This is a genomic window from Streptomyces justiciae, assembly GCF_015163075.1.
GTDB lineage: Bacteria > Actinomycetota > Actinomycetes > Streptomycetales > Streptomycetaceae > Streptomyces > Streptomyces justiciae.
The window spans coordinates 568472-625914 of record NZ_JADDXU010000004.1; the positions used below are offsets into that span (position 1 = coordinate 568472).

At 70.7% G+C, this 57443-nt stretch carries 48 protein-coding genes and 3 pseudogenes (2 of these 51 running past the window's edge); 31 read left to right on the forward strand and 20 right to left on the reverse strand.

What is annotated here, in order from left to right; translation table 11 throughout:
• Positions 1–651 carry the final stretch of an endo-1,4-beta-xylanase gene (locus IQ210_RS15020; protein WP_194079479.1) on the forward strand. 783 nt of this gene lie to the left of the window's left edge, so 651 of the gene's 1434 nt are visible here — the last part of the coding sequence; its start codon lies off the left edge, out of view; it ends in the stop codon at positions 649–651.
• A gap of 69 nt (positions 652–720) precedes the next feature.
• On the opposite strand, the gene IQ210_RS15025 is transcribed toward IQ210_RS15020, so the two are convergent.
• The gene (locus IQ210_RS15025) at positions 721–2952 is read right to left on the reverse strand and encodes an alpha-L-fucosidase (protein WP_194079480.1); all 2232 of its coding nucleotides are present in this window, start codon (positions 2950–2952) and stop codon (positions 721–723) included.
• A gap of 305 nt (positions 2953–3257) precedes the next feature.
• Here IQ210_RS15025 and IQ210_RS15030 point away from each other — a divergent pair, with 305 nt between their 5' ends.
• Positions 3258–3980 carry a FadR/GntR family transcriptional regulator gene (locus tag IQ210_RS15030; protein WP_194079481.1) on the forward strand — a complete coding sequence of 241 codons (723 nt, stop codon included), beginning with the start codon at positions 3258–3260 and terminating at the stop codon, positions 3978–3980.
• A gap of 11 nt (positions 3981–3991) precedes the next feature.
• On the opposite strand, the gene IQ210_RS15035 is transcribed toward IQ210_RS15030, so the two are convergent.
• Positions 3992–5098, reverse strand: a complete 1107-nt coding sequence (locus IQ210_RS15035) for a ricin-type beta-trefoil lectin domain protein (protein WP_194079482.1) — start codon at positions 5096–5098, stop codon at positions 3992–3994.
• An 83-nt stretch (positions 5099–5181) separates the two neighbouring features.
• Positions 5182–6594 carry a non-reducing end alpha-L-arabinofuranosidase family hydrolase gene (locus tag IQ210_RS15040; RefSeq protein ID WP_194079483.1) on the reverse strand — a complete coding sequence of 471 codons (1413 nt, stop codon included), beginning with the start codon at positions 6592–6594 and terminating at the stop codon, positions 5182–5184.
• A 427-nt stretch (positions 6595–7021) separates the two neighbouring features.
• Between IQ210_RS15040 and IQ210_RS15045 the strand changes: the two are divergent.
• From IQ210_RS15045 to IQ210_RS15055, 3 genes and pseudogenes are all read left to right on the forward strand, one after another.
• Positions 7022–9654 (forward strand): annotated as a pseudogene (locus IQ210_RS15045) (RICIN domain-containing protein).
• Between the two features lie 87 nt (positions 9655–9741).
• Positions 9742–10863, forward strand: a complete 1122-nt coding sequence (locus IQ210_RS15050; RefSeq protein ID WP_194079484.1) for an ArsR/SmtB family transcription factor — start codon at positions 9742–9744, stop codon at positions 10861–10863.
• 56 nt (positions 10864–10919) lie between these two features.
• Positions 10920–12149: an MFS transporter gene (locus IQ210_RS15055; protein WP_194079485.1), complete on the forward strand. Its 1230-nt coding sequence runs from the start codon at positions 10920–10922 to the stop codon at positions 12147–12149.
• A 14-nt stretch (positions 12150–12163) separates the two neighbouring features.
• On the opposite strand, the gene IQ210_RS15060 is transcribed toward IQ210_RS15055, so the two are convergent.
• On the reverse strand, positions 12164–12496 hold the full coding sequence (locus IQ210_RS15060; RefSeq protein WP_228047742.1) for an SCO0607 family lipoprotein: 333 nt from the start codon (positions 12494–12496) through the stop codon (positions 12164–12166).
• Positions 12497–12823: 327 nt separating this feature from the next.
• On the opposite strand from IQ210_RS15060, the gene IQ210_RS15065 reads away from it, so the two are divergent.
• Complete coding sequence (locus IQ210_RS15065; RefSeq protein WP_194079486.1) at positions 12824–13399, forward strand: snapalysin family zinc-dependent metalloprotease; 576 nt, start codon at positions 12824–12826, stop codon at positions 13397–13399.
• Between the two features lie 72 nt (positions 13400–13471).
• On the opposite strand, the gene IQ210_RS15070 is transcribed toward IQ210_RS15065, so the two are convergent.
• Both IQ210_RS15070 and IQ210_RS15075 read right to left on the reverse strand, forming a co-directional pair.
• A complete protein-coding gene (locus tag IQ210_RS15070; RefSeq protein WP_194079487.1) occupies positions 13472–13867 on the reverse strand; it encodes a GNAT family N-acetyltransferase in 396 nt (131 codons plus the stop codon).
• 35 nt (positions 13868–13902) lie between these two features.
• Positions 13903–14355, reverse strand: a complete 453-nt coding sequence (locus IQ210_RS15075) for a YbhB/YbcL family Raf kinase inhibitor-like protein (protein WP_194079488.1) — start codon at positions 14353–14355, stop codon at positions 13903–13905.
• 201 nt (positions 14356–14556) lie between these two features.
• On the opposite strand from IQ210_RS15075, the gene IQ210_RS15080 reads away from it, so the two are divergent.
• Complete coding sequence (locus IQ210_RS15080) at positions 14557–15426, forward strand: universal stress protein (protein WP_194079489.1); 870 nt, start codon at positions 14557–14559, stop codon at positions 15424–15426.
• A gap of 21 nt (positions 15427–15447) precedes the next feature.
• Here IQ210_RS15080 and IQ210_RS15085 read toward each other — a convergent pair whose 3' ends face one another.
• Positions 15448–15648: a hypothetical protein gene (locus IQ210_RS15085; protein ID WP_194079490.1), complete on the reverse strand. Its 201-nt coding sequence runs from the start codon at positions 15646–15648 to the stop codon at positions 15448–15450.
• Positions 15649–15664: 16 nt separating this feature from the next.
• Complete coding sequence (locus tag IQ210_RS15090) at positions 15665–16018, reverse strand: hypothetical protein (protein ID WP_194079491.1); 354 nt, start codon at positions 16016–16018, stop codon at positions 15665–15667.
• Between the two features lie 278 nt (positions 16019–16296).
• Between IQ210_RS15090 and IQ210_RS15095 the strand changes: the two genes are divergently transcribed.
• The 4 genes from IQ210_RS15095 to IQ210_RS15110 all read left to right on the forward strand — a co-directional run bounded on the left by IQ210_RS15095 (position 16297) and on the right by IQ210_RS15110 (position 19962).
• Positions 16297–16767, forward strand: coding sequence for a hypothetical protein (locus IQ210_RS15095; RefSeq protein ID WP_194079492.1), 471 nt, complete (start codon positions 16297–16299; stop codon positions 16765–16767).
• Positions 16767–18743, forward strand: coding sequence for an aconitate hydratase (locus IQ210_RS15100; RefSeq protein WP_194079493.1), 1977 nt, complete (start codon positions 16767–16769; stop codon positions 18741–18743). Before IQ210_RS15095 ends, IQ210_RS15100 begins: the two co-directional genes overlap by 1 nt.
• 29 nt (positions 18744–18772) lie before the next feature.
• A complete protein-coding gene (locus IQ210_RS15105) occupies positions 18773–19234 on the forward strand; it encodes a PPC domain-containing DNA-binding protein (protein ID WP_194079494.1) in 462 nt (153 codons plus the stop codon).
• 74 nt (positions 19235–19308) lie between these two features.
• Complete coding sequence (locus IQ210_RS15110) at positions 19309–19962, forward strand: phosphoribosyltransferase (RefSeq protein WP_194079495.1); 654 nt, start codon at positions 19309–19311, stop codon at positions 19960–19962.
• Positions 19963–19974: 12 nt separating this feature from the next.
• Here the strand turns inward: IQ210_RS15110 and IQ210_RS15115 are convergent, their stop codons facing one another.
• Positions 19975–20580: a gamma carbonic anhydrase family protein gene (locus tag IQ210_RS15115; protein WP_194079496.1), complete on the reverse strand. Its 606-nt coding sequence runs from the start codon at positions 20578–20580 to the stop codon at positions 19975–19977.
• Between the two features lie 201 nt (positions 20581–20781).
• Here IQ210_RS15115 and IQ210_RS15120 point away from each other — a divergent pair, with 201 nt between their 5' ends.
• Positions 20782–21330 (forward strand): GNAT family N-acetyltransferase, encoded by a 549-nt coding sequence (locus tag IQ210_RS15120; protein ID WP_194079497.1) that lies wholly within the window; start codon positions 20782–20784, stop codon positions 21328–21330.
• Positions 21331–21373: 43 nt separating this feature from the next.
• Here IQ210_RS15120 and IQ210_RS15125 read toward each other — a convergent pair whose 3' ends face one another.
• The 3 genes from IQ210_RS15125 to IQ210_RS15135 all read right to left on the reverse strand — a co-directional run bounded on the left by IQ210_RS15125 (position 21374) and on the right by IQ210_RS15135 (position 23286).
• The gene (locus IQ210_RS15125) at positions 21374–21703 is read right to left on the reverse strand and encodes a TfoX/Sxy family protein (RefSeq protein ID WP_194079498.1); all 330 of its coding nucleotides are present in this window, start codon (positions 21701–21703) and stop codon (positions 21374–21376) included.
• 7 nt (positions 21704–21710) lie between these two features.
• The gene (locus tag IQ210_RS15130) at positions 21711–22160 is read right to left on the reverse strand and encodes an SRPBCC family protein (protein ID WP_194079499.1); all 450 of its coding nucleotides are present in this window, start codon (positions 22158–22160) and stop codon (positions 21711–21713) included.
• Positions 22161–22227: 67 nt separating this feature from the next.
• Complete coding sequence (locus IQ210_RS15135; protein WP_194079500.1) at positions 22228–23286, reverse strand: PucR family transcriptional regulator; 1059 nt, start codon at positions 23284–23286, stop codon at positions 22228–22230.
• Between the two features lie 509 nt (positions 23287–23795).
• On the opposite strand from IQ210_RS15135, the gene IQ210_RS15140 reads away from it, so the two are divergent.
• From IQ210_RS15140 to IQ210_RS15150, 3 genes are all read left to right on the forward strand, one after another.
• Positions 23796–24542 carry a phosphotransferase family protein gene (locus IQ210_RS15140; RefSeq protein WP_194079566.1) on the forward strand — a complete coding sequence of 249 codons (747 nt, stop codon included), beginning with the start codon at positions 23796–23798 and terminating at the stop codon, positions 24540–24542.
• 327 nt (positions 24543–24869) lie between these two features.
• Entirely contained in the window at positions 24870–26576 is a 1707-nt protein-coding gene (locus IQ210_RS15145) for a PHP domain-containing protein (protein WP_194079501.1), read from the forward strand.
• Complete coding sequence (locus IQ210_RS15150) at positions 26573–27085, forward strand: hypothetical protein (protein ID WP_194079502.1); 513 nt, start codon at positions 26573–26575, stop codon at positions 27083–27085. The genes IQ210_RS15145 and IQ210_RS15150 overlap by 4 nt, the downstream gene beginning before the upstream one ends.
• Positions 27086–27128: 43 nt before the next feature.
• On the opposite strand, the pseudogene IQ210_RS15155 reads toward IQ210_RS15150, so the two are convergent.
• From IQ210_RS15155 to IQ210_RS15175, 5 genes and pseudogenes are all read right to left on the reverse strand, one after another.
• Positions 27129–27800 (reverse strand): annotated as a pseudogene (locus IQ210_RS15155) (acetylxylan esterase); the annotation flags it as partial.
• Between the two features lie 11 nt (positions 27801–27811).
• On the reverse strand, positions 27812–28873 hold the full coding sequence (locus IQ210_RS15160) for a rhamnogalacturonan acetylesterase (protein ID WP_194079503.1): 1062 nt from the start codon (positions 28871–28873) through the stop codon (positions 27812–27814).
• A 48-nt stretch (positions 28874–28921) separates the two neighbouring features.
• Positions 28922–30259, reverse strand: a complete 1338-nt coding sequence (locus IQ210_RS15165; RefSeq protein ID WP_194079504.1) for a right-handed parallel beta-helix repeat-containing protein — start codon at positions 30257–30259, stop codon at positions 28922–28924.
• A gap of 17 nt (positions 30260–30276) precedes the next feature.
• Positions 30277–31395, reverse strand: coding sequence for a LacI family DNA-binding transcriptional regulator (locus IQ210_RS15170; RefSeq protein ID WP_194079505.1), 1119 nt, complete (start codon positions 31393–31395; stop codon positions 30277–30279).
• A 55-nt stretch (positions 31396–31450) separates the two neighbouring features.
• Entirely contained in the window at positions 31451–34189 is a 2739-nt protein-coding gene (locus IQ210_RS15175; protein WP_194079506.1) for an exo-rhamnogalacturonan lyase family protein, read from the reverse strand.
• A gap of 484 nt (positions 34190–34673) precedes the next feature.
• Between IQ210_RS15175 and IQ210_RS15180 the strand changes: the two genes are divergently transcribed.
• From IQ210_RS15180 to IQ210_RS15215, 8 genes are all read left to right on the forward strand, one after another.
• Positions 34674–35300, forward strand: a complete 627-nt coding sequence (locus tag IQ210_RS15180; RefSeq protein ID WP_194079507.1) for a GDSL-type esterase/lipase family protein — start codon at positions 34674–34676, stop codon at positions 35298–35300.
• Positions 35293–36303, forward strand: a complete 1011-nt coding sequence (locus tag IQ210_RS15185; RefSeq protein ID WP_194079508.1) for a hydroxyacid dehydrogenase — start codon at positions 35293–35295, stop codon at positions 36301–36303. Before IQ210_RS15180 ends, IQ210_RS15185 begins: the two co-directional genes overlap by 8 nt.
• 218 nt (positions 36304–36521) lie before the next feature.
• Entirely contained in the window at positions 36522–37376 is an 855-nt protein-coding gene (locus IQ210_RS15190; protein WP_194079509.1) for an ABC transporter permease, read from the forward strand.
• Positions 37373–38260 (forward strand): carbohydrate ABC transporter permease, encoded by an 888-nt coding sequence (locus IQ210_RS15195; RefSeq protein WP_194079510.1) that lies wholly within the window; start codon positions 37373–37375, stop codon positions 38258–38260. Before IQ210_RS15190 ends, IQ210_RS15195 begins: the two co-directional genes overlap by 4 nt.
• Positions 38261–38337: 77 nt before the next feature.
• Positions 38338–39987: a type 2 periplasmic-binding domain-containing protein gene (locus tag IQ210_RS15200; RefSeq protein ID WP_194079511.1), complete on the forward strand. Its 1650-nt coding sequence runs from the start codon at positions 38338–38340 to the stop codon at positions 39985–39987.
• 56 nt (positions 39988–40043) lie between these two features.
• Positions 40044–41105 (forward strand): LacI family DNA-binding transcriptional regulator, encoded by a 1062-nt coding sequence (locus tag IQ210_RS15205; protein ID WP_194079512.1) that lies wholly within the window; start codon positions 40044–40046, stop codon positions 41103–41105.
• Positions 41106–41160: 55 nt separating this feature from the next.
• Positions 41161–43161, forward strand: a complete 2001-nt coding sequence (locus tag IQ210_RS15210) for a DUF2264 domain-containing protein (RefSeq protein WP_194079513.1) — start codon at positions 41161–41163, stop codon at positions 43159–43161.
• A complete protein-coding gene (locus IQ210_RS15215) occupies positions 43139–43948 on the forward strand; it encodes an HAD hydrolase family protein (RefSeq protein ID WP_322656372.1) in 810 nt (269 codons plus the stop codon). Before IQ210_RS15210 ends, IQ210_RS15215 begins: the two co-directional genes overlap by 23 nt.
• Before the next feature lie 38 nt (positions 43949–43986).
• Here the strand turns inward: IQ210_RS15215 and IQ210_RS15220 are convergent, their stop codons facing one another.
• Positions 43987–44640 (reverse strand): hypothetical protein, encoded by a 654-nt coding sequence (locus tag IQ210_RS15220; protein WP_194079515.1) that lies wholly within the window; start codon positions 44638–44640, stop codon positions 43987–43989.
• A gap of 194 nt (positions 44641–44834) precedes the next feature.
• Between IQ210_RS15220 and IQ210_RS15225 the strand changes: the two genes are divergently transcribed.
• From IQ210_RS15225 to IQ210_RS15240, 4 genes are all read left to right on the forward strand, one after another.
• Positions 44835–45290 carry a hypothetical protein gene (locus IQ210_RS15225; RefSeq protein ID WP_194079516.1) on the forward strand — a complete coding sequence of 152 codons (456 nt, stop codon included), beginning with the start codon at positions 44835–44837 and terminating at the stop codon, positions 45288–45290.
• Positions 45291–45525: 235 nt separating this feature from the next.
• Positions 45526–46260 carry a D-Ala-D-Ala carboxypeptidase family metallohydrolase gene (locus IQ210_RS15230; protein WP_194079517.1) on the forward strand — a complete coding sequence of 245 codons (735 nt, stop codon included), beginning with the start codon at positions 45526–45528 and terminating at the stop codon, positions 46258–46260.
• A gap of 168 nt (positions 46261–46428) precedes the next feature.
• The gene (locus IQ210_RS15235) at positions 46429–47283 is read left to right on the forward strand and encodes a class II glutamine amidotransferase (protein ID WP_194079518.1); all 855 of its coding nucleotides are present in this window, start codon (positions 46429–46431) and stop codon (positions 47281–47283) included.
• A 134-nt stretch (positions 47284–47417) separates the two neighbouring features.
• On the forward strand, positions 47418–50096 hold the full coding sequence (locus tag IQ210_RS15240) for a LuxR C-terminal-related transcriptional regulator (RefSeq protein WP_194079568.1): 2679 nt from the start codon (positions 47418–47420) through the stop codon (positions 50094–50096).
• A 27-nt stretch (positions 50097–50123) separates the two neighbouring features.
• On the opposite strand, the gene IQ210_RS15245 is transcribed toward IQ210_RS15240, so the two are convergent.
• Positions 50124–52193 carry a SpoIIE family protein phosphatase gene (locus tag IQ210_RS15245; protein ID WP_194079519.1) on the reverse strand — a complete coding sequence of 690 codons (2070 nt, stop codon included), beginning with the start codon at positions 52191–52193 and terminating at the stop codon, positions 50124–50126.
• 218 nt (positions 52194–52411) lie between these two features.
• Between IQ210_RS15245 and IQ210_RS15250 the strand changes: the two genes are divergently transcribed.
• The 4 genes and pseudogenes from IQ210_RS15250 (at position 52412) to IQ210_RS15265 (ending at position 56739) form a co-directional block, all read left to right on the forward strand.
• Positions 52412–54232: a glycoside hydrolase family 15 protein gene (locus IQ210_RS15250; protein ID WP_194079520.1), complete on the forward strand. Its 1821-nt coding sequence runs from the start codon at positions 52412–52414 to the stop codon at positions 54230–54232.
• 13 nt (positions 54233–54245) lie between these two features.
• Positions 54246–55889: pseudogene (locus IQ210_RS15255) on the forward strand (MFS transporter); the annotation flags it as partial.
• Positions 55890–55907: 18 nt separating this feature from the next.
• Positions 55908–56414 (forward strand): hypothetical protein, encoded by a 507-nt coding sequence (locus IQ210_RS15260; protein ID WP_194079522.1) that lies wholly within the window; start codon positions 55908–55910, stop codon positions 56412–56414.
• 127 nt (positions 56415–56541) lie between these two features.
• Positions 56542–56739 (forward strand): hypothetical protein, encoded by a 198-nt coding sequence (locus IQ210_RS15265; protein WP_194079523.1) that lies wholly within the window; start codon positions 56542–56544, stop codon positions 56737–56739.
• 28 nt (positions 56740–56767) lie between these two features.
• Here IQ210_RS15265 and IQ210_RS15270 read toward each other — a convergent pair whose 3' ends face one another.
• Positions 56768–57443, reverse strand: partial view of a DUF2252 domain-containing protein gene (locus IQ210_RS15270; protein WP_194079524.1) — the final stretch only. 734 nt of this gene lie beyond the right edge of the window; only the last 676 of its 1410 coding nucleotides appear in the window; its start codon lies off the right edge, out of view; it ends in the stop codon at positions 56768–56770.

Consider the following 57443-nt stretch of genomic DNA (forward strand, 5'->3'; position numbering starts at 1 on the left):
ACGCTGCAGAGTTTCGCCGCTCTCGGCGTCGACGTGGCCGTCACCGAGCTCGACATCCAGGGCGCCTCGCCCACGACGTACGCCAACGTGGTGAACGACTGCCTGGCCGTCTCGCGCTGCCTCGGCGTCACCGTCTGGGGCGTGCGCGACAGCGACTCCTGGCGTGCGGAGCAGACGCCGCTGCTGTTCAACGGCGACGGCAGCAAGAAGGCCGCCTACACCTCCGTGCTCAACGCACTCAACGGCGGCACCACCACGCCGCCTCCGTCGGGCGGCGGACAGATCAAGGGCGTCGGTTCGGGTCGCTGCCTGGACGTTCCCAACGCCAGCACGACCGACGGCACCCAGGTCCAGCTGTGGGACTGCAACAACGCCACCAACCAGCAGTGGACGTCCACCAGCGCCGGTGAGCTCAGGGTCTACGGCAACAAATGCCTGGACGCCGCCGGCACCGGCAACGGCGCCAAGGTCCAGATCTACAGCTGCTGGGGCGGAGCCAACCAGCAGTGGCGCCTCAACTCCGACGGCTCCATCGTCGGAGTCCAGTCCGGGCTCTGCCTCGACGCCGTCGGGAACGGTACCGCGAACGGCACCCAGATCCAGCTGTACGCCTGCTCGGGCGGCAGCAACCAGCGCTGGACCCGCACCTGATGACGGCCTGACGTGAACCGGCCGGCCGGTATGCCACCGGCCGGCCTCTCGGTGGACCAAGGGGAGGATTCAAAGTGCGGTGAAGGTCCAGAGCAGGTTGGTGCTGGTGCCGTACGTCCACTGCTTGGTGAGGGAGCCCGAGGAGACGTCGCCGCCGCCGTCGAGGACCAGGCCGGTGGTGCGGTTGGCTATCGAGTAGCGGTCGCCGCCGCGGTGGGTGATTCTCCACTGCTGGTTGGTGCCACCGTTCCAGGGAGCCTGCCGGGCCGCGGAGCCGTCGGCGGTGGCGCCCCAGCCGTCGGCGACCATGCCGTTGGTGCGGTTGACCAGCTTGTACCAGCCGTCCTCGACCGCTTCCGCGACCCACTGCAGGTTGGGGCTGCCGTCCCAGGTCCACTGCTTGAGGTTGGACCCGGAGGCGACGTTTCCTCCGCTGTCCAGGGCGAGGCCGTTGGTGACGTTGGTGATCCGGAAGTGCGTCGCCGGGTTGAACTGGACCCTCAGTGAGGTGATCCGGTCGTTGTTGCCGGTGACCCTGAGGTCGGGGTTGTCGGCGGTGAACGTCCAGGAGGTGCCGGTGAAGTCGTCCCCGGAGTAGCCGATCACCCGGTATCCGGGGGCCGGCCGGAGGGAGGAGAGCATGCCCGGGCCGAGCCCGGCCGTGGTCAGATCGGCCGCGGTGTGGTCGCCGACCATGAGTACGGCGGACCTGCCGGTGTAGTCGACGTCCGCGAAGGCGACGGCGCCGGCGAGCGGCCGCAGGCCCGGGATCGCGCCGGAGAAGGCGAGCTTCAGCACATACGCGCCCGCGCTGTACGGCGCCGAGGACGGCAGGGAGACCGTGAGACCGGAGGAGTTCTGGGCCGGTGCCGGCAGGTCGATGTAGGTGTTGGCGGTGGAGCCGAGCAGCTTCACCGAGGCCAGCGAGGAGAGGTTGATCCGGCCCGAGGCGAGCGTCTTGATCGTGAGTGAACTGCCGGGCCACCCCAGGACGGTGGCGTAGAGGACGTTGCCGGCCTTGTTGCGGGTGAAGCGGATGTCCTGCGCCGTGCCGGCGTGCGGTGTGGTGAAGGAGCCGCCGCCCATCTTCGTCGGGCCCTCGCCGTACGCGGTCCACGCGCGGGTCCCGTAGATCGACTCGCCGAAGCGCTTCAAGTGGTCACCGATGCCGAGCAGGATGTCCTTCTGCGCCTGGGGGACGGTGCCGTCGGCCATGGGCGCGATGTTCAGCAGCATGTTGCCGTTCTTGCTGACCCGGTCGATGAACGAGTGCAGCATCTGCGGGATGCTGTAGTAGCCGATGCCCTGGGTGTAGCACCAACTGCTGCTGGAGATGCTGTCGTCGGTCAGCCAGTACGGCGTGGTGAGGTCGGCCGGGCCGCCGCGCTCGTAGTCGAAGACCTCGCCCTTGCCGTTCATCCCGTCCTTGTAGGTGGCGACGACCTCGCGTCCCCAGCCGATGGCCTGGTTGTAGTAGTACGCCAGGAAGTTGAGGCGCTGTTGCTCGTCGACGGCGCGCAGGTTGAAGTCCTGCCACAGGATGTCGGGCTGGGCGCGGTCGATGACCTCCTTGAGCTTGTCGAACCAGAGCTGGTTCTCCGCGGCCGAACCCAGCTGCCCGTAGAGCTTCTTCAGGCTCGGGTCCGTCTGGGCGGGCACGTGCTCGTAGAAGCCGGTGAAGTTGTACGCGTGGTGCATGGCCACCAGCAGCTTGAGGCCCTTGGCGCGGACGGCCGTGGAGAAGAGCTTCAGCAGGTCGAGGCCCGGGCCCTTGTCCATCGAGTTCCACTCGTTGACCTGGCTGTCCCACATGGAGAAGCCGTCGTGGTGCTCGGCGACCGGGCCGGCGAACCGGGCGCCGGCGTCGACGAACAGCTGCGCCCATTCGTCGGGGTCGAACTTCCCGCCGGCCGACTTCAGCTTCGGCGCGAACTTCACGGTGTTGCCCGCCAGGTCCGCGGCGCCGTTGATGAAGTTGTGGTATGGCCATGCGGACGGCTGGCCGTAGGTCGCGATGTGGTGCCGGTTCGCGTTGCTTCCGGCGTCGTACATGTTGCGCGGGTACCACTCGTTGTCGTAGGCGGGGACGCTGAAGACGCCCCAGTGGAAGTAGATCCCGAACTTCGCGTCCTGGAACCACTCCGGGGCCGGTGGGTGCTGGTCCACCGAGTTCCAGTCGGGCGTGTACGTGCTGGGCGCCGCCTCGGCGACACCGGCACTGAGCACACCTCCGGCAACGGCCGTCGCGACCACGCAGGTTGCGGAGGCCAGGAACTGGCGTCTGTTGATCGAGCTCGACATGGATACATCCCTGATGCGGAAGGGGCAGGGGGAGCGCAGTGTCACGCATGAAGGTCGGCCATGCCGCCGGGGAATGTCAACCGGTGTGCAGGGATGAATGCGGTTACTGAGCAAGGTGAGTTGACTGACTTGTACCGGTTCTTTATCTATTGAGATCTCCCAGACATGGCATGTCTGGAGGCCTCGCTGTCACCGCCATCGACTTCCCGCGCCCGCACCCCACTATCATCGGCGTCACCCTCGGCATGAGGACTCCGGAACAGGTCGGACGTGCTCGCGGGGCACGCCGAGGGGAGGGACGCGCGGTGTCGCTGACGGACAAGGCGATCGAGCAGATCCGTGAACTGATCCGGACCGGAGCACTGCCGCCGGGGTCGAAACTCCCGCCGGAGCCGGACCTCGCCGCTCAACTGGGCCTGTCCCGCAACCTCGCCCGCGAAGCGGTCAAGGCACTGGCCGTGGCACGCGTGCTGGAGGTCAGGCGCGGCGACGGCACGTACGTCACCAGCCTCCAGCCGAGTCTGCTCCTGGAGGGGCTCGGCGGTGCGGTGGAGCTGCTGCAGGGCGACGCGGTCGCCCTGCGGGACCTCATGGAGGTACGACGGCTCCTCGAACCGATGGCCACGGCCCTTGCCGCCACGCGGATCTCCGACGACCAACTGGCCGAGGTGAAGCGGCATCTGGACGCCATGCGGGAGGCCCGCGACGACGTCGAACAGCTCAACGCCCACGACGCCGCCTTCCACCGCGCCGTCGTCCTGGCCACGGGCAACGAGACCCTCCTGACCCTCCTGGAAGGCATCTCGGGCCGCACCCTGCGGGCCCGTATCTGGCGCGGTCTGGTCGACGACAAGGCCGGAGGCCGCACCCTCGCCGAGCACGAGGCCATCTTCAACGCGCTGTCCGCCCGTGATGCCGCCCTCAGCCAGGCGGCCGCGCTGCTGCACGTGAGCAACACCGAGCAGTGGCTGAGGGGACACCTGCGCTCCGGGGAACCTCACCCCTTCGGAGCGACTGTGGGGGAGTGACGCGCGGTGGGTCATCCGGCTGTCAGAGCGGTCCACTTCTGGTTGGTGCCGCCGTGGCAGTCCCACAGCTGGAGTTGCGCGCCGTCAGCTGTGGAGGAGCCCGGAACGTCGAGGCAGCGGCCGGAGGCGGGGTTGCGGTAGCCGCCGTTGTAGGGCTGCCAGACCTGGTTGGCGCCGCCGTGGCAGGACCAGAGCTGCACCTTGGTGCCGTTGGCAGTGCCGTATCCGGCGGCGTCGAGACACTTGCCCATGGAGCGCAGGGTGCCGTCGGTGTAGGCGGACCAGTACTGGTTGGCGCTGTCGCCGCAGCTCCACGTCTGGACGGCGGTCCCGTTGGCGGTGCCGGCGCCGTTGACGTCCATGCACTTGCCGGCGAGGCCGGACTGAATGCGGGACGGGGCGGGCGCGGGGTTCTTCAGCCACCCGGCGTTGTCCGCGGACTGGACGCCACGGTGGAAGGCGTCGGCCATCTTCTGGTAGCCCGCGTCGTTGGGATGCAAGGTGTCGGCCAGGTCGGCCGTGGTCAGACCGCCCATGTCGACGAACGCGACGTGTTTGCCCGCGGCCTGTGCGTCGCTCACGATTTGCCGGGTGGCCTGGTTGTACGCGGCCCTGTACTGCTCCTCCGAGCCGCTGGTGGACACGACCAGGGAGGCCACGAGGACGGTCGCGTCGGGAGCGGCGGCGGTGACCTGGTTGACCAGCGACCTCAGTCGGTCGGCGGCGGTGGAAGGCTGGTAGTTCCCGTTGAGGTCGTTGGTGCCGATGTGCAGCGTCACCACGTTGGGCCGGTAGCGGGTCAGCGAGGCGTCGGCGAGGGAGGCGATCTGGTCGATGCGGTATCCGGAGTGGCCTTCGTTGTCGGGGTCGGACATCGAACCGCCCCGCACCGTGCCGACGAAGTCCAGCGGGTGACCGTCCGCGGCGAGCCGGTTGAACAGCGGACCTCGGTAGCCGTTACCCGTGCTGCTCCCCACCCCCCAGGTGATCGAGTCGCCCAACGGCATGACCCGTAAAGGGGTGTTGGGTGCGGCGGAGGCAGGGGTCGCACCTGTCGCTGTCACCCCGAGCGTGGTGGCGACGAGGGTGAGGAGGGGCAGGATCCAGGGTTTTCTCATGCGGGCGTCCTCTTCTGCGAGTGATGGCTGGAATCAGCGGGCTCGGCGGGCACGGCACCAGCTGCTGGTGCCGTGCCCGAGGGTCAGCGCTGCAGGGTGAGCAGGCCCGGCCGGTACGGCAGTTGGATGTAGGGGGTGCCCGGCGGAGTGTTGGGGGACAGCCCCTGGTAGAGGAACTGCAGGTTGCAGGGGTCGATGGTCATGGTCTGGTCGGGGTTGTTGCGGACCAGGTCGCCGTGGCTGATGTCGTTGGTCCAGGTGGCACCGCTGTTGGCCTTGCCGGCGAAGGGGTTGGACTCGGTGGCGGCCTGCGGGGTCCACGGACCGTTCAGGCTGGAGGCCGTGAACGAGCGGAAGAAGCGCTGCTCCGTCGCCCCCCGAGCCTCGACAATCATGAGGTACTGGTTCTGGCCCTGGACCTTGTAGACCTCCGGCGCCTCGAACAGGTTCTTGACCGTGTCGCTCATGACGGTCGTGTATGACGAGCCGAAGCTGGCCGGGAAGTTCCCGATCGGCATGGTCGACTTGTAGATCTTGCCGTTGTCACCCGCGAAGAACATGTGCATGTTCTGACCGTCGGCGATCATGGTCGGGTCGATCGCGCTGCCGTCGGGGACGCTGCCGGTGAACAGCGGCTGTGCCGCGGACCAGCCGTTGGGGTTGGTGGGGTCGCTCGACGTGCGGTAGACGAAGGGCCACTGGGTGCCCCAGCCGTTCGAGGTCAGCACCCAGATGTTCTTGGGCGCGAAGTAGAACAGTTTGGGCGCCACCACGCCCTGGCTCATCGCGGTCTGGCCGGCCGAGCCCATGTCCGACCAGTTGGTGAAGGGGCTGAAGCCCATCGAGTGCCAGTTGCTGCCGTCGGAGTAGGTCGCGTAGACGAGGTGCTTGCCGTTGTACGTCACGGTCGTGAAGTCCTTCAGCGCGGCCCACCCGTTCGCCGGCTGCGCCAACGCACCTGTCGAACTCCACCGGTACGTCGACGGAAGGGCACACGTGCTGCCCCCGCCGGACAGACCGGTCCACTTCTGGTTGCTGCCGCCGCTGCAGTTCCAGAGCTGCACCGCCGTGCCGTTGGCCGTACCGGCGCCCGACACATCGAGGCACAGCCCGGACTCCACGGCGACGACCGTGCCGTCGGAGTTGACCCGCCACTGTTGGTTGGTGCCACCGTTGCAGGACCAGATCACCGGCCGGGTCCCGGCCGTGGTGGCGTGGCCCGGAACGTCGAGGCACTTGTCGCCGTACACGGTCAGCTGGTTGTTGTCGGTCAGCGTCCACTGCTGGTTGGTGCCGCCGCTGCAGTCCCAGATCTGCAACGTGGTGCCGTCCGTCCGGCCGGCGTTCGGCACATCGAGACACCGGCCGGAACCGGTGCCGCGCAAGGCGCCGCTGGTGGCCGCCTGAGCCGGGTTGGCGACGAGGGTCGCCGCCGAGGCGACCAGGGCCGCGACCACCACGGGGAGATGCTTGCGGCTGAACGTACGTCTGTGCATGGGGACCTCAATCCTTGAGTGAGCGGTTCCCTAGGCCCCGTCAGGGGGCTGCTGGACAGGCGTGCTGGGGCATTGCTCAGCGTTCGAAATGTCGGACGCTGGTCGAAGGGTCGGGCAGACGAGAGCCGTCATAGAGGAGGCTCGGGTCTCGTCGTCCCGCGCCATCGATACATGGGATGGATTAACGGGCATGAACGTTCCCGGTGTCTAGAGCTGCGACACAAAACACCGGCTGGGTCTGGAAGTCTGGCCGATCGGAGTCGGGCATCGAATCAGACATGGGATGTTGAGGCGGGGCTCGTCGGAAAAATTTTGGATCTCACGGCAACCCTGTGGGGTTCCTGTGGCCACTAGGAGGTGGGTTCGATCATCACGGTGATCGAAGCCGCGTTTCCTCTGATGAACGGCTGCAAGGAGAACACCCCCCATGAGAAACCCCACGAACGGCGGACGGCACCGTCGGCGGTGGACCGCGACCGGCCTGGTGCTCGGCGTGCCGACCATCCTGGTGCCGTATCTGCTGTTCGCGCAGGAGGACTCGCAGGCGGCGACGGTCGACGGCGACGCCTACTACCGGCTGGTGTCGGTGCGCAGTGGCTTGGTCCTGGACGTCGACGCCAACTCCACGGCCGACGGCACCCGGATCCAGCAGTGGACGGACCAGAACACCGCCAACCAGCAGTGGCGGCTCAAGCCCGCCGGGGGCGGCTACTACGAGCTGGTGAACCGCAACAGCGGCAAGGTGCTGGGCATCACCGGCAATTCGACCGCGAAGTCGGCCACCGCCGAGCAGCAGACCGACAGTTCGGCCACCTCGCAGGAGTGGCGGATCGACGAGGTGGTTGGCTCGGCAGCCGTGACCCTCACCTCCCGCAGGAGCGCCCAGGTCCTGAGTGTCGCGGGCGGCTCGACGGCCGAGGGCGCGGCGGTCGTCCAGGCTCCCGGCACTGACGGCGCCGGGCAGCGGTGGAAGCTGGTGAAGGTGGCCGAGAGGGACGGTGCCCGGACGACGGCCGCCGTGAGCACGTCGTATGTCTGGAAGAACGCCCAAGTCGTGGGCGGGGTTACGTCACCGGGCTGGTGTTCAACCAGAAGGAGAAGGGGCTGTTGTACGCGCGCACCGACATGGGTGGCGCCTACCGCTGGGACAACGGGGCGCAGCAGTGGATCCCGTTGACCGACTGGATCGGCGAGAAGGACTGGAACCTGCTGGGCATCGACTCGGTGGCCACCGACCCCGTCGACCCCAAGCGGCTCTACCTCATGGCGGGCACCTACACCAACGACTGGGCGGGCAATGGCGCGATCCTGCGCTCCACCGATCAGGGCCACACCTTCAAGCGCACCAACCTGCCGTTCAAGGTGGGCGGCAACGAGGACGGCCGTGGCGCCGGCGAACGGCTCGTGATCGACCCCGCGGACCACCGCAACCTGCTGCTGGGCAGCCGCAAGAACGGCCTGTGGCGCAGCACCGACTACGGCGTGACATGGAGTCAGGTCTCCTCGGTCCCCGTCGAGGACGGGGCGGGCAGCGGCGCGGGCATCTCCTTCGTGACGTACGGCAAGGCCGGCAGCAGGACGATCTACGTCGGTGTCGGCGACAAGTCCACCTCCCTGTACCGCTCCACCGACGGTGGCGCCAGCTGGCAGGCGGTTCCCGGGCAGCCCACGGGCGAACTGCCGCAGCACGGCGTGATCTCCGGGGACGGCTCGCTCTACGTGACGTACACCAACAACCTCGGCCCCAACGGCGTGACGGGGGGTTCGGTGTGGAAGTACACGCCGGCCAACGGGGCGTGGAAGAACGTCTCCCCGTCCAGTGGCAGCTACGGGTTCTCCGGTCTGGCCGTCGACCCCCGCAAGCCCTCCACGGTGATGGTCACCACCCTCGACCGGTGGTATCCCGAGGACGAGATCTACCGCAGCACCGACGGTGGCACGACCTGGAAGGCACTGGCCGACAAGTCGGTGCGCAGCGCTTCCGGTGCTCCGTACGTCGGCACCCACACCGGGCACTGGATGACCGCCCTGGCCATCGATCCCTTCAACTCCGGGCACGTGCTGTACGGCACCGGCAACGGCATCCTGCGCAGCAAGGACGCCGACGCCTCCGACAGCGGCGGCACCAGCCACTGGAGCACGGGCGCCCGGGGGCTGGAGGAGACCGCGCTGATGGACGCGATCGCCCCGCCGGGCGGCGCCACCGTCATCACCGCCATGGGTGACCAGGGCGGCTTCCGTCACGACGACCTGAGCAAGGTGCCCGCCGGGCGGCTGAAGAACCCGCTGATGACCAACAGCACCGACCTCGACTTCGCCCAGTCCAAGCCGTCGATGATGGTCCGCGTCGGCAAGGGCGGCGAACAGGACGGCGCCTACTCCACCGACGGCGGCCGCACCTGGCGCGGCTTCAAGGCGGAGCCGGTGGCGGGCGCCGACAGCGGCCACATCGCGCTCGCCGCGGACGGCTCCGCCATCGTCTGGACCGAGGCCGGGCAGGCCCCGTACCGCTCGACCGACAAGGGGGCGAGCTGGTCGCGGGTCGGCGGTCTGGGCGCCGACGCCGTGGTGGTCGCCGACCGTTCCTCGGCGAAGACCTTCTACTCGCTGTCCGGCGGCACCCTCTACGCCAGCACCGACGGCGGCGCGACCTTCACCGCGCGGGCCGGCGACCTGCCCTCCGGCAAGCTCACGGCTGTCCCCGGCATCGCCGGAGACCTGTGGATCGCCGGTGGCGGCAAGGGGCTGCTGCACTCCACCGACGGCGGCCGCACCTTCACCACGCTCAACTCGGTGCAGTCCGCCTCCGCCCTCGGCTTCGGCAAGGCCAAGCCGGGCACCAACTACCAGGCCCTGTACCTGATCGGCACCGTCAAGAACGTCACCGGTGTCTTCCGCTCCACCGACAAGGGCGCCACCTGGGTCCGCGTCAACGACAAGGCCCATCAGTGGGGCGCCATCGGCGGTGTCGGCGTCATCACCGGTGACCCCGACACCTACGGCCGGGTGTATGTCGGCACCAACGGCCGTGGCCTGCAGTACGGCACCCCGACCTCCTGACGCACGGGTGTGCGCACGCGCCGCCGGGCTGTCCGGCGGCGCGGCGTGGCTCCCTTCGCGGGCGCCGTGCGGCGAGGATGACGGGTCATGACGATCGTGTTCCGGGTCCCCGCCGGCGGTGCGGAGCGGGTGGGGTTCGCCTACTCGCCGACGATGGAAGCCGTACTGAGTCTCCATGTGCTGGTGGAGCCCAAGCACCACCCCGTGCAGCACGGCTGGGTGCGGGCGATGCGCAGGTTGTCCCCGGCGCTGAAGCGGGAGATCGAGGCGTTCTCCTACGCGGTGCGCTCGTACTTCCCCGAGTTCCTCTTTCCGCAGCCGACCGGTGGGCTGGCGGAATTCGCCGACGAGGTGGCCGCCTTGCGTACGGCGGATCCGGAGCTGGTGCGGCTGGAGTTCGCCGTCCCGCTGCTCTCGCCCTGGCCGGGCGGCGGCGAGGGCCGGGACCCGCGTCTGCTCGACGCACCGGACGTACGCCGCCTGGTGCGGGAGCGCCTCGCCCGGGACAGCGACGAAGCGATGGCCGCGATGCTCCTCGACGACCCCCGCGCGCTGCTCGAACGGTTCCTGAACATGCTGGACCGCTACTGGCGCGAGGCGTTCGAGGAGGAATGGGCACGGCTCGAACCCGAACTCGCCGCCGGCGTCAGCGAGGCCGGCCACCAGATCGAACAGCGCGGCCTGTACGGCATGCTCCGCGGCCTGTGGCCGGAGGTGCGCAGCGATCCGCGCACCGAACGCTTCTGGCTGGAGCGACCGCACGACCACGAGGTCGCCATCGGCCCGGACGACACACTCCTGCTCGCCCCCAGCGCCTATGTGTGGCCGCACGTACGCGTCAACTGCGACGGCCCGTGGCCCCTCGGGCTCGTCTTCCCCGTCTCCTCGATCGTCCGGGAAGCCCGCCCGAGGATTCCTCCCGCGCAACTCGTCGGCACACTCCGCGCGCTCGCCGACGACACCCGGCTGCGCGCCCTGCGCCTGCTCGCCGAACGCCCGCGCAGCACACAGGAGTTGGCCCCGCTCGTCGGTGTCAGCGAGGCCGCCCTGTCCAAGCACCTGCGGGTGCTGGCCGACGCGGGCCTGCTGGAGCGCCGCCGCGAGGGCTATTACGTCCTGTACCGGCTCGCGCCCGGACAGGTCGCGGGCCTGACTCCCAGCTTGGAAAGCTTTCTGCACGGGGACGGCGAGGTGACCGAGCACGACTGATTAGCCATCTGCCTAATAAGTGGATCAGGCCTCTGGCAGGACCCGACAGTGGCCGCATGTCACTGCTGAAGGACCGCAACTTCCTGCTTCTCTTCGCCGGCCAGGGCATCTCCCGCTTCGGCGACGGCCTGTACACCGCCGCGACCGCCTGGCTGGCGTGGTCGCTGACGAAGGACCCCACGGCCGTCGCCGTGGTGAGCGTCTCGGCGTTCGCGCCCGCGTTCGTGGCCACCTTCGTCGTCGCGTCGTACGCCGACCGCCGCGACCGCCGCAAGCTGATGATCGCCACCGACCTGGCCCGGGTCGCCGTGGTGGCCGTCGCATCGGTCCTGCTCGCCCTCGACCTGCTGAACCTGCCCCTGCTCGTGGCGACCACGGCACTGCTGGCGCTGATCGGCGCCCCGTTCGCCCCGGCCCGCAACGCCATCGTCACGCAGATCGTGCCGGACGACCGCCTCCAGCAGGCCAACGGGCTGCTGCAAGTCGCCTTCCGGGCCGCCTTCTTCGTCGGCCCGCTCGCGCTCGCGCCGCTGCTGGCCCTCGGCTCGTTGCAGGCGGCGCTGGTGGTCAACGGACTTACCTTCCTGGGCTCGGCGGCCGCCGTGGCCGCCATCCGCGTGACCCGCCCGGCACCGGCCGGCGCTCGGACGGGACTGTGGTCCGATCTCGGCGCCGGACTGAGAGCCGTGCGGGCCGCTCCCGACGTCCTCGTGGTCATCGTGACCTTCGTGCTCGCCCTCGCCCTGACCAACGGTTTCCTGACCGTCGGGCTCGTCGCCGTCGTGGGACAAGGCGGCCAGTACGGCCTGCTGCTCGGTGTCGCGGGGGTCGCCGAAGTGGTGGGCGCCCTGCTCCTGGCGGGCTTGCGCATCCGCAGACTCGCACTGGCCGCGGTGCTGGCGTGGGCCCTGCTCGGCATCTTCCGGGCACCGCTTGGAGCAGTCACCTCCACGACCGTGGCGGCACTCCTCCTCACCGCCACCGGGCTGGCCTCGGCCCTCACGGACATCCCCCTGATCGCACTGGTGCAGCAGCGCATACCGAGCCGGCATCTGGCGAAGGCGCTCGGCCTGTGGGAGGCCGGAGTGGCGGGAGCCCTGTCGATCTCCCCCTTCGTGGCCTCGACCGCCATCACCCTCGTCGGAGTCGAGAACGCCTTCCTGCTCTCGGGGGCCGCCGTTGTCGTCCTGGTCATGACCGCCACGCTCACCCTCGCACGCGCCGGCGCACGGCGGCAGCCCGGCCAGAAGCCCCTCGCCACGGCAGGCGTCGTGGCGTCCGAATAAAAGGGTCAGTGCGCCTACGGGACGTCAACTATCTTGCCGTCCTCGTCGAGCGTGTGGGTCTCCCAGTACACGTCCCACTTGTCGCCGACCTCCTGCGGCACCTTCCCCTCGGGGTATCTCGCGTATCCCGCAGAGGGTTCCTCCTCGTCCGAGACGCACGCGGAGCCGGTCGAGCCCACGGCCAGGACGGGGTACTCGCCACCGCTGCAGATGTTCTCCCGGTACTCCCAGCCCGCGCATCCACTGAGCGCCAGGACCGCGGCCGTGCTCGCCAACACGGCGGCGATGCGGGCCTTTTGAGGCCGCAGACCGGATGCGGCGCGGCTCTTGTCGCGGGGCGTGATCATCGTGTCTCTCCCGTTCGTTCGGTGTGCCTCCACTCTCGCTGCCGAAGGGGCGCCGCCTCCTGAGCGCGCGTACTCAGAGACACCCGCGCAGATGCTCAATGTGCCGATGGTGACGTGCCGCAACAGTCCAACTCCCTTTGAGGACAGGCCCTTGACGGAAAATGCTGATGGCAGGTACATGACCGATGGGTCTCCAGGGGCATACCATCGCAAGGCCTCGGAGGGGCGGTCGACGGTGTGTCCGGCCCGACCGGAGCACCTGTGCCGCTCCTTCGCGTACCCGGCTCCGCCGGGGCCGGAAATCCCCCCACGGATGAAGGAGCAGCAATGCCCCTCGGCACATGGCTCAAGGCAGGCACATCCGCCGCGGCGCTCGTCCTCGCCATGGCGAGCGCAGCGACCGCCGCCCCCGCGAGTGAACCGCCCACCGCCCAGGCGGCGGTGGTGGCCCTTCGCTACGACGACAGCCGCGCCGGCGGCTGGGAATCGGCGATCGCGGCCGGAGTCGCCTCCTGGAACGCGAACGTGAGCAACGTCAGGCTGGTGGAAGCGGCACCCGGCGCCGGCGCCGAGATCGTCATCGTCGCCACCACGAGTTGGCCGCAGGCCACCCTCGGCCCCGTTCGTCCGGGCCGGCAGGTCCGCGTCGAACTCGGCAGCCAGGCCGTGAGCCAGGGGTACGACAAGACCCGGATCGCCGCCCACGAACTGGGCCACAGCCTCGGCCTGCCGGACACCAAACCCGGCCCCTGCTCACAACTGATGTCGGGTTCGAGCGCCGGCACGGCGTGCACGAACGCCGTACCCGACGCGGCCGAGCGGTCCCGAGTGCAGTCCACGTACGCGAATGGCGTCGCCGCGCTCATCCGCACGGACGGTCGCAACCTCGTCGACGCACCCTGAGCACACTGCCCCACAGGGCGACCACGGCCCTCCGAGGCCGTGGTCGCGCGACAGCACGTCCTCATGCCCTGGTCAGAGGGCGATCAACCCGGCCGTTGTCTCCCTGAAGCCGCAGGCGTCGAAGTAGAACGACCGAAGGTGCTCCTCGAAGTCGACATGGAGCCACTCGCACTGCGCGGCGCGAGCTTCGCGAGCCGCAGTTGCGACCAGCGCTCCACCCACACCGCCCCGCTTGCGGTGGTCGGCGACGACCGCGTCCAGGAGGAAGGCGTGAACTCCGCCGTCCCAGGCCACGTTGACGAAGCCGATCAGCGAGCCGCCTTCCCACGCGCAGACCCAGCCGAGGCTGTGCCGCTGAAGCCTTTCTCGCCAGTCGGTCTGAGCGACGGGGTGGCCGAAACCGTCGGCGTGCAGGGCGTTGAGGGCGGAGTTGTCGAAGTCGCCGCGCCACTCGTACTCGATCGTCACCTCTCGATCGTAGGGACACCGAACCGCCGGGTAGGTCAACGCTGGTAGAGGGCCACCAGGGTGCCGCTCGCAAGTTGTCGTTCGTCGACGGCCCGGTGCACCTGGTCAGCGCTGGGAGCATCGGGGAGAACGCAGGGTTCGGCCAGAGCATAGAGGCGGATGAAGTAGTGGTGGGCGTCGTCGCCCGGCGGCGGGTGCGGTCCGCCCCATTCCCGTTCGCCGAAGCCGTTGACCAGCTCCGTGCCGCCAGGCGGGGGCTTCCCCGCCTCGACGCCGTCGCTGTGCGGATCGATGCCTACGACCACCCAGTGCACGAACGTGCCCGACGGCGCGTCGGGGTCTTCGCACAGCAGGACCAGTTCGGCCGCGTCGTCGGGAACGCCGGACCACGTCAGGGGCGGCGAGGCGTTCTCCCCTTCGTATGCGTACCGGCGGGCCAGAAAGGCGTGGTCGCTGAAGGCGTCGCTGGTGAGTTCGATGCCGGCCATGAGGTCCGGGTATCCCGGTCGTGTCCGGAAATAACCGCTCGGGTCCGATCGGCAATCCACATGGCGGGCGGGAGCGCGGGTACTCGGGGCGCGGGTTCCTCAGCCGGGCGCCACCTCGTCCTGGCCATGCCGAGCTGTCGGAGTGCGATCAACCATGAGTGACATTTTTCTGGACATCCTTGCCGTCATGCGGGACGCGCGATGACCGGCGCTGAGCATGGCGTCGTGGTCGTCGGCGTCGACGACGGGTCGTACTCGTGGGTCGCGGCGGACTGGGCCGCTGCGGAGGCGGCGCGGCGCGGCTGCTCGCTGAAGATCGTCCACGCCGTCGGCCGGGAGGCGGACGCCGCATACGGTGAGCCGCTGGAGCTTGGGCTCACGGAGCGGGCCAGGGAGGCGGCCGCCGGCGTGCTCGACGACGCCCGGGCGCGGGTCACCGCCGGCCATCCCGACGTGCACGTCGAGACCGAGGCCGCGCGGGAGGACCCGGCCGGGGCGCTGATGAGCGTGGCAAAGGACGCTGACCTGATCGTGGTCGGCACGCGAGGGCGTGGTGGCTTCGCCGAGCTGCTGCTGGGGTCGGTGAGCCGGAAGGTGGCCGCCCACGCCGACCGGCCCGTCGTGGTGGTCCGCGGGGACACCGTGAAGCCTGTCGGCAACGGCATCGTGGCGGGCGTACGTGACGAGCGGGACGAGGCAGCCGTGCGGTTCGCGCTCGTCGAGGCCGAGCTGCACCGGGCCGACGTGCGACTGGTGCACTCCTGGACACCGCTCGCCCACACCGGCCTCGTGACGTCACAGGTCAGCCATGTCGAGCAGGAGCGCAACGCCCACACCCAGCTGCTGAACCACGCCGCGCGATCCGTCATCGAACACCCGACGGTCCACGTGGACACCGAGCTGACCGTCGACTCGGCTGCCGGGGCTCTGGTGAAGGTGTCGGACGGGGCAGGCCTGGTGGTGCTCCCGCGCCATCCGGTCGAGGGCAGGTTCGGGCTGCCGCTGGGCACGGTGGTGCACGCCGTCCTGCATCACGCGCGCTGCCCTGTCGCCGTCGTCCCGGTGAGCTGATCATCGATCGCTTGCCCGCCGTCAGCGCAGTGGCCCGCGCTGCTCAAGCTGATCACGGACATCGGCTTCGGTCCGGGTGCCGAAGTGCTCTGGGCCGAGCAGTGCCACCGCCTGATGGTGCGTGTGCTCCGCCGCCAGATGCGCCTCCGCGACGGCATCACCGCGCTCGCGAACGAGGTTCTCGTAGATCGGCAGGAAATTCTCGGAGGGGTTGGCTGTCACAGTCATTCCTGGGTGATCAGGATCGGTTGAGTCGGGTGGCGATTCCGTGACCGATCAGCAAATACATGACCGCCGGAAGGCCATAATCGAGGATTACTCGTAGATTCTCTGTGTCGGTGGTGAAAATGTCCTGCGACCACCAGGCCAGCCAGTCGGCGGTGCCCCGCACGAATCTGACGAACGCGTTCGCCTGGTTCGCGTCGAGCAGGAAGAGCAGGATCCACAGGCCCAGCAGGCCCGCTGCGGTGTCGGCGATCGTGCAGATCGTCAGAGCCGTGCGTCGGCCCGTGTCCCGCGGGCGCGTGGGGCGTCCGGGGGCCGGGGGCTGGTCGTAGGTCCGGTATCCGGAAACCGGGTCGGTGTTGCTCATGAGGAATTCCGATCTGACTTGGTGTGGTGGCGGCGCTTTCTTTCTCCTTCTGCGTATGGATACCTCGGTCGCGTTACACTCCGCCCGCAATGCCCGAAAATATGGTCGCCTATTCGGGCACTTGGTCAAATATTCTGCCGCTGGGCCACAATTCCGCTGACTCTTCCGGGCAAGGAATGTGCCGGCTGGTGTTTGCGCGCTTCCGGTGAGGCCACTCGTTCTCTCGAACCGCTCGTAGCTCCCAGTCCCGTCCGGGGAGGCGCACGACGATGGCGCGCATGCTCGTCAAGGGTGACGACCTGGTCGTACGGCTGGCCTGGTGGGAGAAGGCGGCCGGACGCCACCGTGACGTGCGGGTGCCGCTGGCGGCGGTGCGCCGGGTGACCGTCGAACCGGACTGGTGGCGTGCCCTGCGCGGCACCCAGGAGCACGGCAGGTGCATCCCCGGTGTCCTGTGCCTCGGCTCGCGCCGCCATCAGGGCGGGACGGACTTCGTCGCGGTGCGGCCGGGCCGGCCTGTGGTGTGTCTCGAACTGTGGCCCTCCGCTCCCTTCCGGCTGCTCGCCGTCTCCGTGCGGGACGACGCGGAGGGCAGGGACTTGGCCGGCAGGCTCCAGCGGAGTGCGCCGGAGGTCGATGCGTCCACGCGTTGGCGCCAGCCGTTGCCCGTGCCCGAGGAGACGGACCGGCGTTCTGCCGGGATGTCTCTTCTGGGGTCCGCGGAGCCGCACGAGACCCGGAGGACGTGATGCGTTCCCACGGCACGCTGGCCCAACGGCTGATCGCCGACCATCTCGTCGAAGGCCGCATGGAACCCGGCCAGGAGATCGGCCTGCGCATCGACCAGACGCTCACCCAGGACGCGACCGGCACGCTGGTGATGCAGGAGCTGGAAGCGCTCCGTCTGGACCGGGTCCGTACCGAGGTCAGCGTCCAGTACGTCGACCACAACCTGCTCCAGGCGGACGAGCGCAACGCCGAGGACCACGCCTTCCTGCGCTCGGCATGCCGCCGCTTCGGGATCTGGTACTCCAAGCCCGGCAACGGCGTCTCCCATCCCACCCACATGCAGCGCTTCGGCGTTCCGGGCCGGACGCTGGCCGGGTCGGACTCGCACACCTGCGCCGCCGGGTCGCTGGGCATGCTCGCCCTGGGCACCGGTGGTCTGGAGGTCGCACTCGCCATGGCGGGGCGGCCCCTGTACGTGACCATGCCGGAGATCTGGGGCATCCGTCTGACCGGGCGGCTGCCGGAGTGGGTGAGCGCCAAGGACGTGGTGCTGGAGCTGCTGCGACGGCACGGTGTGAAGGGCGCGGTCAACCGCATCCTGGAGTACCACGGCCCCGGCCTGGACCAGCTGACGGCCATGGACCGGCACGTCATCGCCAACATGGGCGCCGAACTGGGCGCGACGGCCTCCGTGTTTCCCGCCGACGCGGCGGTGCGCGACTTCCTGCGCGCCGAGGACCGCGAGGACGCCTTCCGCGAGCTGTCCGCCGAGCCGGACGCCGACTACGACCTGACCGACGAGATCGACCTCGCCGCCCTCGAACCGCTCATCGCCCGCCCCACCTCGCCCGGCAACGTCGTACCGGTGCGCGAGGTCGCGGGCGAGCCCGTCGGACAGGCCGTCATCGGCTCCTCCGCCAATCCCGGGCTGCGTGACTTCGCCGTCGCCGCCGCGATCGTCGCCGGCCGTCAGACGGACTCCGGCGTCAGCTTCGACGTCAACCCGACCTCCCGCGAGATCCTCGCCGACCTCACCAGGATGGGCGCCACCTTCGACCTGATCGCCGCCGGGGCCCGTATCCACCAGGCCGGCTGCCTGGGCTGCATCGGCATGGGCCAGGCCCCGGCGCCCGGCCGCAACAGCCTGCGCACCTTCCCGCGCAACTTCCCCGGCCGCTCCGGCACCGAACAGGACGCCGTCTGGCTGTGCTCCCCGGAGACGGCCGCCGTCTCCGCCCTCACCGGCGAGATCACCGACCCCCGCGACTGGGCCGCCAAGGAGGCCGTGCCCCCACCGCGCCTGCGACTGCCCGAACGGGCGTCGGTCAACCGCGCGATGCTGGAGCCGCCGCTGCCGCCCGAACAGGCCGCCCGGATCACGCTGGAACGCGGCCCCAACATCTCCGGCCTGCCCGACCTCGACCCGCTGCCCGACGCGCTGGAGGGGCCGGTCCTGCTCAAGTGCGGGGACAACGTCTCCACCGACGAGATCTCACCGGCCGGGGCGAAGGCACTGCCGTACCGCTCCAACATCCCCAAGCTCGCCGAGTTCACCTTCACCCGGATCGACCCGGACTACCCCCGCCGCGCCGCTGACCTGGCCACCGACAGCGGGCCCGGCCGCCACTTCGTCGTCGGCGGGGAGAACTACGGCCAGGGCTCCTCCCGCGAACACGCCGCCATCACCCCGCGCCACCTCGGACTGCGCGCCGTCGTCGCCAAGTCCTACGCCCGCATCCACTGGCAGAACCTCACCAACTTCGGCGTCCTGCCCCTGGAGTTCGACGACCCGGCCGACTACGACCGCATCGACGCCGACGACCGGCTGCGCCTGGAGAACCTCCACACCGACCTGGCCCCAGGAGCCGCACCCCGCCTGCGCCTGCACAACACCACCAAGGACGAGACGTACGAGATCCACCACCACCTGTCCGATGGCCGCCGCCGCACCGTGCTCGCCGGAGGAACGATCGCCGCCCTCGCCGGCGCCGGTTGATCACCTCTGGCGCGGGTATCCGGGCGCGCATGAAGTGGCAGCAGGTGCAGGACTCACCGGCCGCGGTCTTCGTCGTGGTCCTCGACCCCGGCGAGGAGGCACTCGCCGAGATCACCGGCTTCGCCCGCGAGCAGTCCCTCGGAGCGTCCCAGGTGACCGCCGTGGGCGCGTTCTCGCAGGCCACGGTGGGGTGGTTCGACCGCTCGGCCAGGAACTACCGGCGGATTCCGGTCGACGAGCAGTGTGAGGTGCTGTCACTGCTGGGTGACATCGCCGTAGGCGAGGAAGGGCCGACTCCACACCTGCACGCTGTGCTGGGCCTGCCCGACGGCACCACACGCGGTGGGCATCTGCTGGAGGGGCGGGTGTGGCCGACGCTGGAGGTCATCGTCCGGGACAGCCCGGTGGCTCTGGCGAAGATCCACCGCCCCGACCTCGGCCTGGCGCTGATCAACCTGCCGGGCGGGGTATCGCGGGGGAGCGGCACATGACCGCCGGGGCCCAGGCTGTACCCGGAGCCTGGTCGTCGACTGTCCGATGAGGGGGGTGGAAGGGGGCCTCGGGCATGCAGTTCCGTGACCGCAGCCATGCGGGGCGGGAGCTCGCCGCGCGGCTGCTCAGCCGGCAGGAGAAGGGCGTACTCCCTCATCCGGTGGTCCTGGCGCTGCCCCGCGGCGGCGTGCCGGTGGCCCGTGAGGTGGCCGACGCTCTCGATGCGCCGCTGGACGTTCTGGTGGCCCGCAAGATCGGCATGCCGTTCCAGGAGGAGTACGGCGTCGGCGCGCTGGCCGGGGACGACCCGCCGCTCTTCGACGCGCAGGCCATGGATCGGACGGGCCTGAGCGAGAGCGCCTTGGCAGACGTCGTGGAGCGCGAGCGGGCGGAGGCCCACCGCAGGGAGGAACGCTACCGGCGGGGCCGTCCGGCTCCGGACCTGAGAGGACGTACCGCGATCATCGTCGACGACGGCGTGGCCACCGGATCCACCGCGCGCGCCGCGCTGCACCATGTCCGTCGCCAAGCCCCCGAGCGCGTGGTCCTGGCGGTGCCGGTGTGCTCGCCGCAGGCGGCCGAGCTGCTGAGCGGCGAGGCCGACGACGTGGTCTGCCTGTACCAGCCGGACGCGTTCAGGTCCGTGGGCCAGTGGTACGACGACTTCGAGCAACTGACGGACGAGGACGTGCTCAAGGCACTCCACGGGACGTCCGCGGAAGGCTGACGGGTCGGCGGTTCACGTCCCTTCGTGACCGAGGATCACGTCCTGGCGGTGGGAGCCGTAGAACTCGCTCTGGCGCGCCATGATCTCGCGCATCGAGGTGCCCCGCGGGACCCCGTACACCGTGCCGGGGAAGTCCAGCTCGCGCTGCACGGCCCAGATGTCCTCGTGCCGCTCGGGCGAGAAGAGCTGGGCCGGATCGCCCACGGCGATCCACCCGATGGGTACGACGGCTTCCGGCTCCAGCCGGGAATTGGCGTGCACCACGGCGTTGATCCGTACCTCGGCGGCGGCGCCCACGACCGAACCCGGGAACAGGGTCACGCCGGTGGCGAGGAACGCCTCGTTCTCGACACGGGCGCCGTTGACGTGGGCGTGGGGTCCGATCAGCACGGCGTCCCCGATCACCGCCGGATGCGTCGCACGCCCGCGGACCAGGGCGTTCTCCATCACCACGGTGTTCTCCCCGACCGTCACCTCACCGTCCTCCGCGGTGAGCACCGCCCCGTGCAGCACCCGCACTCCTTCACCGAGGACTACGGCCCCGCACACCGTGGCGGAGGCAGCGACATAGGCCGAGTCCGGTACGACGGGCCTCCGGCCTCGGTGCTCGATGAGCATGACGTCTCCTCTCGGTCCGGTACGCCTCCGCCGTCGAACGCGGCTGCTCTTGGCTCCGTCCCGTCACAGGCGGCCGGGTAGCCCCTGACCCGACGACCGAAACACTCATGGTGGACACGGCGGGTAGGCGGTGACCGGCCCGGATTCATCCGGCTCGAAAACAGTTTTCCGAGCCGCCCGAGAGGCCCATACCCTCCGGACATGGATCTCCGCGAAGAACTTCCGGGTGACAAACAGGCTGTACGGGACGTTCACCTGCAGGCGTTCGGTGACCATGGCCCTGTCGTGGCCGACCTGGTCGACACCCTGCGGGACACCCTCACCACCGGGGACGGTCTCTCTCTGGTCGCTGAGCAGGACACGCAGGTCGTCGGCCACGTCATGTTCACCCGCAGTCTTCTCGACGCCCCTCGGAGGCTGGTCGACGTGCAAGTCCTCAGTCCGTTGGGCGTGATCCCCAAGCTCCAGAAGCGCGGTATCGGTTCGGCCCTGGCTCGACACGGGCTCGGCATCCTCGCCGAACGGGATGTCCCGCTGGTCTTCCTGGAGGGCGACCCGGGCTATTACTCGCGTTTCGGCTTCGCGCCCGGTGGTGGTCTCGGCTTCCGCAAACCGTCCCTGCGTATCCCGGACGGTGCCTTCCAGGTCATCAGGTTCCCGGAGTACGAACCGTGGATGACGGGGACGCTGGTCTATCCGGAGCCGTTCTGGCGGCATGACTGCGTCGGCCTCCGTGACCCCGACGCGTAGCGGCGCGAGCGCCGAGACTGCGTCCATGCCCTCAAGCGGCCATCTACTTCGGCGGCAAGCTCGCCGCGAAGTTGCGTCCCTCGTCGAGCCAGGCGCCGAGCGCGTCGTCCTCCGCGACCGCGGCCCCGTCGACCACGATCCAGCCGCGCATCGGGCGTCCGGTCATGTCGAAGACACGTGTGCCCGGCCGGGCGAGGGCGGTGTCGGTCGCGTCCGGGCCGACCCGGACCATGAGGTCGTCGCCGGTGACACCGACGGCCATGTTGCCGTCGTACAGGAACGCCACCCCGCCGAACATACGTTTCTCGGTGACGGCCGGGTCGGTACCGAGCCGCTCCCTGATCCGCTCCGCCAGCCCCTCGTCGTACGCCATCGTCGCCTCACTCCTGTTCCAGAAGTCTCGCTTCGAGGTCCCGCAGGTCCTTGACCAGGTTGCCGCGGACCTGCCGGGCCAGCAGCGGTGCCGCCAGCCGGTAGAAACCTCCCTCGCCGCCCTGGACGCGGATGCGGGCGAGGGTGCCGTCCGGGTGGGGCTCAAAGGTGTACGTGACGTGCATCGGCATAGGGCCGGACACCGAGACCATGTCCAGCAGCGACGGCGGTTCGTACGCGGCGACCCGCAGCACGTAGTCGATCCGCCGGCCCAGGAAGTACGCCGTACGGGTCACCTCGGCGCCGGTCCCGAAGCCGCCGCCCTCCGCCTCCGCGGTGAGTGCTGCTGTACGAATCCCCTGCGTCCAGTCGGCGTCGTGACGCCAGTCCATGGCGTACGCGGCCACACGGTCGGGCGGCAGCGGGATGACGCGGTCGGCCGTCACGTCGATCGTCATGGCATCGAGCATCCGCCTCTTGGGGAGGGGCCACCACCCGGTACGCACATGCGGAGGACGTCCCGCGTCAGAGCTCCGTGCTCGGCCAGTCCAGCAACCGCGCGCCGATCACGGCGGTCTGGAGCATGTAGCGGTGGGCCGGGTCGGACGGGTCGGCGCCGGTGAGCTGGTGGATGCGTTGAAGGCGGTACGTCATGGCCCGCACGCTCAGCGAGAGGCGGCGGGCGGCCTCGGCGGCGACGCAGCCGGAGTCGAAGTAGGCGGTGAGGGTGTCGAGGAGGGGCTGGGCGCCGCCGCGGGCGGTGGTGAGCGGGCCGAGCGCGTTGACCACGAGGTCGGCCATGGCCTGCCGGTCGCGGGTGAGGACGGGGTAGACGAGGAGGTCGGTGGCGCGCAGCAGCGGCTCGTCGAGATCGAGACGCTCCGCCAGTTCCAGGGCGCTCAGGGCCTCTTCGTACGACTGCACGACCCCGCCGGGGCCCGGCTGCGGGCGGCCGATGGCGACCCGGCCGCCGTCGGTGGCGGCGTGCGCCTGCTTGGCGAAGTAGGGCAGGACCTCGTCCTCGTGGCCGGGGGCGATGCACAGGAGCCTGCCGTCCTTGGTGGTGAGCAGGACGTTGCGGTTGCCGAAGCGGCTGATCAGGGCCTGCTCCACCCGCCGGGGCACGGCACCGCCCTCGTCGTAGGCGGTCGGGCCCTGTGCGACGGCGACGGCGTGGGCGTGGGACAGGCGCAGTCCGAAGCGCTCGGCGCGTTCGGCGAGGCGGCCCAGGTCGCTGCGGCCGTAGAGGAGGTCGTCGATGAACTCCCGGCGGGCCGCCTCCTCCTGACGCACCGCCAGGCGCTGGGCGCGTTCGTAGCCTTCGGCGAAGGCGTCGATGACCTGCTGTACGGCGGCGAGTGTGCTGTCGGCCGAGCCGGGGGCGTCCGGCCAGGCGGCGCGGGCCGCGGCGAGGTGGGTGACGACCAGGGCGCGCAGACCGTGGCCGGCGTCCGCTGCCTGTTCCCCGAGTACGCGCCGGGACTCGATCTCCGCACGGGTGAGACGGCGGCCGGTGGCCGAGACGTCCGCGAGGATGCGGGCATAGCCGTCCAGATACTGCTCGGGTATCTCCCGCTGCGTCACGTCGTCCCCCGCAATCTTGATGCCCTGGTGACGGCTTCTTAGCGCTTCACCGGCATGCAGACCTTAGTGAACTCTGCCGGGAACCGGCAATGCGCGGGCGGACGTCGGGCGGGCATCATGCCGTGCGGGGAGCACTGCGGATGGTTCCGGTGCCGGGCACCGGCAGGTGTGCGGCACCGGGACCGGGCGCAGACAGTGGGACGTCCAGGGGGCGCGCGGGGTGCCGGAAGGGGCGGACGATGCGGACACTTGTCGAGGCCGCCACCGGGTTCCCCGTGATCCTCTGCACCACCGCCCTGATCGTGGTCGTGGGGTTCTGGCTGCTGGTCGGCCGGGGTGCTGCGGCTGATGGTGCCGGTCGCCGCGCTCTGCGCCGACTGGTGGCTGATGTGTGTTGTTACGACCGCTGCACCGACTCCGTCGGCTCATCGCCCGCCTCGACGAACACGAAAGTGCCGAAAACCCGGCGATATCGGCGATCATCCCCTGGATACTGGTCGCCCATGGACATGGATGAGGTCGAAGTCGTCGTCGCCCATTCCGAGCGTGCGACGCTGCGCGTCGGTGACGTGTTCCTGAAGGTGGATGCCGATCAGGCGCGCATCGACGTCGAGGTCGAGGCGATGGCTCTCGCGCCGGTCCCGACCCCGGAGGTCCTGTGGCGCAAGCCGCCCGTGCTGGCGATCGCCGCCGTGCCGGGCACGGCGCTCGGTCGTCTCGGCAAGCCGTCGACCGCGTCGCCGGCGGCGTGGGCCGCGGTCGGCGCCGCCGTTCGGAAGCTGCACGAAGCGCCGTTGCCGCCCTGGGTCGGCCAGCGCCGCCGGGGTCCCGACGAATTGCTGACGGAACTCGAGGGCGAATGCGAGTTGCTCGTGGCGAGCGGCGTCCTCCCCGCCGACCTGGTCACCCGTAACCGTCAGGTCGCCGAAGCCGCGATCCGGCAGTGGACTCCCGCGTTCACGCACGGCGACCTCCAGATCGACCACGTCTTCGTCGACGCCGACGAGGTCACGGGCATCATCGACTGGTCCGAGGCGGGCCGGGGTGACGCCCTGTCCGACCTCGCCACGTTGACGATCGGACACCCCGAGCACCTTGACGACGTCATCGCCGGATACGGCACCGACATCGACCTCGACGTGATCCGTGCATGGTGGTCGCTGCGCAGTCTGCTGGGAGTTCGCTGGCTGGTCGAGCACGGCTTCGACCCCTTCGCGCCGGGCTGTGAGGTCGACGTGCTGAAATCCCGGATGTGAGGTCCGCGAAGCCATGACGGCGCTGCGGGAGTGCTTGACCAGCCGTCGACGTGCTCAGCGCAATCGCCATGGCCGGGCCGCAGATTCTCATGGACCGTGAGAAGCGCTCGCTCGCCCTTGGTGCGTCGTTGAGGTGTTCGGTCAACGGCTCGCTGTGTATGGGGCGTTGGGGTTGTCGGGGCAGGTGTGGTGATATGCCGCGTGTGGGGTGTTCGGCGGTCACTTCCCGCTCGTTCGCCGTTCATCTGTCGCCTTGATCCTCCACACACGCGGCGCGGTCGCGCGGCGGGAGGCAGCCGTGGAAGGCAGCGGCAACCAGGAGGCGTCATGGGACACGGACATCACCACCACAGTCACGATCACGACCACAGTCACGGTCACGCGCACGAGGCGGCTTCCGCCCTGCCCGCCGCATTCGACACCTCCGTGCCCGACGAGGCCCTCACCCCCGAGCAGCAGTCCCGCCGCACCTTGCTGCGCCGGGCCGGGCTGCTCGGGGCGGGACTTGCCGCCGGTAACGTCCTTGCCGCCGCCACCCCGGCAGCCGCCGCTCCCGCCTCCGGCGGCCGACGGTCCCAGGGCTTCCTGTGGCTGGCCGGTGACCACCACATCCACACCCAGTACAGCAGCGACGGCAAGTACCGCGTCGTCGACCAGGTCCGCCAGGGCGCCCGGCACGGCTTGGACTGGATGGTCATCACCGATCACGGCAGCGCGACGCACGCCAAGATCGGCGTCGACAAGGTGAACCCGGACATCAGGCAGGCCCGTGCCGCCTACGAGGACACGCTCGTCTTCCAGGGCCTGGAGTGGAACATCCCGGCCGCCGAGCACGGCACCGTCTTCGTGCACCCCGGCAAGAACGAGGTCGCCGTCCTCAAGCAGTTCGAGACCGACTACGACGGCAGCGTGAAGAGCGCGAGCGACTCCACGCCCGCCAACGAGGCGCTGGCCGTCGCGGGCCTGAACTTCCTCGCCGAGCAGGTGCAGCGGCGCAAGGTGAAGGACGCGCTGATGCTCGCCAACCACCCGGCGCGGCGCGGTGTCGACTCCCCGCACGAGATCCGCGGCTGGCGTGACGCCACCGGCTCGGGCCGGCAGATAGCCGTCGGCTTCGAGAGCGCCCCCGGCCATCAGGCCGCCGGACTGCCCGCGCCCCTGGGCATGGCCCGCGCCCGCGGCATCTACGACAACAGCCCCAGCGCCAACTCCTTCGCCGGCTACCCCCTGGAGAGCTACCGCACCTGGGGCGGCTTCGACTGGATGACCGCCACCGTCGGCGGACTGTGGGACAGCCTCCTCGCCGAGGGCAAGCCGTGGTGGATCACCGCCAACAGCGACAGCCACCAGGTCTACGGCGACACCGCGGTGCGCGGGCCCGGCGGCGACTTCAACGCCAACGGCCGCTACGAGGACCCGGTCTACGGCGGCAAGATCGACATCACGCAGGGCGACTACTGGCCCGGCCAGTACAGCCGTACCCACGTGGGAGCCGACGGCTTCTCCTACGCCGCGGTCATGGACGGCATCCGCGCCGGCCGGGTCTGGGTCGACCACGGACAGCTCCTCGACGGCCTGGACGCCAGGGTCGCGGGCGGCGGCCGGTGGGCCACGCTGGGCGGCGCCCTGCACGTGAAGAAGGGCACGAGCGTCACGCTGACGGTCGACGTGGCGCTCGCGGGCGGCCCCAACTGGGCCGGCTACGTGCCCAAGCCGGCGCGCGTGGACGTCATCCAGGGCGATGTCACCGGGCCGGTCGCGGACAAGGACACGTTCACCGCGCCGACGGCGAAGGTGGTGCGCTCCTACGAGGTGGACAAGTCCTCCGGCGTCGTCCGGCTGACCTACCAGCTCGGCCGGGTGGACCGGCCGCTGTACGTCCGTCTGCGCGGCAGCGACGGCAACCGGACCGCCGTCGGAGCGATGGGCGCGGCCGTCGACCCGGCGGGCCCGGCCATCGACGTCGTGGGTGACGCCGACCCGTGGCTCGACCTGTGGTTCTACTCCAACCCGATCTGGGTCCTGCCGTCGTGACGCCGTACGCACTCACGCTGGACCCCGGCGTCCGGGAGCTGCGCGCGGGCGATCACCTGCTCCAGGAGCTGGCCACCGAACTCGCCCTCCCCGAGGGCGTGTTCGGCTGCACGCACCTGGTACGGGGAGACCGTCCGCGCGTCGCGCTCTCCCTCGCCGTGCCGTCCGAGCCGCTCCTGAGCACCGTCCGGGAGCGGCTCGCCGCGCGAGGCCATGACGTGCGCGACGGTCTGCCCGACCCGGTGGGCCGTGCCGTCCTCTACCCGGGGGCCGCCGCCGTCACCGGCACACTGACGATCGCGGAACTGCTCACACGCTCGGCGATCGACCGCGTGACGGTACTGGGCACCCCCGGCCCGCCCGCTCCCGGCACGTTGCTGGTGACCCGCGATCACGTTCGCCCGCAGTGGCAGGACGGCGAACTCGTCCTGGCGGCCGTGCCGGCGGCTGGGGGAGTGCTGGTCCCGTTCGAGGTGCCGGAGCCGACTCCGTGCTGCGCGGACCACTGACACCGCACACCGGAATCAGTGGCCCAACACCAGCCGGCTGCGGTCAGCACACTCGTCCCCGGCCTGCCGGCCCAGCGGTCAGCCGGCGCAAGGCTGCCGCCTCCTGATGTGGGCCACCGCCCTCGTGGGCGTTGAACCCGTAGACGTTGATCTGCTTGTCCGGGTGCGACCAGGCGTTGAAGGCGGCGAAGACCGTGGACGGCGGTGCGACCTGGTCCTCCAGGGCCGTTGAGAAGAGGGCCGGGGCCTTGGCTCGGGCGGCGAAGTGGACGCCGTCGAAATAGGAGAGGGTCTCGTGGACCTGTGTGGCCCGCGTGCGGTGGACGGCGATCGCCATAGGGGATGCCGTTGGTGCCGCCGGCCGCGAGCGCGCCGCTTCCACGGCGCGGACGGCATCGGTGAAGACACGGCGGTAGTAGTAGTCGTGCGGCGACTCGATGCCGCGCGTCATGAAGCCGGGGTACGAGGGTGCCGAGCCGACCGGGTCCGGTGTGTCCCCGCCGGCCATGCGGGCGCCTTGTCCACGGGTGTCCATCACGAAGTGGGCCCGGCCCGCGGCGGGCCAGAGCAGATGCATGTGAGGGAGCCCGCGGCCCCCTCCGTAGCCGATGAACTGGACCACCACAGGGAGCGGCGTGGTGGTCCGGGCGGGGATCGTCAGCCGGCCCTTCACCGGGTGGCCGCCGAATCCGTTGAACGTCACGTCGTACACCTCGGGCAGTCGGCTCAGCGCACCTGGCGCTCGGGGACCAGGCCCTGGCGTTCCAGTTCGCCGAGGACCAGGCCGGCGAACGTCTTTGCCCCGTAGGCCGATGTGTGGGTGTTGTCGCCGTTGATGTTGGTCAGGTACAGGTCCTTGGAGGCCTCGACGCCCAGGCCTTCCACGAGGTCCTTGCTCATCTGGGTGAGGTCCACCAGTGGGACGCCCAACTGCGCGGCGAGGGACCGTATTTCGTTCGGAAGGTCCGCCGCCATCACATGCAGCGCCACGGAGTTGAGGGTGCCGTCGGAGTTGAAGCGGCGGCGGACGATGGGCGTGACGAAGACCGGTTGCCCGCCGTGTGCCTCGACCCGTTCGGCCATGGCCGTGAGGTTGGCGCGGTACACGTCGGCGGTGGTGGTCTTGTCGTTGTGGGCGAGCTGGATGAGGACGAGGTCGCCGTCGTGGATGCTCGTCTCCAACTGGTCGAACAGGAGCGGGTTCGCCAGGAAGGAGACCGTGCTCTCGCCCGAGTCGGCGTGGTTGGCGATCGAGATGCCGCGGCGCAGCAGTTGGGGGAGTTGCTGTCCCCAGCCGGTGTACGGCTCCAGGGGCTGGTCGCAGACGGTGGAGTCGCCGGCGAGCAGGATCTGCCGGGCATGCGTCGCCGGGGTGACCTTGAGGCCCGCGATCCGCGGGGCCGAGCCCTCGAAGCGCAGGTCCAGGCCGGGGCTGCCGACCTCGCCGGTCGGCTCGCCCTCCACGGCACGGACGTCCACCGTGAAGCTGCGGTGGGCCCGGTCGCCGGCCGCGGTGACGGTCTCGCCGAGCACCGCGCGGCGCTGCTCCGCGCTCACCGAGGTACTGCCGGCCGTGTCACCGCCGAGCAGCACGGAGACGTCGTAGGTCCCCGGCGGGACGTCGAAGTGGCAGACGACGGGCGCGGTGCCCGTGCAGTGGGACGCCGGGGACGGCCACGCCGACCCGTGGGCGGAGGCGGGCTGGGCCGTGACCGCGGTGAGCGCGGTGAGGGCGGTCAGCAGCGCGAGGCCACCGGCGGTCTTGCGGGCAGGGCGGAGCGAACTCATGGTGAACGTCCTTCCGAAAAGGGGTGTTGGTGGGGTGGGGACGCTGAGTCAGCGGGCCTCGAAGGCGCCCAGGTCCGGTGCCGCGCCACGGTAGGGCAGGCCCACGTCCGCTCCCTGGTCGATGAGGGTGCTGGTGTCCGCTAGTCGGAGGTTGGGCAGGACGGGCAGGCTGCCGGTGGCGTTGCGGGGCGCGTCCCAGCCGGTCGTGGAGACGCTCTTGAACTGGGTGTCCGACAGGGTGACGTCCAGGTTCCACGTGTTGTGGGCCGAGTCCGTGCCCGTCATGTTCGACGTGAGCGTGCCCCCGTAGGCGATGTTGTTGCGCAGGACGCCCAGGCCTGTGTTGTTGCCGTCGGGGGCGACACCGAGCATGTTGAAGTCGGGGTGATTGGCGTAACTGGTGTTGTTGAAGTAGTCGTTGGCGACGGTGTGGTGGTTGGCGTAGATGCCGGAGGCCCGGTTGGCGAAGGCGACCGAGTTGCTGACGGTGTGCTTGGCGCCGCCCTCGACATAGCCGCCGCCGTAGCCGCCGGCCTTGAAGCCCACGCCGTTTCCGGCGGCGGTGGTCGTCTGCGGGAGGTAACCGTTGCGCCAGGACCAGGAGTTGTCGATCGTGACGGACGAGAACGCGCGGATCAGGTCGAAGCCGTCGTCGGAGTTCCACCAGGCCCGGCAGCCGCGGAAGACGTTGCCGGGATTGCCCGCCGGGATGTGGGCGCCGAAACCGTCGGCGTTCTCGCCCGCACCACCGGAGCTGTGGGCGTCGTAGTTGTCGTGCGAGTCCGAGTTCAGGACGAGGTTGCCGCCGCCGTCCTGGATGAAGAGACCCGGCCCCATGTTGTGGTGCAGGTCGAGGAGTTCGAAGGTGTTGTCGCTGCCGGAGATCCAGATGCCCCAGGACTCGTGGTTGAGCTCGTTGTTCTGCGGGACGCCCGTGACCTCCAGCCCTTTGAGGTGCAGGTGGTCGGCCGTGACGTCGAAGCCCTTGATACGGCAGTCGTCGCGCATGCCGGAGAAGTCGAACACCGGCCTCTCGCCCGGGTAGGCCCAGTAGCGGATGGGGGCCGCCGCCGTGCCGCTCCTGCTCAGGGTGATCGCGTCGACACGTGCCGTCTGGCTCGCGCAGGCGCTGTTGGCCCGGGTGTAGGCGTAGGTGCCCCCGCGGAAGTACACGGTGTCGCCCGGCTGGACGACGTTCTGTGCGTGGGCGATGGTCGCCCAGGGGGCCGACTTCGTCCCGGCGGCGCTGTCACTGCCGGCGGGGGAGACGTAGTAGACCTGGGCCGTCGCGCCGTGTGCCGAGGGCGGGACGACGACTCCGGCGGCAGCGCAGACGACGGCGGCCACCGCGAAGGTGCGGGGTGGGGTGAGCCTGGTGCTTCTCATACGCGTGGGTGTCACATCTACTCCTTTGTAGACGGTGGGGGAGCGGTGCGTGCGGTGGGGCGGGCGCCGCAGGAGGCCCGGACGACGAGCGACGGTTGCAGGTGCACCTGCCGGACGGGTGCCGGGGTGGTGCCGCGTGCGGCGTGGTCAAGGCGGTCCAGCAGCAGGGCGGCGGCCTGGGAGCCGACCGCGTGCTTGGGTGGGGCGACCGCGGTGAGGGGGACGTCCGCGAGTTCGGCGATCTCGTCGTCGTAGGCGATCAGGGCGAGGTCGTCCGGGGCGCGCAGACCGCGGGAGGCCATGCGGCGCAGCAGTTCGATGGCGTCGTGGTCGGAGTGCACCAGCGCGGCCCGGACGCCCGTGTCACGGCAGGCGTCGAGGAAGACGTCGTAGTGCGGCGCCGCCTCGGTCGAACCCTGGGCCGGCCGTCCGCTGTCGACGACCGGCACCCCGGGGGTGAGCCCGAGGTGCCGCACCGCGGCCGAGTGGCCCTGGCGCAACAGGGCAGCGGTGGGGCTGCCGTTGGTGAACAGGGCCACGCCTTCGTGCCCCAGCTCGGCGAAGTGCCGGATCGCCGCGTAGACGCCCTGGCGGTGGTCGGTGACGGCGAACTCGCAGGGCAGGAACGGATTGGGCGGCCTGCGTTCGATGAGGGCGAACGGCAGGCCCGTGGCCGCGAGCCGGGCGTAGGTGTCGGGGGCGAGGCCGTGTCCGTGCGGGGAGGCGATCAGCAGCCCGGAGGCGCCCGAGCGGTGGAGTTCGTCGATGCGCTGCGCGTCGTGTTCGTGGGCGTAGCCGCTCAGCCCGATGACGACCCGCGCGCCCCGTCGTGCGGCCTCCGTCTGCACGCCGTCGATGACCTGGGGGTAGTAGTAGCTGGCCGAGGGCACGATCAGGCCGATGACGTGGGTCTCCGCAGGCAGTGGGGCGGGTGAGGGTGGCGTGGTGTCGGCCGGCAGGGCGCCGCCGCGCACCCGGACGACCAGCCCGCGGCGCTCCAGGTCGATGAGGTCGCGGCGTACCGTCGCCCGCGACACACGCAGCAGCGCCGCGAGATCGACCACCTTGCGTCCGCCGGACGCCTCGAGCGCGCCGACGAGCTGCCTGCGTCGGGAGTCGACGAGTACGTCGGGCATGGCTCCTCCTTCCGTGGCCGGGACCGTGGCTCGCCAACGTGTCCGAACAGCACGCCTAGCCGATCGCGTCGCCCACGAGCGCCAGACACTGGATCGCCGCCAGGCCGTACTGGGCACTGGCATTGGTGGACAGCGGTGCCTCGTCGACGGGGTTGAGGACGGCGGGCCCCTCGTAGTGCTTGGTGGCGAAGGAGAGACTGTCGGGGTAGCCCGCCGCGCCCTTGCGCAGCTCGGTCACGGCGCGGGCGGCGAGGGCGCTGTCGTCGAGCTGCTTCGCCGCGTAGGCGGTGGTGCGTGCGTAGGCCTGCCCCAGGTTGAGGCTGCCCCAACTGGAGCCGGTGGCGGCGATCTGGTCGGCCTTGGTGCCGTTGTAGAGGCGGCAGAACTCGGTCCACTTGGCCTTGACCTCGGGCAGGTCGACCAGGCCGATCAGCTCGGTCATCACCTCGATCAGACCGAACACGCTGCTCAGCGCGCCGACGGAGACGGACTTCTCGGTGGGCCCGCTGTACGTGCCGTCGGCGAGGTTGTAGCGGATGTCCCCGCCCTGCGCCCAGCCGTTGGGCAGGGCCGCGATGGTGGTGGCGCTGTTGAGGAGCTTGGTCCTGGCGATCGGGTCGCCGTTGCGTTCCCATTCGGCGAGCCACGCCATGGCCAGGGCGCCCCAGTCGGTGGTGGTGCTGATGCCGAGCGCCTTCGGGTCGGGCTCGTAGGCCCCTTCGCGGATCTTGCGGCCGGGGTCCAGGACCAGGAAGGTGCGGTCGCAGTCGACGAGGTCGTGCAGGATGTCGCCGATGCGTTCGTCGGCGGTGAGGAAGTAGTGGAAGCGCCGGTAGGCGGCGTTGCTGATGCGGACCTGCTTGGCGCTGTCGCCCCAGTGCATCACACCGTGCCGGGTGCCGAGGCCGGCGTATTTGCCGAGGTGGTAGACGTCGACCTCGCTGGTGTGACGGCTCATCGCCTCGACGAAGCGGAACGCGTCGGCGTCGCCGGTGCGCAGGTAGTGGTACCACAGCCACATGTCGGTGGACAGCTCGGAGTTGTCCCAGGCGTAGCCGCCGACGTCGTAGCACCAGGTGTGCCGCGTGCCGTCGTAGGTGTGCATGATGTCGCCGTAGTCCCAGAAGCCGTACCAGGAGCGCTGGTCGACCTGCTCGCGGTGATACGTGTGCATCTGCTGAAGGCGGTCCTCGATCGTCTTCCTCGCGGCCGTCGAGCGGTCGACCGGGCTCCAGGAGCCGAACACGCCCGCGGAGTGGAGGTGTTCGGGGCTGCTGACGATCAGGGGCGGGGTGGCGTTGGCTGCGGCGAGCGCGGCGAACCGCTCTGCGGTGGGCGTGGCCTCCAGCGCCCAGAACGTCAGCTCAGTGGTGCGGGCGACGCCGTAGGGGCTGCCGAAGCCGGGCTCGTAGTCCTCGTAGGTGATCTCCAGGGCGTCCAGCTGCTTGTCGTAGGTGTCCTCGCCCACGCCGTCGTGGTAGAAGCGCAGGTCCATCGCGCCGGCGCGGGGCGACCACATCCAGACCGTGGCGGTGGCCGTGTCGCTCGCCGCGCCGGTGATCTCCAGCTCGGTGGGGTGCAGTTGCCAGAAGTTGCGCATGCCGAAGGCCAGCCCGCCGGTGGGGGAGCCGACGTAGGCGAGGCCCTCGGCGCGCTTGCCACCGTCGGCTCTGATCCAGGAGTGGCCCTCCTTGGTGCGCTTGTGGATCTCGAAGCCGTGCGCGTTCAGTTGGGACAGGCGGTAGTCGCCCCAGGCGGGGATCCACTGGAGCCGACTGGTGACCCGGGTGTCCCAACTCGCGGCGTCCGGCGTGGCCTTGCCCTCGTACTGGGCGGTGCGCACGGCCGCGCCCGGGTCGCGGCGCAGCCCGGTGATGCCCTGGACCGCCTCGGCGAGGACGCCCTTGCCGTCACCGGCGAAGCGGACGTGCCGGTTGTAGAGCTCCCCGCGCATCGGGACGGAGAAGCGCACGCCGAGCCCGTTGACGAAGTCCTTCTGCTCGTTGCCGTCGAAGACGAAGGTGTGCACGACGCGGATGGCGTCCGACCCGGCGTAGAGGTAGAAGCGGACGGTGTACGGCAGCCAGGAGCGCAGCCCCTTGCGGTGCTTGCCCTCGACGCGGACGACGGCGCGGACGGGGCCGTCCTGCTCCACGTGCACGGCCTTGACGGTGCTGGTGAACGTCTCGGATCTGACGGTGGCGGACTCGCCGGACGCGCTGTCCTGGCGGGAGGCGATGAGCCGGCCGGACGTGGCGATCTCGGTGCCGCCGCGTCTGATCGACTTGATCAGGTCGTTGCCGGACTTCCCGAAGGTGACCTGGACGACGCCGGTGTCGACGACGACCGTGCCGCTGTCGCTCGTGACGCGCACCGGCTTCTCGGGGGACTTGGGGCTGCCTGCCACGAGGCGGTACGTCTCTCCGCGAGGCCCCGCGTCGGCGACGGCGTGGGCGGTCCACTTCACCGAGCCGTCCGGCCACCAGCCTGTCGGCCACGTCTGTACGGGCACGGGTGTGCCGGAGTCGCTGGTCAGGGAGAACTCCTGGTCCGGAGCGAAGGCTCCGCGCGGCCAGGGGACGCCCCAGGTGGTGCCCGCGGCGAGTTCCGCGGGGGTGCCGCCCTCCAGCCACCGCAGGGTCACCGGGTCGTGGCCGGTGAGATCGGCGGCCGGGGCGGCGTCGCCGGCTGCCGCGGGCGCGGCATGCGCGGTTGCCGAGTGCGAGGCCAGCAGGACGGAGGCGCCGCTTGCTGCGGCCGAGGCGAGGACGGTGCGTCGACTGAGGTGAACCACGGTGGGCGACTCCTTGAGGACGGGGTGAGGGCCCTGATGCTTAAAACGTTTTCAGGGCGTACGTACGGCAATGACGACCACGTGACAGGCGTGAGAGTGGGATGGTTGCGCTGTGGGGGACGTCGTCGAGGGCCAGGAGTGGAACCGTTTGCGGCTCGATTCCGACTCGGCTGTGGCTGACGGTGGACATGCTTACACCAGTTGGTTCGGATGAACCAGACCTGACGCCGAGGTTCATGGCCGGTGCGCGGCGGATGACCGCGCCCTGCCGCCGCGGCGAACCGCCCCGACGTGCGGGAATTCCAGGGGCGCCGGGGCCGGATCGGGGCGAACGGCCTGGCGGGCGGGCCTGGTTGCAGCAATGTGAAGCAAGCAGAACTGATGCTGGCCCTTTCCCCAGGTCGCCTGTTCAATCTGTGCAGGGCGCGCAACAGCCGTACCGCCCGGCGCCCCTCTCCCCGCACCCACCTGTCAGGGATGACCCATGCCATTCGACGTTTCCCCGTCCGCCCGCCTGCTGTTCCAGGGCGACAGCATCACCGCGGCCGGCCGCGATCCCGCCGACGGTCTGAGCCTGGGGCACGGCTATGTCGCCGCCGTGGCACGGCACTTCGCCGCCTCGGGCGCGACGCCGAACATCCTCAACCGCGGCGTCAGCGGCCACCGCACCGCCGACCTGCGCGCCCGCTGGGAACGCGACGCCGTCGAACTCAAGCCGGACGTACTGTCGGTGATGGTGGGCATCAACGACACCTGGCGCCGCTACGACGCCCACGACCCCACGTCGACGGCCGACTTCGCGCGTGACTACCGCGAGCTGCTCCTCCCGTTCCAGGGCACCGGCACCCAACTGGTGCTGATCGAGCCCTTCCTGATCCCCGTACGACGCGAGCAGTGGGCCTGGCGTGAGGACCTCGATCCGCGCATCCACGTGGTCCGGCGGCTCGCCGCCGAGTTCGACGCCGCGCTGCTGGCGGCGGACGGGCTGCTGAACCAGGCGGCGCGCGAGGCCGGCGACCCCGCCCTGATCAGCGACGACGGGGTGCATCTCACCGCACGCGGGCACGAGGTGCTGGCCGCCGCCTGGACCGGGCTGGCCCGAATTGGCTAGCACCCGGCGCCCGGGCGCCGCCGTGGTGCTCTCGCCGACCCTCCGGGACGAGGTCTTCGGCCCGACCGCCTGGGCGGAACTGACCGGACTCGTCGAGCTGTTGGCGTGCTGCTCCCACGGTGACGACCTGGCCGCACATCCCCGGCGCGGCGAGGTCGAAGTCCTCGTCACCTCCTGGGGGGCACCCCCGCTGACCACCGAGCTTCTCGCCGAACTGCCGCGGCTGCGCACCGTGTTGCACGCCGCCGGCTCCGTGCGCCGCATCGCAGGCGACGCGGTGTGGGAGCGCGGAATCACCGTGGTCTCGGCGGCCGACGCCAACAACGAGCCGGTCGCCGAGTACGTGTACGCCCAGACGATCCTGGCGCTCAAGGACGTGCACCGCCGCTCACGGCGTATCGTCACCGACCGGGCCATGCCGCCGATGGAGGACGTCCCGGGCATCCGTGAACAGACCGTCGGACTGGTGTCGTTCGGCTCCGTCGCCCGCAAGACCGCCCAGCGGCTGCGCCGGTTGGACACGGAGATCCTCGCCTGGGACCCGTACCTGGACGACGAGGTCTTCGCGGTGGAGGGAGTCACCAGGGTGGCCGAGCTGCCCGAACTGGTCGCCCGATCCCGGGTGTTGAGCATCCACACGCCGCTCATCCGGGGCCGCACGGAGAACCTCGTCGGCGGCGACCTGCTGCGCCTGCTGCCCCGCCGGGCGACTCTCGTCAACACCGCACGCGGAGCCGTCATCGACGAGGCCGCCCTGATCCGGGTCCTCGCCGAACGGCCCGACCTGTTCGCCGTGCTCGACGTCACCGCGGTCGAACCCCCGGAGCCGCAATCGGGGTTGTACACGCTGCCGAACGTCCTGCTCACCGGACACGTCGCCGGAACGGTGGGCACCGAACGGCGGGCTCTGGGGCGTCTCGTCATCGACGAACTCCGGCGCCTGACAACGGGGTTGCCGCTGCTGCACACCGTGTCGGCGGCCTCCGCGCACCTGCGGGCCTAGCTTCACCTTGATGCATCTCGTCCGAAGCATTGACCCGCGTCTGAAAACGTTTTAACTTCCCTTCACTCCCTACCTCCCCCAAGGAGGCTCCCGTGGCAGCGTTGCTGCGTGAGCGTCCTGCCAAATCGGCGGATAAGCGTTCATTCCGTCGTCCGGCAGGCGCCAAGACCGAGCGAATACGTTTTCGCGATCGCCGGAGCCGGGCACTGTTCTGGCTGATGGTGCCCGGCCTGGCCTACTTCGTGCTCTTCCACTACGGCGCGCTGGTCGGCAACGTCATCGCGTTCAAGGAGTACATCCCGTTCGAGGGGCTGTGGGGCAGCCCGTGGACCGGGGCCGGGAACTTCCAACGCATGCTGGAGGACCAGGCGTTCTGGGACGCGGTGTTCAACACCGTCTGGATCGCCCTGCTCCAGCTCGTGTTCTACTTCCCCGTGCCGCTGGCCCTGGCGCTGCTGCTGCACAGCCTGACCTGGAGCAGCGTCCGCCGACTCGTGCAGTCGGTGGCGTATCTCCCGCACTTCATCTCGTGGGTGATCGTCGTCGCCCTGTTCCAACAGGTGCTCGGCGACACCGGGTTGCTCAACTCCGGCCTGGACGGCATGGGGCTGCACACCGTCGACATCATCGGCAACCCCGACGCCTTCAAGCCGCTCGTCGTCGCCCAGGTCGTCTGGAAGGACGCCGGCTGGGGCACGATCATCTTCCTCGCCGCGCTCTCCCAGGTCGACGAGCAGCAGTACGAGGCCGCCGCGATCGACGGCGCGGGCCCCTGGCGGCGCTTCTGGCACGTCACCCTGCCCGCCATCCGGCCGGTCGTCATCCTGCTGCTGATCATGCGGCTGGGCGACATCCTGTCCGTCGGCTTCGAGCAGATGCTGCTCCAGCGCGACGCGGTCGGCCCGCAGGCCGCCGAGATCATCGACACCTTCGTGTACTACCAGGGCATCGTCGGCGGCGACTACGGATTCGCCGCGGCGGCAGGCCTGTTCAAGGGCGTCATCGGCGCCCTCCTCGTCTACGCCGCGAACAAGGTCGCGCACCGCCTCGGTGAGCAGGGGGTCTACAAGTGAGTGCTACCGCCCGGCCCGGCTGGATGGAGAAGCCGAAGCCCGCCACCCAGGCCGCGAAAGTGCTGGCCCTGGTCACCGTCGTACTCCTGGTGTGCGTGCCGTTCCTCGTCATCGTCTCCACCTCCCTCGCCTCGCAGGAGGAGGTCGTCGCCAACGGCGGCTGGGTGCTGTGGCCGACCAGCCCCACGCTCCAGGCCTACCGGGACATCCTCGACGGCGGCATCGTCACCCACGCCCTCGGCGTCAGTGCCGGCGTGACCGTCGTCGGCACCCTGCTCAGCCTCGCCTGCACCGTCACCCTCGCCTACGCCCTCGCCCGCCCCGGCGTCCTCGGCGGCCGGCCCGCACTGCTGCTGATCCTGTTCACGTTCCTCTTCCCGCCCGGCATGATCCCCAACTTCCTGCTGGTCAAGGAGCTCGGCCTGCTGGACAGTTACGCCTCGCTGATCCTCCCGGTGCTGATCAACGTGTTCAACCTGGTGGTCCTGCGCGGCTTCTTCCAGGGCATCCCCGAGGAGCTGTACGAGGCCGCCCGCCTCGACGGCGCCGGGGACCTGCGGGTGCTGTGCACCATCGTCCTGCCGCTGTCCAAGGCCGCGCTGGCCGTCGTAGGACTCTTCTACGCGGTGGCCTACTGGAACTCCTGGTTCTACGCCTCCCTCTACCTGGAGAGCGACCACTGGCCGCTCCAGCAGGTGCTGCGCACGTACGTCATCTCCGGCGTCAGCATGACCGACACCACCCTCGGCGACGGCGCGGTCAACGCCCCCCAGACGATCCAGATGGCCGTCCTGGTGATCGCCACCGTACCGATCCTGCTGGTCTACCCCTTCCTGCAGAAGTACTTCACCAAGGGCGTGCTGACCGGCGCCATCAAGAGCTGAGCGCGGACGCCGCCCGCAGCGAGGCCGCCGGCCTCCCGATCCCCTTTCACGAGCCGCACACCGAAAGGCACTTCGCCATGTCCCACGTCTCCCGGCGCACCGTCCTGCGCTCCGCCGTGACGGCCGGAGCCGCCCTGTCCGTGCCCGGACTGCTGACCGCCTGCTCCACCGCCTCCGGCGACAACGACGTCTCCAACACCGGCAAGAAGCTCGCCCCGTGGCCGACGTACAAGCCCGCCGCCGCGGCCAAGCCGGACCTCGCCGCCACCACCGAGGGCGTGCAGCCCGGCTACACCTCCTACCCGGCGTCCCTGACCACCTCGGTCGCCCGCACCCCGGGCGACGGCTCCACCATCAAGGTCATGTCGGTCAGCTTCGGCACCCCGCCCAAGGCGGAGGCGCAGAACCAGTACTGGAAGGCGGTCGAGAAGGCCCTCGGCGTCAAGATCGAGTACACGGTCATCCCGCAGACCGACTACCAGAAGAAGATGGCCACCGTGATGGCCGGCGACCCCGACTCCCTGCCCGACATCATCAACATGTTCGCCGGCTACACCCTGCCCCGCGAAGCCCAGTTCGTGCAGAAGCTCGGCGAGGACCTCACCCCGCACCTGTCCGGCGACGCCGTCACCGACTACCCCAACCTCGCCAACCTCCCCACCCACGCCTGGCACGACATGGGCCGCATCGGCGGTCGCATCTACGGCATCCCCCTGGAACGGCCCGTCCCCGGCTCCACCCTGTACCTCAACCAGACCATGTTCACCGACGCGGGCATGAAAGACGGCTGGACCTCCGAGGACTTCGCGGCGGTGGCGAAGAAGGCCAGTGCGGGCAAGAAGTACGCGCTGGGCGCCGCGACCGGCTCGATGTTCGGCAACGCCGTGCACAACGCCGCCCACAACGCCCCCAACGGCTGGTCCGTCGACTCCCGGGGCACCTTCCACGCCGCCTGCACCGACGAGCGCTGGAAGGCGGCCGTCGCCTTCCAGGCCCAGCTGCGCAAGAACGGCTCCTACCACCCCGACGCCACCTCCCTGTCCACCCCCGACCTGCAGACCCTCTTCCTCAACGGCACGGTCGGCTCCCTGCAGAACGGCTTCGGCGCCTACACGACCCTGTTCGCCGACGCCGAGGGCCTGATCACGCCCGCGCTTGCGCTGCCGTACAGCGTCGACGGCACCCCCGGCGGCGTCGTCGGCGCCCGCCGCTCCTTCGGGTACACCATCCTCAAGAAGGCCAAGAAGGAACGCATCCAACTGCTGCTCCGCGTCCTGGACTACCTCGCCGCCCCCTTCGGCACCAAGGAGTACGAACTCCTCCACTACGGCGTCGAAGGCGTCCACTTCACCCGCGGCAAGGACGGCTCCCCGCAGGCGACCAAGCTCGGCGAGGTGGAGAACATCACCAACCTGCCCTTCCGCTACCTCGCCGAGGGCCCCCAGGTGCTGTTCGTGCCCGGCATGCCCGAGGTGGTGCGGACCCTGCACGCCTGGCAGCAGAAGGTCGTCCCCGTCGCCATCCGCAACCCCGCCTTCGGCCTGCAGTCGCCGACCAACACCGCCCAGGGCGCCACCCTCGACGCCCTGCTCAACGACACCGTCACCGCGGTCGTCGCCGGCCGCTCCCCGCTGTCCGAACTCGACTCCGTGGTCAAGAACTGGCGCTCGCGCGGAGGCGACAAGATGGCCGAGGAATACGCCGCGGAACACGCCCAGAACGCATGACCCGCGCGAGCGCACCCCACCGATCCATCGCTCTCGTGTGAAGAAAGGCGGTCCAGATGCCACGCGTCACGATCCGGGACGTGGCCGAGCGGGCCGGCGTGTCCATGGCCACGGTGTCGCGGGTGCTCACCGGCAACTACCCCGTGCCGCACACCACCCGGGCCAAGGTCCTGCGGGCGGCCCGCGCCCTCGACTACGTCGCCAACCCGCACGCCCGCGCCCTGGTCGGTGCCGGCCGCAAGACGGTCGCCGTCGTCCTGCGCCAGGTCACCAGCCCGTTCTACGCCCATGTCGCCGAAGGCGTCGAAGCGGAGGCATCGGCCCACGGCTGGCTCTGCATGGTCGGCACCACCGGCGGCGACCCCCAGCGGGAACTGGACTTCGTGCAGCTCATGCGGGAAGAGGGCACCCGCGTGGTGATCCTGGTGGGCGGCGTGGTGGAGGACGACGCCTACCGGCAGCGGATCGCCCGCTACGCCCACGCCCTCGACGCGGCCGGCGCCCGCCTCGTGCTGTGCGGGCGTCCCTCACCGGACCCCGAACTCCCGGTGCAGGTCGTCATGTTCGACAACGAGGCCGGAGCGCACGCCATGACCGGCCATCTGCTGTCCGCCGGGCACCGGCGCATCGTGTTCCTCGGCGGCCTGCCCGGCAACACCGCCCTGGACGCCCGGGTCCGCGGCTATCGCGCCGCCCTCGCCGAACACGGCCTGCCACCGGAGGCGGGACACGTCGTCGACTGCGGACTGGGCCGCGCGGCCGGCCGCCGCGCCATGGCCGAACTACTCGCCCGGCGCCGGGACTTCACCGCCGTCTTCGCCGGCGACGACATGGTCGCCGCCGGCGCGCTGCGCGCCATCGCCGAGGCCGGGCTGCGCGTGCCCGACGACATCTCCGTCGCCGGGTACAACGACATCCCCCTCGCCGAGGACTTCGACCCGCCCCTGACCACCGTCCGCACCCCCGCCGAGGAACTCGGCCGCGCCGGCATGCGCCTGGCGCTGCGCGGCCCCGAGGACACCGACGGCGCCCCCCTCGTGCTGGGCTCCCACATCGTCGTACGGGACAGCGTGGCCGCACCGCGACGACCTGCCGACGACGAAGCGAGGACGCGCTGAGACGACGAGCAGTCCGCGCCGCCGACCCACCGACCAACGGAGGAATCGCCCCCGTATGACCGCGCCTTCGGTCACCACGCCCGCCCCGCCGCCCGCGGACCACCGCCTCTCACCTCTCACCGGCTACACCCGGGCCCACTGGGAAACCGCCGCCGACCACCTCCTCGACGCGCTTCAGCCGTACGCCACCCCAGGCCTGGCCCAGTACCGGCTGCCCGGCCGCACCGGCTACTCCGGCGAACAGTCCGACGGCGTCGAGGGCTACGCCCGCTCCTTCCTGCTGGCCGCGTTCCGCATCGCCGGAGCCTCACGCGCGGGGGAGCGGGAGAAACTAGCCCCGCTCATCGAGCGCTACGCGGCCGGACTCACCGCGGGCACCGATCCACGTCACCCCGAGCACTGGCCCGCCATCAACGACCGGTCGCAGACCATGGTGGAGGCCGCGTCCGTGGCCATCGCCCTGCACGAGACCCGGCCCTGGCTCTGGGACCAACTCGACGGCCGGATCCGCGGCCGGGTCGTCGACTGGCTGACGGACTTCGTGGGCGCCACCGCCAACGACTCCAACTGGCGCCTGTTCCAAGTGGTGGTGGAGGAGTTCCTCGCCTCCGTCGACGCCCCCCACAGCCGCGCCGAGATCGACGCGGGGCTCGCCCGCCTCGACGACTGGTACCGCGGCGGCGGCTGGTACACCGACGGCGACGGCCAGAAGTTCGACTACTACAACGCCTGGGCCCTGCACCTGTATCCCGTCCTGTGGGCCCGGATCGCCGGCGAACGCGCCGACCCCGCCCTGACGGCCACCCACCGCCGGCGCCTGCGCACCTTCCTCGACACACACCAGTACTTCTTCGGCGCCGACGGCGCACCCCTGCACCAAGGCCGCTCCCTGACCTACCGGTACGCCACCACCGCCGCCCTGTGGGCCGGAGCGCTCACCGACGCCACACCCCTGCCCCCCGGCCGCACCCGCCGCCTGGCCTCCGGCGCGCTCAAGCACTTCACCGACCACGGCGTACCCGGCCCCGACGGTCTGCTCAGCCTCGGCTGGTACCACCCCTACCTGCCCGTCACCCAGCCCTACTCGGGGCCGGCCTCACCGTACTGGGCGGCCAAGGCGTTCCTCGGCCTGCTGCTGCCCGACACCCATCCCGTGTGGACGGCGATCGAGGAGCCGGGACCGGTCGAGACCCGCGACACGGTGCTGGCCCTGCCCGGCCCCGGCTGGCTGCTGCACAGCACGGCCGCGGACGGGATCGTCCGCCTGGTCAACCACGGCAGCGACCGCCAGGCACCCGCCCCCGCGACACCGTCCCCGAGCCCCCACTACTCCCGGCTCGCCTACTCCACCGCGACCGCCCCGCAGACCCCGCCCGACGACCACGCCACCACGGTCGACCACCACATCACGGTCCTCGACGCCGCCGCCGAATCACGACGGCAACGGATACACCGCCTGGCTACGGCAGACGGCGGGCTGGCCGCCTCCTGGTACACCGACGACGGCACCGCCCCCGGGGCGGCCGCGACCATCGCCACGATCAGCGCCGTCCACCGCGCCTGGGAGATCCGCGTCCACCTGGTCCACGCCGAGGCCGGCGCCACGGTCCGCGAGACCGGTTGGTCACTCGCCTACGACGACACGCCCTGCACCGTCGAGGCGGGCCCCGGCTGGGTCGTCGCCCGCCGCGCCGACGGCCTGACCTCGGCGCTGGCCGGCCGGCTCGGCTGGGACGGACCGGCGGTGCCGCGCGACGGCATCGTTGTCCAGGCGACGGGACTCAACGCCTACGGGCAGCACTCCGCCACCCCGGCACTCGTCCTCCCGCACCATCCTGGCGGCACCCTGCTCCTGGCCACGCTCGTCGTCCTCACCCGAGACCCCCAACTCACCGATGACACACACCTGCTGTGCCACGGCGCCCGAGTGCGAACCTCGCCGGACGGCGGGATGGACCTCCGCTTCCCGGACGGCCACCGGGTGCGGGTGGACCCGGAGTTGATGACAGCGGCACGTGAACGCGTGGAATCCGGTGAGCCACGATGTCGCCTCTGAGCCTCCGCTGCGGTCGCGTCATCGGACTTGGCCGACGCGAGGAACATCTTCAGTCGTCGCAGGCGCTCGCCCGCCCCGAGCTGTACCCACCCTGCTCGCGGACATCGGCCCGCACTTCGTCATCGCCGCCAACGGGGCCGCCGTGTACGCCCCCGACGGCACCACGCTGCGGACCCGGCCGATCCCGCCCGCCGACGGGGCCGAACTGGTGGCACGGGTGCGGAGAGCGGTGCCCGGCGTGTCCTTCGCCTTCGAGTACGACCACGACTTCGGGCACGAACCGGCCTACCCGAGCTGGTCGTACGCCGAGGACAGCGTCGACCTGATCGGCTCGGCCGAGGAACTCCTGTTCCGGCCGCCGAGCCGCCCGGTACTGAAGGTCCTCGCCCACCACCGGACGCTGCCCCTCGACGTCTTCCACGACCAGGCACGGCACGCAGCAGGCGACCACGCCGAGACCACGCACTCCACAGGACTGTCCCTGGTGGAGTTCAGCGCGCCCGGCGTCACCAAGGCAAGCACCCTGACCGCGTGGAGCACCGAACTCGGCATCCGCGGAGACGAGATCGCCGCCTTCGGGGACATGCCCAACGACCTGCCCATGCTCCGAGCGGTCGGCATGCCCTACGCCATGGCCAACGCGCACCCGGCCGTGCTGGCGGCCACGCGACTCCGTGCCGCGTCGAATGACGCCGACGGCGTCGCACGCCGACTCGAAGAGTTCGTCGCCGCCGCACACGGGCCGGCCACCTCGAGTGGCCGTCGTCGGCCTCCGCTGGAGGCGTGAACGCCGTACCGCAGCAAGAGAGTTCGTCCTCGGCTGTGTCAGGGGGTGAAGATCTGCTCGAGGCTGTCGATGGCACCGTCCGCACCCACGTGGTACTGGAAGACCAGTCCGCTGTCGGGGTGCGCCTCCAGCCAGTCCAGGAACTCCTGGACGCCGATGTGCTGGTTCTCGGTGCTGGTCACGATGGGGTTGGTGACGGTGATGTACGCGGCCTGGTCCAGCGGCAGATAGGTTTCCTTGCCGACCGTCTCGAACGGGGCGCCGTCGGAATCGGGGGTGCCGCAGCCCCAGTTGCCGTGCCGGAAGATCAGGCTCAGGGAGCCGCCTTCGGGTGTGTAGCGGTAGACGGCGATCTCGTCCGGTGAGATGGGCATCTTGTGGTCGCAGCCGTCGTCTTCGGCACTGGCGGCGGCGTTCGGCGAGCCGGCGATCGACGAGGTGGGGGACGCCGGGGGAGGGGTCGCCTTGGAGGCGGGCGGTGTCGAGACCTTCCCGGCGGGCACGGCGGTGGCGGGTGCGGTCGCCTCGGTGCCGTTCCCGGCCTTGGCCGGCGAGGCAGCGGCGGCCGTTGTCGTAGGGGCTGCATCCGGGGAGTCGGAGGAGCAGGCGGTGAGCGCCAGGACGCCGGCCGCGCATGCGCTGAGCGCGAGCGTCCGGAGCGCGATCTGTCTGCGGCGATGCGTGACCTTCATGATGTCCCCCGAGGGTGGTTGCCGCGGCCACCTGTGCGGCCGCGTGAGCTGGAGAGACCATATTCAGCCACGTCGTGGCGTATTCGATCACCCTGGCGCCGTCTGTTGCGAATCGGTGACCGGCACCGCGCAATCTCGTGAGACTGGCGGCAGGTCGGGGCGCGGAGCATGCGCACGGGCCGAGCGTGTTTGCCATGGGCGTGGGCGGCAACGCGCAATACATGAACCAATCGAACAGCGACACGAATCGAGATTCCAAGGCCGGGCAGACCCCTTCCGCCAAGGCCCGGCGCGCCACGGCGAAGGCGACCGCTCCCGCGTCAAAGGCGGCAGACAAGGCAGCCGAGACGGCCGGTGACGCGTCGTCAGCAGCTGTGGATGCGGCAGAACGTACGGCCGGGACGGCTACCGCTGTCGTGAACAGCACGGCTGAGCGCGTTCAGGCCGGCCGCCAGGCCGTCATCGACGCTTCGGGACAGGCCGCGACGCTGGCCAAAACCACGTGGACGTTGATCGCCCATCGCAAGGCGGTCGTCGCCGGTGTGGGTGCGGGTCTGTCGGCGCTGGGCGCCACGTCGTACCTGGCGGGTCGTCGTGCGGGTCGCCGCACACACGGCCCGATCACCCGCCTGACCGGCGGCCGGATTTGAGGCGAGAGGCGCGCGGTGGGGTGAACCGCGGAGTTGATCCCACCGCAAGCCTTGCCCCACGGCCAGGTCGTCCGGCGGCCCCAGGGGCAGCCCCGCCAAGGTCTGGACAAGTGGCGGGAGTTCGCGTGGTTGACGCGCGTAGCCGACCGGCCTCACGCTGAGCGGTGGCTGGTCACGCTGTGGCAGTCGATCCGTTTGTCGGCGCTGTTTCGGGACGTGCGGTCGGGAGGCCGGAATGTTCGTACGGGTGGCACGTTTGGTTGCCTCGCTTGTCATGATCGCGTCAGGCGTGGTGGTGGGGGTCGGCTTCGGAGCGGGTACCGCCGCGGCGGATGACTGCTACACCTGGGGTCGCACTCTCTCCCAGGGGACGTCCGGCAGTGATGTGACACAGCTGCAGATACGTGTCGCCGGATGGGTCACCTCCGGTGAGCGGCTGTCCTACGACGGGCAGTACGGGGCACGCACCGCGGCCGCGGTCGCCAAGTTCCAATCGGCGTACGGTCTGACGGCCGACGGCGTGGCGGGCCCCGCGACCTACGCCAAGATCTACGCCCTCCAGGACGCGGACTGCACACCGGTCCACTTCAGCTACGCGGAACTCAACAAATGCAATGCCGACTGGTCGGGCGGCGCGGTCTCCGCGGCCACGGCGAAGGGCAACGCCCTGAAGACCATGTGGAAACTGGAGGCGATGCGCCACGCGCTGGGCGACGTGCCGATCACGATATCGAGCGGCTTTCGCTCCTACGCCTGCAACAGCGCGGTCGGGGGATCATCGACGAGCCGCCACCTGTACGGCGACGCGGCCGACCTGACCGGCTCGGTGAGCCTGTGCCGGCTCGCCCAGCAGGCCCGTACACACGGCTTCTCGGAGATCCTCGGCCCCGGCTACCCGGACCACGACGATCACACGCATGTGGCGCTCGACCCCTCGCCGTACTGGTCCGCGCCTGCCTGTGGCATCTGACTGAGCGTCGCGCCTGCACCGGGCGTCCGGTCCGTCCGCCCAGTCTCGACATGCCCCGAAGGCCGGGGCACGAGATACTGGTGGCTACTCGCAGGGACGACGCTCCCACTCCGCCGCCTCCGAGTCCGTTCGCCCCCGGCACTGCGGCTCGGAGTGGAGGGATCCAAGATGTGCCGCTGGATCGCCTACTCGGGCACCCCGGTCCTCCTCAGTCAGGTGCTGTTCGAGCCGTCGCACTCGTTGATCGACCAGAGCCTGCACTCCCGTATGGGGGTGGAGACGACCAACGGCGACGGCTTCGGTATCGGCTGGTACGCCGACGCCTCGGTGGCCACTCCCGCTGTCGTGCGGGACGTGGGCCCGGCCTGGAACAACCGCAATCTCCGAGAGGTCGCCCACCACGTCCGCTCCGGTCTCTTCTTCGCCCACATCAGGGCGGCGACCGGGACGGCCGTGCAGCAGTCCAACTGCCACCCCTTCCGCAACGGCCGCTGGCTGTGGATGCACAACGGCATGATCAACGGCTTCCGCCTCCTGCGCCGGGACCTCGCTGTGGCGGTCGATCCGGCGCTGTACCCCGACATCGAGGGGTCCACCGACTCCGAACTCATGTTCTTCCTGGCCCTCACCTTCGGTCTGACGGATGATCCGCCCGGTGCCGTGGCCCGCATGGCGGCCTTCGTCGAGAGGACGGGCCAGGCGCACGGCGTGCAGCACCCCCTTCAGATGACCGTCGCGGTGGCCGACGGCGAGCGTGTGTGGGCGTTCCGCCACTCCAGCGAGGGCCGTTCGCGGTCGCTGTTCTTCAGCACCAGGGTGGACACCCTGCGCGCACTCCACCCGGACGCCGAGTTCCTGCGGGACATCTCCGACGAGACCCGGCTGGTCGTGTCCGAACCGCTGGGCGACCTCCCCGGCGCCTGGAACGAGGTACCGGAGAACACGTACGGCGTCATCGAGCCGGGCCATGACATGCTCCACGCGTTCCGGCCCGACCTGGAACAGGACGTGATCCGAGGCTGAGCGGCACGCACAAGGGCTGGTGAACGGGCCGATGACGCCGTGCGCCGAGCGCCGTACCGGCAAGGCTGGGATGCTGGTGGGGGAGCGCCGCCCGTGATCTGGTCCCGACGGACAGGGTGAGGGTGGTGAGCGGTGTGGCCGAGACCTCCAGCGGCGGTGAGGGGCCCAGGGCTCCGGTCGCTCCTGGCACCGATCCCCTGGGGGACCCGTTCCTGCGCAGCCGGTTCGCCATCCCCGCGAGGCCCGCCACCTTCGTACGGCGGCAGCGGCTCGTCGAGCACCTCGACCAGGCGCTCCGGACACCGCTGACGCTCCTCAACGGCTCGGCCGGAGCCGGCAAGACCCTGCTGGCCGCCGACTGGGCGGCCGGTCTGCGGCTGCCGGTCGCCTGGCTCAGCGTCGAAGAGGGAGACCGGCATCCAGGGGTGTTCTGGGCCTACGTCGTTCAGGCTCTGCATGCTGCCGGTGCACTGGAGTCCGGCCCGGCCGGATTCCCGGCGGACCCGCCCCGCGTGGACGGCAGGCTGCTGGCCACGCTCGCCGCCGAACTCAACGACCGTGACCGGCCCGTGGTCGTCGTGCTCGACGACTACGACCGCGTGAGCGCACCTGAGATCGCCGAGCAGCTGGAGTTCGTCCTGCACCACGCCGGACGGGGGCTGCACCTCGTCCTCGTCACCCGCACCGAACCGCTGCTGCCGCTGCACCGCTACCGGGCGGCCGGTGAACTGACGGAGATCCGTGCCGCCGAGCTGGCCTTCACCCCGGAGGAAGCCGTCACCCTGCTGGAACTGCACGGTCTGAGCCTTCCGGTGGCGGCCGTAAGTGCCCTGGTGGACCGCACCCGGGGGTGGGCTGTCGGCTTGCGCCTGTCCGCGCTGGCCGCCCGGGAGAACGCCGATCCGGAGCTCTACCTGAAGGAGTTCGAGGCGGAGCGGAGCACGATCGCGGACTTCTTGCTGGCCGAGGTCCTCAAGGGACAGACGGAGGAGACACAGGACCTCCTGCTGCGGGTCAGCGTCCTGGAGCGGTTCTGTCCCGAGCTGGCCAACGCGCTGACCGGCAGGACCGATGCCGAGCCCCTTCTCGTCGGGCTGCACCGCGCCAACGCCTTCGTCGAGCACCTCGGGCGCTCCTGGTACCGGCTCCACCCGCTGTTCGGGGAGATCCTCCGGGCGCATCTGCGGATGCGCCTGCCCGGGCTGGAGCCGGAACTCCACCGGCGGGCCGCGCGGTGGCTGCGGAGTGCCGGATTCCTGCCGGAGACGGTCGCGCACGGCGCCGCGGCGGGCGACTGGGACGCCGCGGCGGGCGCCCTCGTCGACGACCTCGCGATCGGCCGGCTCCTCACGGGAGTGCCGTCCGACGACATGGCCCAGCTGTTCTCCACCATGGCGTCCGGGGCCGGGAGCCCCGAGACGGAACTGGTGCGGGCGGCTCGCGAGCTGGCCCGGTACGACCTCGACCACGGTCTGGCAAGCCTGCGCCACGCTGAGGAACAGCTGGCCGGCCACACGCCCGACCGGGCGGCCGCCCAGCTGAGCTGTGCGCTGCTGGAGACGCTGGCCGCCCGCCTGACCGGATGCCCCACCCGGGCGGAGAGGGCCGCCGAAGCCGCCGACGCGCTGCGCCGGGAGGTTCCGCGGCACCTCCTGGACAAGCATCCCGAACTGCCCGCCCTGCTGCTGACCCATCTGGGGTCGGTGCGTCTGTGGGCCGGACGTTTCGAGGAGGCACGCGCCGCCCTGACCGCGGTGGCCGGTGCTCCCGAGGGAGCCGCCACCGCGATGCCCCGGGAGGAGTCGAGATCCCACCTGGCCCTGCTCGACTATCTGAACGGCTGGCTCGGCCGGGCGGAGCGCAGGGCCCTGGCGGCGGTGTCCGAGGCCGAGCAGGACGGGCTGTCCCAGTCGTCCGGCTCCGGCATCGGACGACTGGTCCTCGCGGCCGTGGCCGTCGACCGCCACGAACTGGACCGGGCCCAGGCCCTCCTCGACGAGACGGCCGAACTGCCGGCGGGAACGCGTGACCCGGTGCCGAGGGCGGGACGAGCCCTGGCCACAGCTCGCCTTCTGCTGGTCAAGGGCAGGGCACGAGCTGCCGTCGAGGCGTCGGACGCGGCCGTCTCCGGTGCGGTGTCCTCGCCGTGGGCGGCCGGCCACGAAGCGGTCGTCACCTCCGCCGCGCACCTGGCCGAAGGACGGCCGGACGAGGCCGCCGAGGCACTCCGTAGCGTCAGCGGAGACCAGCCGGCCTGTGCCGTGGAGGCCGCCGCGATCCAGCTCGCCGCAGGACGCCCCGAGGAGGCCATCGACCTGCTCGACAGCATCCACACCCAGGGCGGGACGGGGCCGGCGGTGACCGTGCGGGCGGCACTGGTGAGGGCGCAGGCCGCCGAGGAGGCGGGCGACTCCGCCACCGCTCACCGGCTCGTGGCGCGGGCGCTCCTGGACGCCCGCCGCGAGCGGCTGCGGCGCCCGTTCCTCGACGCCGGAGCCTGGATCCGGCCCCTGTTGGCGACGGCCGCGCTGCACGAGCTGGCGGCGGGCTGGCTGACGCCGGGCTCGCCGGTACACGGTGAGCGGCCGCGACCGGAGTCGTCGCTCCCACCGCTCGTCGCGGTGGAACTGAGCGGACGCGAGCGGGACGTGCTGGAGAGGCTGGCGAGGATGATGTCGACGGAGGAGATCGCCGCCGACCTCTACCTGTCGGTCAACACGGTGAAGACGCACCTCAAGAGCGTCTACCGGAAGCTCGCGGTGAACCGGCGGGGTGACGCGGTACGCCGCGCCCGGGACCTCCGGCTGCTGTGATCCCCGTGCAGGAACCCCGGCCGCCATTCAGTCGACGGCAGGCAGCGTCTGCTCGGTCCAGATCGTCTTGCCCGACGCCGTGTACCGCGTGCCCCACGCCTGGGAGAGCTGGGAGGTGATGAACAGGCCGCGCCCGCCCTCCTCCACGACGCCGGCGTGCCGCAGGTGGGGAGAGGCCGAGCCGGCGTCCCGGACCTCGCACGTCAACGTCCGGTCGTGGATCAGGCGGAGTTCGATGGGAGGAGTGCCGTAGCGGACGGCGTTGGTGACGAGTTCGCTGACGATGAGCTGGGTGTCGTCCGCCGTCTCGCCGTTCAGGCCCCAGGCGGCGAGCTGTTCGCGGGTACGGCGGCGGGCGACGGCGACGGCCGAGGGACTCGCATCGAGCCGCCACGCAGCCCGCCGGTCGGCGGGAAAGGCCCGGGTGCGCGCGACGATCACCGCCGCGGCGCCGATTCCCGGGCCCGCGGCGAGGGCGTACACCAGGGCGTCGCACAGGTCCTGGAGCGGGCGGTCCCGGAAGTGGGGCGCCGAGGGCAGCGGCCCGGAGGCGTCCGACAGGTACGCGGTGAGAAGCGGGTCGCTGGTGAACACCAGCACGCTGCCGTCCGGCACTTCGATCTCGGTGGCCGCGAAGGGCGCGTCCGGTGCGGTGCCCAGGCGCGGCCCCGCCGGTGTCCGGGGAAGAAGCACGGTGGCATCGGGGCGTACGACCAGCGGGGCGAGAGCGCCGGCCGCGGCCAGCGTGCAGGTGTTGGACAGGGGGTCGTGGACGGCGTACACACAGTCGGCGGTGAGGGCCTCGCGGCGCAGCGGATCGCCGAGGGGGAGGCCGGCGCGTTCCGCGGCCAGCTGACCGGCGGTCGCGTGCAGACGGGCCATGAGCTCGTCGGGAGGCAGGTCGAACGCCGTCAGCGACCGCACGACGGTACGCAGCTGCCCCATGGCCGCCGCGGCGTTGAGGGCGCGGCCGGACACGTTGCCGACGACGAGGGCGGTGCGGGCGCTGGAGAGGGCGATCGTGTCGTACCAGGCACCGGGGTCGGCGCCCGTGAGGGTGAGATAGGCGGCCTCCAGCGACGTGTGGGTCTCCGGGCGGCGGGGCAGCAACTGCCGCTGCACCGTGGCCGCGACGGTGTGCTCACGCGTGTAGCGGCGCGCGTTGTCGATGCACAGGGCGGTGTAGGCGGCCAGCTCCATGGCCAGCTCCTGGTCGCCCGCGTCGAAGGCGGGCGACTGCCCGGCGCGGTACAGGCTGACCACGCCGAGCGCCGCGTCGCGCAGCGCCAGGGGGACCACGAGCAGGGAATGGGCGTGGGACGAGCCGATCGCCTCCGCACGCGCGGGATCGACGGAGAACCAGGGGGCGGCGCCGTCCAGTGCGACCGTCCGCGGACGCAGGTCGGCCAGAGCCTGCGTGAAAGGCGTGGGAGCCGGCAGGTTGCACACGTCGCCGACCGGGTGGGCCTGGGGCGAGGGCGTGCGGGTGCTGCGGAACGCGGTGCGCATCAGCGGTGTGCCCGGCGGCAGGGGAGCCAGGGGCGGGTCGTCGCCACGGATCACCGCGTCCACCACCTCCACGACGGCGGCATCGGCGAAATCGGGGACCAGTGCGGCCACGAGCTCCTCGCCGGTCACGGTGGGATCCAGCGTGCGGCCCACGCGCACGCGCACGGCGTCAAGCACTCGGGCGCGGGCGCGGGTCCGCTCGCTGTCGGTGACGTCGACGACGGCGAGCGCCAGACCGAGCACCCTCTTGTGCGGGTTCCGCAGCCGCTGTGCCGTCACCTCGTAGTGGTGCTCCACCCCGTCGACGCGGGCGGGCACGATGTGCCGCAACAGAGGCACGCCTGTGTCGAGGACCTCGCGGAGAAGCGCCTCGACATCGGCGTCGACCATGTCGTAGACCTCGCGGGCCGGGCGCCCCGCCAGTTCGTCCTCGGCCACACCCCGCATCGCGGGAGTCGCGGTGTTGACGCGAACGACCCGCAGCTCGGGGTCCAGCAGATGCAGCCCGATCGGTGCCTGGTCGAACAACGCGTCCAGCATCGAGACCGCCGTCTCGTCCACCAGCCGGCCGGCAGCACCGTCTGCCATGGAGATCACCTACCGCTTCCCTCGCGCACCGGGACGTCCTCCCAGCCTCCTCTGCGCCCCGGGCTGCTGCATCCCCGGATGCGCGCCGGGCCCTGACTCCGGTGGCCCTGCGGAGACTCACCCGCGGCGGGGGAAGTGGGCCCGGGGCGGTCGTGGCCAAGGTGGGCGGAGACCGGGCGCGCCACGGCGACCGGGACGCGCCGGAAGGAGCCCCGCACATGCGTCGCTATCCCCCGATCGCCGATCACGGGATGGTCGGAGACCTCCAGACCGCCGCGCTCGTCTCCTCCGAGGGCACGGTCGACTGGCTGTGCGCGCCCAGGTTCGACTCGCCCAGCGTGTTCGCCTCGCTGCTCGACCACGACCGCGGCGGACACTTCAGCGTCCACGCCGACACCCCGCGGCCCCCGGTCCAGCTGTACCTGCAGGACACCGCCGTGCTGGTGACCCGGTTCCTCGCGGAGGACGGGGTGGGCGAGGTGGTCGACTTCATGCCGGTGGCGCCGACACAGCGAGCGGCGGGCCGGCACCGGCTGGTCCGCATCCTGCGGGTCACGCGCGGCCGGGTCCGCTTCACCCTCGAGTGCCGGCCCCGCTTCGACTACGGCCGCGCCGGCCACCGACTCGACCTCGCCGAGGAGGCCGTGCGTTTCGACGCGCCCGGCGCCCAGGCCACTGTGCAATCCGTCGGGCCGGTGACCTGGAGCGGGGACGGCGACGACGTCCGCGGCGAGGCGACCCTGGGGCAGGACGACTTCGCCGCCGTCGTCCTGACGGTCGGAGACCCCGACGACGCCTCCCCATCACCGCTGAGCCAGGCCGACGTGGTGACGCTGTTCGAGCAGACCCGTGACTTCTGGCACGCGTGGGTCCGCCGCAGCCGGTACCGCGGACGCTGGCAGGACATGGTGAACCGGGCGGCCATCACCCTCAAGCTGCTCACCTACGCGCCCACCGGAGCACCCGTCGCGGCTCCCACCATGGGGCTGCCGGAGCAGATCGGCGGCGGACGCAACTGGGACTACCGCTACACATGGGTCCGGGACGGCTCGATGTCGGTCGGCGCCCTGCTCGGCCTCGGCTACCTGGAGGAGGCGCACGCCTTCCGCAGCTGGCTGGGTGACCGGATCAGGGCGGGAGGCACGGTCAGCGGTGAGCCCCTGCAGATCATGTACCGGATCGACGGCGACCCGGACCTGCAGGAGGAGGTCCTCGACCATCTGGAGGGCTACCGCGGGTCCGCACCGGTCCGCGTCGGCAACGGCGCCGCGGGCCAGCTCCAGCTCGACATCTACGGGGAGGCGGCCCTCGCCCTGTCCCAGGCGGCCGAGGACGCCGCCGAGGCGCCGCCGTACGACGGCTGGCAGTCCCTGGCCGGTGTGCTCGACTGGCTGGTCAAGGCGTGGGACCGGCCCGACGAGGGGATCTGGGAGACGCGAGGCGGGCAGAAGGACTTCACCTACAGCCGGCTGATGTGCTGGACGGCCTTCGACCGGGGCATCCGGATGGCCCGCGACTTCGCCCGCCCCGCCGACCTCCCGGGCTGGATCGCGGCACGGGACGACATCCTGCGCCAGGTGATGGAGCGCGGCTGGAGCACCGGCCGCCAGGCGTTCGTCCAGCACTACGACGACACCACGCTCGACGCGTCCCTGCTGCTGATGCCCTCCGTCGGATTCATCGCACCGAACGATCCCCGCTGGCTGTCCACCCTGGACGCGATGGAGGAGGAACTGGTCTCCGACAGCCTCGTCTACCGCTACGACCCCGCCGCGTCCCCGGACGGACTGCGGGGCAGCGAAGGCACGTTCTCGCTGTGCAGCTTCCTGTACGTGAACGCGCTCGCCCGGTCGGGGCGGCTCGGACCGGCCCGGTACGCCTTCGACAAGATGCTCACGTACGCCAATCACGGTGGGCTGTTCGCGGAGGAGGTCGGCCCCACCGGAGAGCAACTCGGCAACTTCCCGCAGGCGTTCACCCACCTCGCGCTGATCACGGCCGCGCTCTCGCTCGACGAGCAGATGGACGCGGCCCGCTGAGCGGGACGGACCCGGTGAGGTGGCGAGCGTGAGGTACTGGCGGGCTCTGATCGTCCTCGGAACGGCCCAGTTCCTGATGGTCCTGGACACGTCCGTCATGAACGTGTCCGTCAGCCAGCTGGTCGAGGACTTCGACACGGAGGTGACCGCCATCCAGGCGGTCATCACCCTGTACGCGCTGGTCATGGCCGCATTCATGATCATCGGGGGCAGGTTCGGGGACATCCTGGGGCGGCGCCGCATGTTCCTGCTGGGACTGGTCGTGTACGCCGTCGGCTCGGCGCTGACGGCGGTGGCACCCACGCTGTGGGTGCTCACGCTGGGCTGGTCCGTCATCGAGGGGCTCGGAGCGGCCATGGTGCTGCCGGCCATGGCCGCCCTCGTGGCGGAGTCGTACCGCGGGAAGGACCGGGCGGTCGCCTACGCGGTCATCGGCGGGCTCGCCGGTGCCGGAATCGCGGTCGGCCCCCTGCTGGGCGGCTGGGTGACGACGTATCTGACCTGGCGGCTCGTCTTCGCCGGCGAGGTCGTGATCGTCGTGGCCGTGCTGCTGTGCCGAGGGGTGATCGCGACGCCCGCCGCGTCCGGCCCGCGCCCCCGGCTGGACTGGGTGGGTGCGGTGCTCTCCGCGGCCGGGCTGGGGCTGTGCGTGCTCGGCGTGCTGCAGAGCAGCACCTGGGGGTGGGTGCAGCCGCGCAACGCTCCCTTCACCGTCCTCGGGTTCGCCCCCACGCTCTTCGTCGTCGGGGCCGGCGTGGCCGTCCTCGCCGTCTTCCGGCACTGGGAGCGGCGCCGCGACGACACCGGCGCCGACCCCCTCGTCCACCTGTCGCTGCTGGGCAGGCCGGTGCTGCGGTCCGGGCTGCTGACGCTGCTGAGCCAGAACCTGATCCTGCTGGGGCTGTTCTTCACCATCCCGCTGTACTTGCAGGTGGTTCAGGGGTTCGACGCGTTCGAGACGGGGCTGCGGCTGCTTCCGGTGTCCGTGACCATGTTCGTGACCTCCCTGTCGGCGTCGTCGCTGGGGCGGATCCTGGGGCCGCGCCGGGTGGTCCGGCTGGCCCTGCTGATCCTGGCGGCGTCCATCGTGTGGCTGCTGGCCACCATCGAACCGGCCATCGACGACGCCCAGTTCGCCGGAGCCATGGCCCTGCTGGGCGTGGGCGTCGGTCTCCTCGCCTCGCAGCTGGGCAACGTCGTCCAGTCCAGCGTCAGCGAGGAGGAACGCAGTGAGGCCGGAGGACTGCAGTTCACGGCGCAGAATCTCGGCTCCGCGCTGGGGACCGCGCTCATCGGGTCCATCCTCATCGGCGCACTGGCGCACGGCTTCACCACCCAGGTGGAAAGCCATCCCCAGCTGTCCGAGGCGACGCGTGATCAGGTCGGTGTCCGCATCGAGGCCGGGATCACCTTCGTCCCCACCGACCAGGTGCGCTCGGCCGCCGAGCGCGCCGGACTGCCGCCGTCCGAGGTGGAAGCCGTCGCGGACTCCTACGCCTCCGCGCAACTGGACGGTCTGAAGGCGGCCATCCTGGCCACGGGCGGTATCGCCCTCGCCAGTTTCCTGGTCACCCCCCACCTGCCGGCCGCCCGGGAGAGCCGGCCGAAGCGCCCGGACGCCGCGGCCCCGGCCGAAGCGACCGGTTCGACGCACTGAGCCCGGAGGGAGTCACCCGTGTCCAGAACCAGGACCGGCCCGACCACGTCCCGGGGAGCACGCGAGGACTACACCGGCGGCGTCTACGGATCGATGCTCGCGGCCTCCGTGGTGATCGGCGCCGGCTCCCTGGGCTCGTTCCCGCGCACCGAGCTGGTGCTGCTGCTGTTGCTCACCAGCGTGGTGTTCTGGATCGCGCACGTGCACGCCCAGCTGTTCGGAGCCCGCCTCGCGCAACAGCCCCTGGACCGGCGGGTCGTGGCGCACGTGTGCCGTGACGAGTGGCCGATCGTCAAGGCCGCCGTCCCACCGGCCGTCGCGGTGGCCATCAGCCCGCTCCTGGGCATGGGCGTGCGCGGGGCCGTGTGGCTGGCCCTGTGCGTCGCCGTGGCGGGCCAGGTCGGCTGGTCCGTGGCCGCGGCACGGCACGCCGGTGCCTCGCCGCGGCTGATGGCGGCCACCGCGTCGGTCAATCTGGTGCTCGGCCTGCTGATCATCACCTTCAAGATCGTCCTGACGCACTGATCGCCCAGGTCCGACCGGCGCGACACGGTCACCTGTACCGGGTGAGGCCCCAACCGACACGGGGGCGAGACGATCGCAGTCAAGGGCACCGTCCACCCGTCCCTCGCAGTCCGTGGGAGAACAGCTCGTGCGCTACGAGATCCGAGTCGAAGGACACCTGTCGGAAACGCTGGCCAAAGCCTTTCCGGAACTCGGCCACGTGGTGATGGCAGGTCAGACACTCCTGTTCGGCCCCGTCGTGGACGAGGCGCACCTGTACGGCCTGTTGGCGAGGTGCCAGTCGCTGGGACTGCGCGTCCTGGAGATGCGCCAGCTACCGGAGTGACGGACTCGTGGCTCGCGGCAGAGTCCGCTCAGAGCCGCTCCGCCCTGATCCGACCGGAGCGGCGGGCCGCCTCCAGCGCCGCGAAGTCCCGCTCGTTCTGATCGGCGTAGGACTGGGCGAACTCGGTGAGCGCACGGTCGAAACGATCGCCCGCCCCGAGGTAGGCGGCGAGGGCGATGGGGTCGCCCGAGCGGGCGTGAGCCCGTGCCAGGGACGCCCCGCAGAGCCGGCCGAAGAGGTCGAGCAGGTCCGGACCCATGGTCTCCGTCTGGGCGATGCCCTTCCAGTCCCACAGCTGGCGCACGTAGAAGTCCCGGTCCTGTCCGTCGAGGCCCACGACGCTCGTCCAGCCCAGGAAGATGTCACTGGTCGTCTGGATCAGACGCTGTCCGGTCACCACCCGGCGCCCCTGGTTGTCGTAACGGTCGCCGCCTGTGTGGGCGGACAGCACCGACGCCCCGGCTTCCTTGGCCTGAAGCACCAGCGGATCGTCGTCGTCCCTGCCCAGCAGGAGCAGAATCCAGCAGCGCGTGCCGACACTGCCGACACCGACGACCTTCCGGGCCATGTCCACCAGACGGTAGTGGCGCAACAGGTGGCGCCTTTCGGAGGGAAGAGTCCGCGCGTACTGGTCGACGAGGCCGCGGAGCTCCTTCTCGCGCCCCTCCTCGGAAGGATCGTCCAACAGCTGGTCGAGCGGGGTG

What these genes read in the sequence shown, in the direction of transcription:
- IQ210_RS15205 (WP_194079512.1), top strand. Translation starts at nt 40,044, where the DNA reads ATGCCACGCGTCACGATCCGGGACGTGGCCGAGCGGGCCGGCGTGTCC.
- IQ210_RS15050 (WP_194079484.1), top strand. Translation starts at nt 9,742, where the DNA reads ATGACGATCGTGTTCCGGGTCCCCGCCGGCGGTGCGGAGCGGGTGGGG.
- IQ210_RS15220 (WP_194079515.1), bottom strand. Translation starts at nt 44,640, where the DNA reads ATGAAGGTCACGCATCGCCGCAGACAGATCGCGCTCCGGACGCTCGCG.
- IQ210_RS15105 (WP_194079494.1), top strand. Translation starts at nt 18,773, where the DNA reads ATGAAGTGGCAGCAGGTGCAGGACTCACCGGCCGCGGTCTTCGTCGTG.
- IQ210_RS15125 (WP_194079498.1), bottom strand. Translation starts at nt 21,703, where the DNA reads ATGGCGTACGACGAGGGGCTGGCGGAGCGGATCAGGGAGCGGCTCGGT.
- IQ210_RS15055 (WP_194079485.1), top strand. Translation starts at nt 10,920, where the DNA reads ATGTCACTGCTGAAGGACCGCAACTTCCTGCTTCTCTTCGCCGGCCAG.
- IQ210_RS15210 (WP_194079513.1), top strand. Translation starts at nt 41,161, where the DNA reads ATGACCGCGCCTTCGGTCACCACGCCCGCCCCGCCGCCCGCGGACCAC.
- IQ210_RS15090 (WP_194079491.1), bottom strand. Translation starts at nt 16,018, where the DNA reads ATGAGCAACACCGACCCGGTTTCCGGATACCGGACCTACGACCAGCCC.
- IQ210_RS15065 (WP_194079486.1), top strand. Translation starts at nt 12,824, where the DNA reads ATGCCCCTCGGCACATGGCTCAAGGCAGGCACATCCGCCGCGGCGCTC.
- IQ210_RS15025 (WP_194079480.1), bottom strand. Translation starts at nt 2,952, where the DNA reads ATGTCGAGCTCGATCAACAGACGCCAGTTCCTGGCCTCCGCAACCTGC.
- IQ210_RS15250 (WP_194079520.1), top strand. Translation starts at nt 52,412, where the DNA reads ATGCGTCGCTATCCCCCGATCGCCGATCACGGGATGGTCGGAGACCTC.
- IQ210_RS15200 (WP_194079511.1), top strand. Translation starts at nt 38,338, where the DNA reads ATGTCCCACGTCTCCCGGCGCACCGTCCTGCGCTCCGCCGTGACGGCC.
- IQ210_RS15075 (WP_194079488.1), bottom strand. Translation starts at nt 14,355, where the DNA reads ATGGCCGGCATCGAACTCACCAGCGACGCCTTCAGCGACCACGCCTTT.
- IQ210_RS15180 (WP_194079507.1), top strand. Translation starts at nt 34,674, where the DNA reads ATGCCATTCGACGTTTCCCCGTCCGCCCGCCTGCTGTTCCAGGGCGAC.
- IQ210_RS15245 (WP_194079519.1), bottom strand. Translation starts at nt 52,193, where the DNA reads ATGGCAGACGGTGCTGCCGGCCGGCTGGTGGACGAGACGGCGGTCTCG.
- IQ210_RS15130 (WP_194079499.1), bottom strand. Translation starts at nt 22,160, where the DNA reads ATGACGATCGACGTGACGGCCGACCGCGTCATCCCGCTGCCGCCCGAC.
- IQ210_RS15160 (WP_194079503.1), bottom strand. Translation starts at nt 28,873, where the DNA reads ATGAGTTCGCTCCGCCCTGCCCGCAAGACCGCCGGTGGCCTCGCGCTG.
- IQ210_RS15120 (WP_194079497.1), top strand. Translation starts at nt 20,782, where the DNA reads ATGGATCTCCGCGAAGAACTTCCGGGTGACAAACAGGCTGTACGGGAC.
- IQ210_RS15040 (WP_194079483.1), bottom strand. Translation starts at nt 6,594, where the DNA reads ATGCACAGACGTACGTTCAGCCGCAAGCATCTCCCCGTGGTGGTCGCG.
- IQ210_RS15140 (WP_194079566.1), top strand. Translation starts at nt 23,796, where the DNA reads ATGGATGAGGTCGAAGTCGTCGTCGCCCATTCCGAGCGTGCGACGCTG.
- IQ210_RS15165 (WP_194079504.1), bottom strand. Translation starts at nt 30,259, where the DNA reads ATGAGAAGCACCAGGCTCACCCCACCCCGCACCTTCGCGGTGGCCGCC.
- IQ210_RS15190 (WP_194079509.1), top strand. Translation starts at nt 36,522, where the DNA reads ATGGTGCCCGGCCTGGCCTACTTCGTGCTCTTCCACTACGGCGCGCTG.
- IQ210_RS15110 (WP_194079495.1), top strand. Translation starts at nt 19,309, where the DNA reads ATGCAGTTCCGTGACCGCAGCCATGCGGGGCGGGAGCTCGCCGCGCGG.
- IQ210_RS15115 (WP_194079496.1), bottom strand. Translation starts at nt 20,580, where the DNA reads ATGCTCATCGAGCACCGAGGCCGGAGGCCCGTCGTACCGGACTCGGCC.
- IQ210_RS15035 (WP_194079482.1), bottom strand. Translation starts at nt 5,098, where the DNA reads ATGAGAAAACCCTGGATCCTGCCCCTCCTCACCCTCGTCGCCACCACG.
- IQ210_RS15225 (WP_194079516.1), top strand. Translation starts at nt 44,835, where the DNA reads ATGGGCGTGGGCGGCAACGCGCAATACATGAACCAATCGAACAGCGAC.
- IQ210_RS15080 (WP_194079489.1), top strand. Translation starts at nt 14,557, where the DNA reads ATGACCGGCGCTGAGCATGGCGTCGTGGTCGTCGGCGTCGACGACGGG.
- IQ210_RS15230 (WP_194079517.1), top strand. Translation starts at nt 45,526, where the DNA reads ATGTTCGTACGGGTGGCACGTTTGGTTGCCTCGCTTGTCATGATCGCG.
- IQ210_RS15060 (WP_228047742.1), bottom strand. Translation starts at nt 12,496, where the DNA reads ATGATCACGCCCCGCGACAAGAGCCGCGCCGCATCCGGTCTGCGGCCT.
- IQ210_RS15095 (WP_194079492.1), top strand. Translation starts at nt 16,297, where the DNA reads ATGCTCGTCAAGGGTGACGACCTGGTCGTACGGCTGGCCTGGTGGGAG.
- IQ210_RS15145 (WP_194079501.1), top strand. Translation starts at nt 24,870, where the DNA reads ATGGGACACGGACATCACCACCACAGTCACGATCACGACCACAGTCAC.
- IQ210_RS15170 (WP_194079505.1), bottom strand. Translation starts at nt 31,395, where the DNA reads ATGCCCGACGTACTCGTCGACTCCCGACGCAGGCAGCTCGTCGGCGCG.
- IQ210_RS15100 (WP_194079493.1), top strand. Translation starts at nt 16,767, where the DNA reads ATGCGTTCCCACGGCACGCTGGCCCAACGGCTGATCGCCGACCATCTC.
- IQ210_RS15235 (WP_194079518.1), top strand. Translation starts at nt 46,429, where the DNA reads ATGTGCCGCTGGATCGCCTACTCGGGCACCCCGGTCCTCCTCAGTCAG.